Genomic DNA, 57,671 nt, shown 5'->3' with positions numbered 1-57,671 from the left:
CCAGTGTCGGCAGGAGGCCGGTGTGCGAGCGCCAGCCGAGCAGCAGTCCCGCGCCGGCGGTGACGGCCAGCGCGGCCAGCGCGGTCAGGAAGTCCGCGCCGGTGTGCCCGAGCGGCACGGCGGACCGGCTGATCGGCAGGGCACGGAACCGGTCGACGATGCCGCCCTGCAGGTCCATCGCCATCGACACGGCGGTCGGCCCCACACAGGCGAGACCCACCTGGACGGCGCCGCCGGCGAAGACGTACTCGACGTAACTGCCGCCCGCGGGAAGGGTGATGGCGTCCCGGAACAGGTAGCCGAGCAGCACCATCGACACCAGCGGGTTGAGGACGACGCCGATGGCGCGGCCGGGGCCCCGGCGCAGCCGCCGGAGCCTGCGGCCGAGGACGGCGAGCACCTCGGTCGCGAAGGTCCGGGCTCCGCCCGGCCGGGCCCCGCCGGGGAGGGGGTTCGCGGCGGAGGCCCGGCCGGGGGTGGGCGCCGCGGGGGACGGCGCCGCGGGGAGGGTGGTCGTCATGACGGGGTCCGATCGTCCTGGGTGGAAAGCGGTGGCCGGTGCTCCGGGCTCGGCCCGCCGGAGCGCGACGCGACGAGTACGCCCTTGAGGCCGGCCCGGCGCGCGGCCGCCCACACGCGGCGCCGGCGGGCGGCGCCCGCGCGGGTCGCCGCGCGGGAGGCGGCCGCCCTCACTGCTCGCTCCCGTCGGTGCGCGGGTGCAGCCGCTCGAGTTCGGCGGCGACCGCACGGCCGATCCGCTCCAGGTGGGGTTCGGTGAACATGTCGTCGTGCCCGCAGTCGACGTGGTGGACCGTCACCGGTCCCCGGCTGTGGGGTTCCCACAGCCGCTCCTTGTCGCGCACGTCGCCCCAGGGCGAGCGGTCGGCGAGGAAGAGCTGCATGGCGCCGTCGTAACCGCCGGGCCGGTAGCGGGTGTTGAGGACCTGGTGGCGGGCCATCAGGTCGACCATGCGGGTCATGCGTTCCTCGCCCAGCTCCGCCAGCGGGCTGTTGTCGGCGCGCAGGACCTCGACCACGTCGGCCGGGGTGAGCTCGCGCCCCGCGAAGCGCGCCGGGTCGTGCCCGATGCCCTCCAGGAGCCAGGCCAGGCTGCGCTGCACGTCGCGCTCGTCGACGACGTCGGTACGGGGGTAGGAGTCGAGGTTGGCGAGCAGCCCCACTTCCTGCCCGGCAGCCCGGAGCTGGACGGCGATCTCGTAGGCGAGCAGACCGCCGTAGGACCAGCCGAACAGGTGGTAGGGCCCTTCGGGGCGCACCTGCCGGATGAGCTTCACGTACGCGGCGGCGTTCTCCTCGATGCTGTCCGGCAGGGGTGCGCCGGCGACGACCGCCGGCGACTGCAGGCCGTACAGGGGGTACTCGGGCCCGATGTACTGGGCCAGCGGCAGGTAGGACAGCGCGAGGCCGACCCCGGTGTGCACGCAGAAGACGGGCGGGCGGTCGCCGGTCGGCCGGATGCAGAGCATCGGGGCGAAGGTGTCCGCGTGTTCCAGCTCCTCGGTGTGCGCGATGGCCTCGGCCACGACCCGTACGGTGTCGCGGACCGCGGGGACCGGTGCGGGGTGCGGGCGCAGTGCCGCCGCGAGGGCCGCGACGCTCTGGTGCCGGAAGACGTCCGCGATGGTGATCTCGATGCCCGCCTTCCGGGCCCGCGCCACCAGCCGCAGCGATTTCATGCTGTCCATCGACCGCGTCTGGAAGAAGTTCTCCTGCGCGGACACCGACTCCGCCCCGAGCACCTCCGCGACGATCGCGCACAGTTTCTCGGCCACCGGGTCGGCCACCGGCTTCGCCTCGGGTGCGTGCGGCGGGCCGGCCTGCGGTGCCGGGGCGTCGCCGTCCCGGGTGACCTTCCGGCCGGTGCGCCACATCCGCGCCCCGGCCCCGCCCCAGGGGTCGGCGACGAACCGCTCGGCGGAGGCGGCCGCCCGGCCCGCGTACGACCGGGCGACGGCCGCTCCGGCGAGGTACAGCTCGCCTTCGGCGGCGGGGCGCAGTGTCTCGTCCAGTACGTAGCCGTGGGCGGGCCACCGGGCCGTGTCCGCGGGGAACGTGTGCGGCGCTGCCCACGCGACGGGCGGGCGCTCCCTGGCCGGCACTCCGGTGCCGGCGAGCAGGGCACCGAACAGCCCGGCCTCATCGGGCCGCCCCTCCTCGAGCGCCGCCGCGACGTGGGCGGCGGCCGTGCGGTGCTCCACGACCGTGGCCGCCGCACCGCCGCGGATCACGTACGCGGCCTGCCGGGGTCCTGCCGCGGCGGGCGCGGGCCGGGTGTGCGGCGCACCGGCCCTGCCGCGCAGGGCGGCGATGTCGAGGACCAGCACGGGCACGCCGGTCGCCCGCAGCCGTCCGGCCAGGCCCGCTGTCGTCACGGCGCAGACGGGGTCGGCGTCGGCGAACAGGGCGCGGACCGCGTCGGCCGGTTCGTCCGCGGCCAGCGGCACGTACGCCGCGCCCGTCTTGAGGACCGCCAGCGCCGCCAGGGCCTGGTCGGCGGCGCGCGGCACGGCGAGCGCCACGGTCCGCTCGGGCCCGGCCCCGGCCGCGGCCAGGGCGTGCGCCAACGCGTCGGCGTACCGGTCGAGTTGGGCGTACGACAGGGCCTGGGGCCCGCTGCCGGTGGCGATCGCGTCGGGTGCCTCGGCGACCCGCTCGGCGAACAGGTCGAGCAGGGTCGCCTCGGGCAGTTCGCGCACGATCTCGTCGAACCCGTCGGCTCCCGCGATCTCCAGGGACCCGATCCGTATGCCGGGATCGGCCACCGCGTCCCGCAGCAGCTGGGTGAACTGGCGCACCAGGGACTCGGCCGTCGCCCGCGTGAACCGGTCCTTGCTGAAGGTCAGCAGGCCCTGCATGCCTTCCTTGTCGTACGACGGCACCAGTTCGACGACGAGGTCGAGCTTGGCCTGCCGGGACGGGATGTACTCGGGCCGCGCGGTCAGGCCGGGCAGGCCCAGGTCGCGCATGCCGTCGTACTGGACGGTCAGCGACACCTGGAACAGCGGGTGCCGGTTCAGCGCGCGGGCCGGCCGCAGCGCGTCGACGACCTGGTCGAACGGCACGTCCTGGTGGGAGAAGGCCGCCAGGTCGCTCTCGCGGAGCCGGTCGAGCAGTTCGCGGAACGTCGGGTCGCCGCTGGTGTCGCCGCGCAGCACCAGCGTGTTGAGGAACATGCCGACGAGGTCCGCGAGCGCGTCGTCCGTGCGGCCCGCCACCGAGACGCCGACCGGGATGTCGGTGCCCGCGCCGCGCCGGGTCAGCAGCGCCGACAGCGCCGCCTGGAAGACGATGAACTCGGTGGTGCCGGTGGACCTCGCCAACTCGCCGACGGCCGCCTGGAGTTCGGCGTCCACGTCGAACAGCACCACGTCGCCCTCGCGTGTGCCCTGCGCCGGGCGGGGGAAGTCGGCGGGCAGTGGTGTCTCGTCGGGCAGGCCCGCGAGCGCGTCGCGCCAGAAGTCGAGCTGCTCGGCGGCGAGGCTCTCCGGGTCGTCGGCACTGCCCAGCAGTGCGCGCTGCCAGACGGCGAAGTCGGCGTACTGGACGGGCAGCGGCTCCCAGCGCGGGGCGCGGCCCGTGGCCCTGGCCCGGTAGGCGGCGGCGAAGTCGCCGAGGAACGGGCCCATCGACCAGCCGTCGAACGCGATGTGGTGGATCACGAAGAGCAGCACGCACTCGCCGGGACCGTCCGGGAAGAGGCGTACGCGCACCGGGGTCTCCTCGGTGAGGTCGAAGCCGCGGTCGGCCTCCGCGGCCACCGCCGCCCGCACCTCGCCGGCCGGGACCGGCACCACCTTGAACGCGGGGGCGCCCGCGACGGGGTCCAGGACGCGCAGCGAGGGCACCCCGTCGGTGTCCGGCAGGACGGTGCGCAGCACCTCGTGCCGCTCGGCGACGTCGCGCAGCGCCGCCTGCAGGGCGTCCGCGTCGAGCTGTCCGGTGAGCCGGAAGGCGAGGACCGAGTTGTAGGAGCCGTCGGCGCTGCCGTCGCGGCGGTTGAGGAACCACTGCCGCCGCTGGGTGGCGGAGAGCGGCCGCGCGGCACCGGCGGGCGCGGGCGCCAGCGGCGGGCGGGCCCGGTCGGCCTGCGCCACGCGGGCGGCGAGCGCCGTGGGGGTGCGCGCCTCGAACAGGGCGCGGATCGGCAGTTCGGCGCCGAGGACGCCGCGCACCCGGCTGACCAGGCGCGTGGCGAGCAGCGAGTGTCCGCCGATCTCGAAGAAGTCGTCGTCGGCCCAGACCTGTTCGTGGCCAAGGATGTCGGCGAACAGGCCGCACAGGATCTCCTCGACGGGTGTGCGCGGCGCGCGGCCCGCGGCCGCGCCGCCGAGGTCCGGGTCGGGCAGTGCGGAGCGGTCGAGCTTGCCGTTCGTGGTCATCGGGAGCGCGTCCAGGGCGACGACGGCGGACGGCACCATGTAGTCGGGCAGTTCGTGCGCGAGTCGCTCGCGCAGCACACCGGTGTCCACCGCGGTGACCGCCGCGGAGGTGACGACGTACGCCACCAGGCGGCGCTCCCCCGCCTCGTCCTCGCGCATCACCACGGCGGCCTGCTCGACGCCGGGCAGGGCGCTCAACGCCGTGGAGATCTCGCCGAGTTCGATGCGGATGCCGCGCAGCTGCACCTGGTCGTCGGCGCGGTCGAGGTAGTCGAGTTCGCCGTCCGGCAGCCACCGCACCAGGTCCCCGGTGCGGTACATGCGGCTGCCGGCCGGTCCGTAGGGGTCGGACACGAAGCGCTGGGCGGTCAGCCCGGGCCTCTTCAGGTAGCCGCGGGCCAGGCCGCCGCCGACGTACAGCTCGCCGACGGTGCCCGCCGGGACGGGCCGCAGCGCGTGGTCCAGGACGTACGCGCGGTGGGCGCTGGTCGGGCGGCCGATCGGCGGGCGGCCGCGGCCGGGGACGAGCGGGCCGCTGACGGTGCAGCCGACGACGGCCTCGGTGGGCCCGTACCCGTTGAACATCCGCACGGAGCCGGCCCAGCGGTCGACGACCTCGGCGGGCACGGCCTCGCCGGTCACCACCATGCGCAGGTCCGCGGGGAGTGTGCTGCCCTCGGGCAGGGCGCCGACGACGACGGGCGGCAGCGCGGTCAGGTTGATCCGGGCGTCGTTGATCAGGTCGACGAGCGGCTGCCCCGGGGTGCGGTGCTCCTCGTCGGCGATCACCAGGGTGCCGCCGTTGAGCAGCGCCAGCATGATGCCGAAGACCGAGGCGTCGAAGCTGAAGGACGCGAACTGCAGGACGCGCACGTCCTCGTCGAGGCCGAACCGCTCGGTGAGGCTGTCGGCCATCGCCATCAGTGCGGCGTGCGGCACGCTCACGCCCTTGGGGCGGCCGGTGGAGCCGGAGGTGTAGATCATGTACGCGGTGTGCTGCGGGTGCAGCGGCTCGTGCCGGTCCGCGTCGGTGAGGTCGGTGCCCGCGAGCGCCGCGAGCTCCCCGGTGATGCCGGGTGAGTCGAGGAGCACGGTGGCGTCGGCGGTGCCCGGCAGTGCGGGCAGGCCCGCGGGGCGGGCGGCGGTCGCGGTGTCGGTGAGCAGCACCGCGGGGCGCGCGTCGTCGAGGAGGTGGCCGACGCGGTCGGCCGGGTAGTCGACGTCGACCGGCATGAACACGGCGCCGGCCTTCATCGCCGCGAGGGCCGCCACGACCAGCTCGGGGGAGCGTGGCAGCAGTACGGCCACCGGCTGTTCGGGGCGCACGCCGCGGGCCACGAGGAGGCGGGCGAGCCGGTTCGCGCGGGTGTTCAGCGCCGTGTAGTCGAGGACGTCGGCGCCGAGGGAGACGGCGGGCTTGCCGGGGAAGCGGGCGGCCCACCGTTCGAGGGTGTCGGTGGCGAGCGCCATGGGCTCGGCCGTGGCGGCTCCGGTGCCTGCCCACTCGTGGGTGACACGCCGCCGCTCGCCGTCGTCGAGGGTGTCGAGGTGGCCGAGCGGGGCGCCGGGGTCGGCCGCGAGGTGCTCCAGGACGCGGAGGAAGCGGCGTACGAAGCCGTCCGTGCGGTCCTCGGTGAACACGTCGGGCCGGTACTGGGCCTCGACCCTCAGCCGCCCCTCCGTGCCCGGGAAGATGCCGATCGCCAGGGGGTACTCGGCGACGACGCGGGCCTTCCAGCCGAGCATGGACAGGCCGGGGATGTGCTCGCCGATCCGGTCGAGGGCGCCGGCCGGGTAGTTGTGGAAGCTGACGACGGTGTCGAACAGCTCGCCGCTGCCCGCGCACTGCTGCACCTCGGCGAGGCCCAGGTGGTGGTGGGGTTCGAGGCCGAGCTGCCGGTCCTGGAGGTCGGCGAGCACCGCCTCGAACGGCTTGGCCGCGTCCAGCCGGGCGCGGACCGGCAGGGTGTGCAGGAACGCGCCCACCATCCGCTCCACTTCCGGCAGTTCGGCGGGACGGCCGGAGACGACGGCACCGAAGGTGACGTCGCCGCGTCCGGTGAGCGCGCCGAGGACGGCCGCCCAGGCGCCCTGCATCACGGTGTTCAGGGTCAGGCCGCGGGCGTGCGCCCAGGGGGTGAGGGCGGCGGTGACCCCGGCCGGGATGTCGGCGACGAGGGTCTCGGGCAGTACGGAGACCCGGTCGCGGTCGGCGGGGCCGAGCCGGGTCGCGCCGTCGAGTCCGGCGAGCTCGGCGCGCCAGGCCTCGCGGGCGGCGTCCTTGTCCTGGGCCGCGGACCACTCCAGGTAGCGCCGGGCGGGGGCGACACGGGCGAGGGCGGTGGTGTCGGCGCCGTTGGCCCACAGGGTGACGAGTTCCTCGGCGAGCACGGCGGACAGCGACCAGCCGTCGACCAGCATGTGGTGCGTGGTCCACACGACGCGGTGCCGGTCGCCGGAGATCCGGTAGACGGTGAACCGGGTGAGCGGGCCGCGGGTGACGTCGAAGCGGTTCAGCCACTCCTCGTCGGTGCGGCGGGCCACCTCCGCGTCGACCTCGTCGGCGGCGACGTGGGTCAGGTCGACCTCGGTCCACGGCAGTTCGACGTGGTCGGGGATCAGCTGGACCGGGTCGCCGGTCTCCCGCTCGCGAAAGTGCGCGCGCAGGCCCGGGTTGCGGTCGGCGAGCGCGACGGCGGCGGCCCGCAGCGCGACGGCGTCCATGGGTCCGCCGATGTCCATGACGACCTGGAGGGTGTACGCGTCCATGCCCTGCCGGTCGAACTCGGCCTGCACCAGCAGTCCGCGCTGCAGCGGCGAGAGCGGCAGGATGTCGGCGACGCCGCGCAGTTCGCTCGCGTACGCGTCGATCTCCCGCTGCTCGATCCGTACGAGCGGGAACTCGGACGGGACGCGTCCGGTGGCGCCGGGCCGGCCGGCCTGGGCGGCGAGGCTGCGCAGGGCCTTGAGGGCGCGGAACCAGCTCTCGGCCAGGTCCTGTACGTCGGCCTCGTCGAGCAGCGCGGAGGCCCAGGTCCAGTCGGCGACCAGGACGGGGCCGCCGGGGCGGTCCTCGGTGACGGCGACGACGTCGACGGGCTGGCGCAGCGGGGTGCCGGGCGCCGCGCTCTGTCCGGCGCCGCCCGCCTCCATGGACCAGTCGCCGGCGCTCGCGGTGAACCGGCCCAGGTAGTTGAAGCCGAGCTGCGGGACGGGGGTGCGGGCGAGGACGGCGGCGGTCTGCGGGTTGAGGTGGCGCAGCAGGCCGTGGCCGATGCCGTGGTCGGGCAGGGCGCGCAGGGCGGTCTTGGTCCGCTGGAGCGCGGCGCCGAGGGACGCGCCGCCCTGCCACACGTCGGCCCAGTCGAGCTCGCCCACGTCGAGGGCGACGGGGAAGACGCTGGTGAACCAGCCGACCGTACGGGACACGTCCAGGTCGTCCGCGATCTGCTCGCGGCCGTGGCCCTCCAGCTCGATCAGGGCGCGGGTGGCGGGGGATCCGGTGCGCCGGGCCCGGTCGGCGAGGGCGACGGCGAGGCCGGTGAGGAGCACCTCGTTGATCTCGGCGTGGAAGGCGGCCGGCACCTTGGTGAGCAGCGCCGCCGTCTCCTCGGCGGGCAGCTCGACGCGGAGCCGTCCCGCGCTGCCGTGCACGTCGCGGGCCGGGTCGAGGCCGCGCTCGGTGAGAACGACGGACTCGCCCGCCGCCTGCTCCCTCCACAGCGGCAGTTCGGCCGCCCGGTGGGCGGTGCGGGCCTCTTCGGACAGGGCCCTGGCCCAGCGGCGGTACGAGGTCGGTACGGGGTCCAGGGCCGGGGCGCGGCCCTCGGCCACGGCCTCCCAGGCGGCCCGCAGGTCGGGCAGCAGGATCCGCCAGGAGACGCCGTCGACGGCGAGGTGGTGGACGACGAGGAGCAGGGTGGCGGGGCCGGCGGCGTCCTGCGTCAGCAGGACGGCCTGGGCCACGAGCCCGTCCTCGGGGCGCAGCCGGGCGCGGGCCGCGGCCAGTTCCCCGGCGACGCGGCCGGCGCGGTCGGCGCCCGCCGGGACGGTGACGGTGCTCAGGACGTCCGCCGCGGCGACGGTGCCGGGCGGCTGTGTGGTGAGGGACCACAGGCCCGACGCCGGGGTGGTGAGGCGCAGGCGCAGGGTGTCGTGGCGGTCCAGGAGGGCCTGCAGCGCGCGCTCCAGGCGCGGGGCGTCCAGGCCGGCGGGCACGGCGACGGCGGCGTACTGGGCGAACTGCCGTGTCTCGGACGGGAGGTGGCCGACGAGTTCGCGCAGCTGGTCGGCGACGGGGAGGAGTTCGAGGTCGCCGATGCCGTCCGCCCCGGCGGGGGCCGCGGCCTGCACGGCACGGGCCGCCACGGCGGCGATGGCGGCCGGGGTGCGGTGCCGGAAGACGTCGCGGGCCGTGACGACCAGGCCTTCCTTGCGGGCTCCGCTGACCACTTGGAGGGAGCTGATGCTGTCGCCGCCGAGGGCGAAGAAGCTGTCCTCGGGGCCGACCTCGGGCAGTCCGAGGACCTCGGCGAGGACCGTGCACAGGATGCGCTCGTCGTCGGTGCGGGCGGCACGGCTGTGCGCGGGAGCGCCGAAGTCGGGGGCGGGCAGGGCCTTGCGGTCGACCTTGCCGTGCGCGGTGAGCGGCAGCTCGTCCAGGGCGGTGAGGACGGCCGGCACCAGGGCGCCGGGCAGCCGCTGGGCCAGTCGGGCGCGGGCGGCGGCGGTGTCCGGGCGGGCGCCGTCCCCGACGACGTACCCGACGAGGCGCTTGTGTCCGGCCGGGTCGGTGACGGCGGCGGCCACCGCCTCGGCGATCCCGGGCAGGTCCCGCAGCGCCGACTCGACCTCGCCGAGTTCGATGCGCTGGCCGCGGATCTTGACCTGGTGGTCGACGCGGCCCACGAAGGCGAGCTGGCCGTCGGCGCGGAGCACGACGTGGTCACCGGTGCGGTACATGCGGGAGCCGTCGGCGGCGAACGGGTCGGGTACGAACGTGGTGGCGGTGCGGCGCGGGTCACCGAGGTAGCCGCGGCCCACGCCGAGGCCCGCGATGAACAGTTCGCCCTGCACCCCGCGCGGCACCGGACGCAGGTCGGCGCCGAGGACGTGCAGGCGGGTGTTGCGCAGCGGCCGGCCGATCGGCACGACGGGCGCGTCCACGTCGCCGAGGGAGGCGAGGTAGGCGTGGGTGACGTCGTCGGAGCACTCGGTGGGGCCGTAGAGGTTGGCGAGCGGGATGTCCGGGTAGCGGGCGAACCAGCGCGTGCACAGGTCGGCGGGGAGCGCCTCGCCGTTGGAGATCATCCAGCGCAGGGCGGGCATGCCGGGCGCCTCGTCCGCCGCGTCCCACACGTCGAGCGTGGCGCGCAGCAGCGACGGTACGACCTCGATGACGGTCAGCCCTTCGGCGCCGATGACCGGGAACAGGACGTCCGGGTCGGCGGCGTCGCCGCGGCCGAAGGCGCGCACCCGGCCGCCGACGAGCAGCGTGGTCAGGGTCTGCCAGACGGTGACGTCGAAGGTGACCGGCGCGTTGTGGACGAGCGCGTCGGCGGCGGTGAGCCCGAACTCCTCGATCTTGGCGAGGAGATGGTTGACCATGCCGCCGCGCTGCACCATGGCGCCCTTGGGCCTGCCGGTGGAGCCGGAGGTGTAGATGATGTACGCGAGGTCGAGCGGGCCGCCGGTCACGGGCGCCAGGTCGCCGGGCGCGTCCGCGCGGGCGTCGAGGACGTGCACGGGCAGCCCGCCCAGGGAGCCGGCCGCCCGCCGCGCCAGGTCCGCGTGCTCGTCCTGGGTGAGCAGGAAGGAGGCTCCGCTGTCGCGCAGCAGTGCGCTCAGGCGGGCCGGGGGCGCGCCCGGGTCGAGGGGCACGAAGGCACGGCCGGCGCCGAGGACGGCGAGTTCGGCGGTGACGAAGTCGCGGCCCGGTTCGGTGAGGACGGCCACGGGGCCCGTCGCCGCGCCGCCGCTCAGGACGCGGGAGACGGCGGAGGCCCGGCCGGTCAGCTCGGCGTAGTCGATGCTGCCGCCGTCGTCGGTGACGGCCGGCGCGTGCGGTGTGCGCGCCGCGTGTTCCCGTACGCGCTCGACGACGCCCCGGTACGGCGTCTCGCGGACGGGGCCGGTGAGCGTGGCCGTCAGGTCGGCGCGCTCGTCGGCGGTGAGCAGGTCGAGGCCGCCGAGCGGGGCGTCGGCGGGGGCCTTGAGGAAGGCGCCCAGGAAGGCGATGAACCGGTCCAGGTGGGTGCGGACCTCGGCGCGGTCGTAGCGCGCGGTGTTGCCGCTGAGGTCGACGCCGATGCCCGCCTCGCCCTTGTCGGCGACGGTGAACTCAAGGTCGTCGACGAGGCCCGTGGACGGGCTGTAGATGGTGGCCTCGCACGGGCCGATGGCCAGCTTCTCGACCTGCGGCATCATGTTGAGGAACGGGCCGAAGGGCCGCCGGTCGTCGCTGGACAGGCCCATCGCGCGGCGGATCCTGCTGACGCGGTGGCGCTGGTGTTTGAGGCTCTGCGAGAACACCGTGTACGTCGCCTGGAGCAGCTGTGCGCGCGTGCCGGCGGCGGACACGGTCAGGCGCAGCGGCACGTTGTTCACGACCATGCCGGGGATGCGCTGCATGGTGCCGCCGACGCGGGCCGTGACCGGCAGGGCGAGCAGCACGTCGTCGGTGGCGGCGGTGCGCGCGGTGTAGGCGCCGAGCGCGGCCGCGAGAAGGGTCTGCCAGGTCACCCGGGACTCCCAGGCGAGCGAGCGCAGCAGCTCGGCCGTTCCGGCGGGCAGCACCGCGCCTTCCTGGTGGAAGGTCTGGGCGGGCTCGGCATCGCGCGTGGCCAGGCTGATCAGCTCGGGCCCGTCGCCCACCTGGCGCTGCCAGTAGGCGGCGTCGCGCTCGCCTTTGGCCGATGAGGTGTACGCGGCCTCGGCGTCGACCAGGTCGGCGAGCGGCGGGAAGCGGTTCTCATCGAGCGGGGTGCCGGCGAGCAGGGCCGCGTAGATCTCGGAGAGCCGCTGGAAGTAGATGACGTAACTGAATCCGTCGGAGACGAGGTGGTGGTTGAGCAGGCAGAAGAAGGTGCGCTCGGCGCCGAGCGTGAACACGCTCAGCCGGAACAGCGGCACGTACGGCCCCTCGTCGAGCGGGAAGGGCACGGCGAGGTCCTCGCGGATCGCCCGCTCCGCGGCCGCCGCCGGGTCGGCGGCGGCGCTGACGTCCGTGACGGTCAGGGGCAGCGTGCCGAGCGGTTCGACGAACTGGCGCGGTTCGCCGCCCTGTTCGTCGAAGCGGGCGCGCAGGCACTCGGACTCCTCGGCGAGCCGGGCGAGCGCGGTTCGCAAGAGGTCCTGGTCGAGCGGTCCGCGGATGTCCCAGTAGATGGCGGTGTTGTAGGTCGCGCCCCCGCCGGAGAGTTTCGCGTCGAACCAGATGTCCTTCTGGCCGGCGGTGAGCGCAAGGCCGACCGTCTGAACGGATGTCATAGCTGTCCCCTAGCGAAGGTCACTGAAGTCACGCCGTAGAGCGATGAGTTGACAAAAGGTGCGAAGGCGGTCAGCCGCAGCCGCCCGCGTGGCCGTCGTCGGTGGCCGTGCCGATGCCGACCGCGGTGAGCTCGCGCGGTATCGCCGTGGCCGGCTCCCCCTGGGAGCGCAGGTGCTCCACGAACGCGTCGAGCCGGTCGATGCCCCAGTAGCGGCTGTAGCCGTGCACGAAGAACGGGACGCCGAACACGCCGTCCCTGCAGACGTCCAGGAGGATGCGGATGCCCTCGGCGCGCAGCTCGGGCCGGTCGCTGGCGCGGGACAGGCGCAGCGGGTCGATGCCCAGTTCCCAGCCGATGTCCTCGATGGTCTGCGGGTCGCAGATGTCGCGGCCCTGGCCGAACCTGGCCCGGTACACCGCGTCGATGTAGTCGTGGCCGCGGCCCTGGCGGGCGGCGACGAGATAGCCCAGGTGCGGGACCTCCCACACCGGGTCGCGGTCGACCGGCCAGGTGACCCTGATCCCGAGGGACTTGGTGATGCGGCCGACGTCCTGGAGCACGTAGCGGTTCTTCTCGCGGGACATCTCCGAGTACGGAAAGCGGCCGCCCTGGTCCGCCATGAGGCGGGCGCTGAGCGGGTCGGGCTCGAAGAAGGGCACCCATTCGAGGCGTTCGGCGAGGTCCCGGTGCTCGGTCATCACCGTGCGGTAGGCGAGCCACGAGTAGGGGCTGCGCAGGGAGAAGTAGAACCGTGGCGTCTTGTTCTTGGGCATGGTGGCGACCCCTTCCGGTCAGACGACGAGGCCGCCGTCGACTCCGAATACCTGTCCTGTGATGTACGAGGCGCGGTCGGACGCGAGGAACGCCACCAGGTCGGCGACCTCCTCGGGGCGGCCGAAACGGCCGAGCGGGATCCGCTCGGTCATCTTCTTGACGTGGTCGTCGGCGAGGCCGGCGAGCATGTCGGTGTCGATGAAGCCGGGTGCCACGGCGTTGGCACGGATGCCGTAGCGGCCGGACTCCTTGGCGAGTGCCTTGGTGAAGCCGATGATTCCGGCCTTGGTCGCCGAGTAGTTGGACTGGGTGGCGTTGCCGTACACACCGGCCACCGACGACAGGGTGATCACGGACCCGGACTTGCGCTTCATCATGGCGAAGACCGCGGCCTTGCAGAGGTTGTACGTGCCGTCGAGGTTGACCCGCAGGACCGCGTCCCAGTCCTCGGGGGCCAGCAGCACCAGCGGGTTGTCGCGCACGATGCCCGCGCAGGACACCACGGTGTGCAGCGGCCCGAGTTCGCGCTCGGCGGCCTTGACGAAATCGCGTACGGCGTCGTGGTCGGTGACGTCCGTGCGCGCCGCGTACACGCGGGCGCCCGCGGCGCCGGCCTCCTCGGCGACGGTGTCGGCGGCCTTCTTGTCGGACTGGAAGCAGAAGGCCACGTCGTATCCGTCGCGGGCGAGGCGGGTCACCACCTGGCGGCCGATGCCGCGCGAGCCGCCGCTGACGAGGGCGACGGGCCGGTCGGTTGCGGACATGCTTGTCTCTCCTGATGGCTCTGGGGCGGGGATCCGCGGACGCGGAGTGCGGGGCCGTACGGGTGGTCAGCCGCCGACGAGCACGGCGCAGCCGACCTGGCCGTCCCGCTCGATGCCGGTCACCAGGGCGGCCTCACCGGGGCCGAGGCCCCGCTCGCCCGCCCGGGCGAGGACGGCGGCCAGTTGCAGCGCGGTGGCCGCGGCGGAGGTGTCGCCGACGTGTTCGCGCAGCCGTATCCACTGCGGGTGCGCGCCGGGCAGGGCATCGGTGACGGCCTGCTCCTCCTCGGCGGCGAGCTTTCCGCCGCCGCCGAGCGGGGCGACGAACCGGATGTCCCGCGCCGCCGCTCCCGCCGTGTCCAGGGCGCCGCGGACGCAGGCGGTCAGGGCCGCGCGGGCCTCGTCGGCCCCCTGGTAGGCACGGAAGCGGGTGGCGGCGATGCGGGCCAGGGCGGTGCGGCCCGCCGCGGCGGCGTCCTCGGCGGGCTCGACGAGGAAGACGGCGGCGCCCTCGCCGAGCGGGGTGGCGCGCTCCTCCTCGGCCCGCCCGTGCCATTCGAGCCAGGCGCGCTGCGTCGAGAACTCCTCGGCCGCTCCGCACAGGACGCGGGTGCAGTGCCCGCCCCGGTGCAGCCGCCGCGCGTAGCTGAGGGCCAGCAGGCCCGTCAGCGAACCGCCCGCCACTGTGGTGTTGGGGCCCTTGATGCGGTGCCAGATGGCGCTCTGCCCGGCCGCCCGGTTCATCACGGTGTTCGGGAAGCGGGCGGGCTCCACGTGGTAGGGACGCTCCCCGGACAGCGAGTCCCTGGTGAAGTCCATGATGCTCTGGACGCTGCCGGAACCGGTGCCGAGGACCAGGGCGGTCTGCTCGGGGCGGGCCGCCAGTTCCCCGGCGACGGCGCCGACGAGCCCGCCGACGGCGGTGACGGCGAGCGCGGTCACCCGGTCCATGGTCCGGGTGCCCTTCTTGCCGACGTACTTGGCGGCGGTGAAGTCCGGGACGAGGGCGGCCTGCCGGAAGGGGACCTCATAGGTGTCCCGGTCGAGGGGGGCGAGGGCGTCGCGCCCCTCGGCGAGCCCGTCGCGCAGCGGCTCGTTGCCCACCCCGTACGGGGAGATGGCCGACCAGGCGGAGATGACGAGGGACGACATCACGCGGCCTCCTTGCGGGATTGCGTACGGCCCGTGCGGTCCATGCGGCCGAGGATCAGCACGGCGTTGTTGCCCGCGAAGGCGAGCGCGTTGTTCTGTACGACGTTCAGCTCGGCCGGGCGCGCCTCGTTCGGTACGCAGTCCAGGCCGCACTCCGGGTCCGTCGCACGGTGGTTGACCGTCGGCGGGATGAAGCCCTCGGTGATGGCCAGGGCGCAGGCCGCCGCGGACAGGGCACTGGCCGCCCCCATGGAGTGGCCGATCATGGACTTGATGGAGACGGTGGGCGGCGGGGTGTCGAAGACCTGCCGGATGGCGCCGGCCTCCGTCACGTCGTTGGCCCGCGTCCCCGTGCCGTGCGCGGAGATGAAGTCGATGTCGTCCTCGTCCACCCCGGCGTTGCGGTGCGCGACCTCCATGCAGCGGGCGAGGCTGTCCTGGTCGGGCGCCACGGGGTGGTGCGCGTCGCAGTTCAGTCCGTAGCCGAGCACCTCGGCGTAGATCCGGGCGCCGCGGGCGCGTGCCGACTCCAGGCTCTCCAGGAGGAGGATGCCCGCTCCCTCGCCGGTGAGGATGCCCTTGCGGTCGACGTCGAAGGGCTGGCAGACCTCGGGGGCGATGGTGCCCAGGCGGTAGAAGCCGGTGAACGTCTTGCGGCAGACGGCGTCGGCGCCGCCGCACAGCGCGGCCTGGACCTCGCCGTGCCGGATGGCGTCGAAGCCGCTGCCGATCGCGTAGTTGCCCGCCGCGCAGGCGGTCGGGATGGTGAGGGCCTCGACATCGACCAGGCCGAGCTCCCGGACGATGCCGCTCGACAGCCGCCCGGCCTGCGCCCTGCGGGCCACGCCGGGCGGCAACTGCTCGGGCCCTTCGGTGAGTTGGGTGCCGACCAGGGTGTCGAGGTCGCGCGACTCGGCGTCGGTGGTGCCGACCGAGACCAGCACCCTGCGCTCGCGCAGATCCTGCGCGCTCAGGCCCGCGTCCGCGACAGCCATGTTGGCGGCCGCAACGGAGAACTGGGTGGCGCGTCCCAGCTCCTGGGGGTCGACGTGGTGGATCCAGTCGCCCGGCACGAAGTCGGCCACCTCGCATCCGTTGGCATGCGCGAAGCCGGTCGTGTCGAAGGCCGTGATGGGCTTGACCCCGCTGCGGCCGGACTTCAGTCCGTCCAGGAAAGCCGGGGCCCCGAGCCCGATGCTGGTGACCGTGCCGAGCCCGGTGATGACCACCCGGCGCGGCCGCTGCTCGTCGTCGTACACCATGCGCTCCCGTCGCATCCGTGGGGCGCGGTGGCTAGTTGGCCCGGGCGAGCTTGGCCGCGACGGCCTCGCCGACCACCGTCACGACGCCGTCCAGGTTGACCATGCGGGAGAGCTCGGCCTGGTCGATGTCGGTGCCGAAGGCCCGCTCCAGCTGGGAGAGGATCTCGATGGCGCCCATCGAGTCCGCCTCGTGGTCCTCCTTGAAGCGGCTGGTGTCGGTCATGTCCTGCGGTTCTATCTCCAGGATGTCGCAGATGATGTCCTTGATCCTGGCGCGGTCCCCGGCGTTGAGCTCATTCGTTGTTGTCATGTCAACGATGCTGGCCGACCCCGCTGACCGTTCACTGATGCGTCGCTGACCACACGCTGACAAGCTCCGGCCCACGATCGTGCGCGGGCCGTCACTCGGGCAGGAACGAGCGGAGTTCGGGCAGTTCGGCGCGGTGCTCGACCAGCCATGGCCAGTAGCCGGGGATCGTGCGCGCGTAGGTGCAGTAGTAGGAGCGGATCGCGTGCACGAGGCGGCGCAGCGCGCCCTCGGTGACCGCACCGCGCCGCCACACCAGGAGCATCTCGGCGTACTCGGTGTCCGCGAGCGGCCTCAGCTCCACGTCGGCGGTGGCGCCGGACGGCGTGGCCAGGGCGGCGACGCCCCTGTCGTGCACCCAGATCATCGCCTCACGCTGGGTGTTGGCGTGGTGCAGCACCTGGGCGGGGCCGGCCCGGCCGCGCCCGGCGAGCATCCGCTCCTCGACGGCGTGCAGCCAGTGCTCCTGCGAGTAGTGCACCCAGGCGTCCTGGGCCCGCTCCCTGTGCGCGGGCAGCGCGAGCCAGACGGGTTCGCGTACGACGACCGTGCTGCCGAGGGCGGGTTCGGCCGGGTCGGGCGCGGATCCCGACAGTCCGGCCGGGCCCGAGACCAGGCACACGGACAACGCGCCGCGGCGCACGCCGGCCACCGCGGCGGCGGCCGAGAGGGTCTCCGTCGACACCTGGGTGCCGGGCAGCACACCGCGCAGCGCGTCGCCGAGGGCCGGCGGGGTCCATTCGGTGTTGCCCAGGCGCAGTTGGCCGGCGGTGGCACAGCTCGCCTGGGCGATGACCTCGTCGGCGCGCCGCACGAGATCGCCGAGCAACGGGATGAGCCGCTCCCCCAGCGAGGTCGGTTCGACGCCGCTGCTGGACCGCACGAAGAGGGCGCCGCCCACGGCCCTTTCGATGCGTTTGAGCTGCGCGGTGAGGCTCGGCTGCGGAAGGTTGAGTTCGCTCGCACCGCGGGAAATGCTGCCGGCCTCACTTATGGCGACGACGATCCGCGCATGCCGTAGTTCGATGTCCATGAGCCGCCTTACGTACCGGGGCAGACATACGGAATCCGCCCGTTCCGGAGGGTCGGGCGGAGATTCCACTGTCGATCCACGGTAACCGCGAAAAAGCAGACGGCAATCCCTCCTGCGCCGTTCGTCAGAATGCGACCGGAATTCCGTCAGTACGCCGTCAGTACATCGTCAGCGCTTCTTCAGTGCTTCTTCAGTACTTCTTCAGCGCTTCATCAGAATTCCGTCGGCATTGCTTCGGTTCGGTTTCAGTGGTGTGCGAGAACCTGGCGGGGTTCCCCGAGAATGTCGTCCTGTTCCAGAATCGCCTGATAGGCACGGTGCAGGGCGCGGCCCGGTTCGAGCCCCATTTCGTCCGCGAGCCTGCGGCGCGCCCGGTGGAACACATCGAGGGCCTCGGCCTGCCGCCCCGCGTGATAGAGCGCGAGCATCAACAGCTCGCTCAGCCGCTCCCGTTCGGGGTGCTCCGCCGCCGTCCCGCGCAGCTCCGAGAGCGAGATGCGGTGCGGGTCCACGGCGAGCCGCGCCGTGGTCAGGTCCTCGTACGCGGTGATCCGCCGTTCCTCCAGATCGGCGGCGGCGATGCGCACCCGCAGGCCGTCGTGGGTGTCCATCAGCGCGGCACCGCGCCACAGCGACAGGGCGTCCTCCAGGGCGACGGCCGCCGCCGCCGGGTCGCTCGCCACGAGGTCGGCGCCGGCCCGTGCCTGCTCACGGAAGCGGTGGGCGTCCACCAGGTCGGCGGACACCTCGAGGCGGTAGCCGCCGCCCACGGTGCGGATCAGCTCGTCGCCGCGCAGACCCGTGATCGACTCCAGGAATCTGCGCAGCCGGCCGACACTGGCCTGCAGCGCGTTGCGGGCGTTGGTGAGGGTACGGCCCGCCCACAGCTCGTCCTCCAGCTGGTCCGCCAGGATCGTGCGGCCCGGCGAGAGCGCGAGCAGGGCGAGGATCGCCGTCAGACGCCTGGACATCACGGCGTGCTGCCGGTTGCCGTACCGGACAGAAACTGAACCGAGAACCTGTATGTCCACTGTGAAAGCCCCCGCATTCGTCGGTTGAAGGGCCCCACCATCGCCCGCGTCCACCGGTCGGGGGAAATACCATCCGGGGCGTCCGGGAACTTTCGCGTGGTATGGCCGCGGCGGGAACAAAGGATGACGGGTGTGCGCCCGCGCCCGCACCCTCTTGTTGCTCCTGCCGTCCCTGGGCATAATGACGAGCCGCACTGACAGTGCGCTGATACCGGTCATGCGGCCACCGCACCGATTCCACCTGTGTGTTTCAGCCTCTGCTTAACAACCTGGTGTGCTCCCGAGCCGCTTCCTAGGCTCCTCCCGTGTACGGGAATTCGGTCAGTGAACAGGAGTCACCTCATGCTCAACAGACTTGTGATTGTCGGCGGCGGGACAGCGGGCTGGATGACGGCCTCGTACTTCAAGGCGGCCTTCGGCGACCGGATCGACATCACGCTGGTGGAGTCCGGAAATGTCGGGGCCGTAGGCGTCGGTGAAGCGACGTTCAGCGACATCAGACACTTCTTCGAGTTCCTCGGGCTCAAGGAGAAGGACTGGATGCCGGCGTGCAACGCGACGTACAAGCTCGCGGTCCGGTTCGAGAACTGGCGGGAGGAGGGCCACCACTTCTACCACCCCTTCGAGCAGATGCGGTCGGTCAACGGGTTCCCGCTGACCGACTGGTGGCTGAAGGACGGCCCCACGGACCGGTTCGACAAGGACTGCTTCGTGATGCCCTCCGTCATCGACGCCGGGCTGAGCCCCCGCTACCTGGACGGCAGGCTGATCGACCAGCCCTTCGACGAGGGCGCGGACGAGATGCAGGGCCTGACGATGTCCGAGCACCAGGGCAAGACGCAGTTCCCTTACGCCTACCAGTTCGAGGCGGCGCTGCTCGCCAAGTACCTCACCACGTACGCGGTCGAGCGCGGCGTCACGCACATCACGGACGACGTCAAGAAGGTCAACCTGGACGAGCGCGGCTGGATCTCGGGCGTCACCACCGCCGAGCACGGCGACATCGAGGGCGACCTGTTCGTCGACTGCACCGGTTTCCGCGCACTGCTCCTGAACAAGGCCCTCGAGGTCCCGTTCATCTCCTACGCGGACACCCTGCCCAACGACAGCGCGGTCGCGCTGCAGGTCCCGCAGGACATGAAGGCCCGCGGCATCCTGCCGTGCACCACCGCCACCGCCCAGGACGCGGGCTGGATCTGGACGATCCCGCTGATGGGCCGCATCGGCACCGGCTATGTCTACGCCAAGGACTATCTGTCCCCGGAGGAGGCCGAGCGCACCCTGCGCGAGTTCGTCGGCCCGGCCGCGGCGGACGTCGAGGCCAATCACATCAAGATGCGCATCGGCCGCAGCGAGAGCTCCTGGGTCAACAACTGCGTCGCCATCGGCCTGTCCAGCGGCTTCGTCGAGCCGTTGGAGTCCACCGGCATCTTCTTCATCCACCATGCCATCGAGCAGCTCGCCAAGTACTTCCCCGACGAGTCGTGGAACCCGGTGCAGCGGGAGCTCTACAACGACTCGGTCGCCCATGTCATGGACGGCATACGGGAGTTCCTCGTCCTGCACTACGTCGCCGCGAAGCGCAACGACACGCAGTACTGGCGCGACGCCAAGACCCGCCCCGTACCGGAGGAGCTGGCGGCCCGGATCGAGAAGTGGAAGACGCAGGTCCCCGACTCGGAGACGGTCTTCCCCTACTACCACGGCCTGCCGGCCTACTCGTACATGTGCGTCCTGCTCGGCATGGGCGGCATCGAGCTGAAGCACTCCCCGGCCCTCGCCCTGGCCGATCAGGGCCCGGCCGAGCGGGAGTTCGCGGCGATCCGCGACAAGACGCGCCGGCTGACCGAGACGCTGCCGAAGGCGTACGACTACTTCCTCGCGCAGCACTGAACCGCCGACCACCGAAAGGTGCTGCGCAATGGATTCCGTACAACTGCTGCGCCACGGCGTGCACTTGGCGGCCCTGCTCGCCGTGGTCCTGCTGCTCGCCCGCGCGGGCCGGGCCGCGGCCCGCCGGCTGCGCCAACCGGAGGTGATCGGCGAGACCGTCGTGGGGCTCGCCGCCGGGCCCGTCGTGCTTCATCTGCTGGGCCAGGACGTGTTCGACACGGTGTTGCCCGGCACCCAGCTGGAGGCGCTGAAGTGGATTTCCAAGATCGGTCTGGTGCTGTTCCTGGTCGGCCTCGCCCACGAACTGCGGGCCGGTTCCGGTGTCGCCGGGCGCTCCACCCTCTGGGTGGCGGCCGGCTCCCTGGTGCCGCCGTTGTTCGCGGGCATCCTGCTCACCGGCTATGTGCTGGTCGAGGACGCCCCTGCGGTGCGCGGTGACGCGCCGCTCCCCTCGTTCCTGCTCATGGTCGCCGTCACGATGTCCATCACGGCCGTGCCGGTCCTGGCGCGCATCCTGGCCGACCGGGGCCTGAGCAACACCCCGACCGGGCGGCTCGCCCTGGCCTCGGCCGTCGTGATCGACTCGGTCGGCTGGCTGCTGTGCATGATCGCGATCGGCCTGGGCGCGGGCAGCGCGACCGGAGTCCTGCACTCCTTCCTGGCCCTGGGCGTCGGCGCGGCGGGCGCGCTCGCCGTGCGGTACGGGGTGCGGGTGCCGGCGGTGGCGCGGATGTGCGCGCGGCTGCCGCGGACCGCCACCGTGGCACTCGGCTCGGTGGCGCTCGCGCTGGCGCTGACCGTGGAGCACCTCGGCATGACGGCCATCCTCGGCGCCGCCCTGGTGGGGCTCGCCCTGCCACCGGGCGAGAGCACGCCGTGGGAACCGGCCGTGGCGTCCCTGAGCCGGGCCGGGCGCGCGCTCGTGCCCGCGTTCTTCGTGGTCACCGGGATCACCGTGCTCAACAAGGCCTTCTCCCAGCTGTCGTGGGGGCTGCTCGCGGTGACGATCCTGCTCGCCTTCGCGGGCAAGGGCATCGGCGGCTATGCCGGAGCACGGCTCGCGGGTCAGCCGCGCGAGGCGTCCCGCCGGATCGCGGTGCTGATGAACACCCGTGGGCTGACCGAACTGATCGTGCTCCAGGCCGGTCTCGGCGCGGGAGTCCTCACCGCTCCGCTGGCGCTCGCGCTGACCCTGATGGCGGTGGTCACCACCGCCGCGACGGGCCCGCTGCTCGGCCTCCTCGACCGCGGCGGGAGCAGGCCCGAGCCCGCTCCGGCCGTCGAACTGGTCGCCGCGGCGACGGAAGGCGGTACCCGATGACCCAGTCCACCGTCCGGACGGTGGCGGCCCCGGCCGCCGCGTCCGACGACTTCCGCACGATGATGAGCAGCTTCCCCACCGGGGTCGCGGTGGTCGCCGCGGAGGATCTCGACGGCACCCCGCGCGGCATGACGTGCTCCTCGGTGTGCAGCGTCGCGCTCGACCCGCCGACCCTGCTGGTGTGCCTGCGCGCCGGCAGCCCCACCCTCCAAGCCGTCCTCGCCTCCGGCGAGTTCACCGTGAACCTGCTGCACGAGGACGCCCGGGGCGTCGCCGAGCTGTTCGCCTCGGGTGACCCGGAGCGGTTCCGGGTCACCCCCTGGGAGCGGACCGCCGACGGCGCGGGACCGCACCTGCCGCGGGACGCGCACACGATCGCGGACTGCACCGTGTCCCTGACCCATCGCACGGGCGACCACGTGACCGTCTTCGGCCACGTACGGGGCATCAGCCGACCGAGCGGGCGGCCCCCGCTCCTGTACGGGCTGCGGCGGTTCGCCACCTGGCCCACCACCACCTGACCGCCGGACGCGGGGCGCGCCCGCCTCTTCGGCGGCACGCCCCGCGCCCCCGACCCAGCCACCCCCTTTCCAAGGCCTTAAGGACACCCATGAACGGGACACAGGACCCGCATGCCCAGCCGGTCGTCCGGCTCGACACCGTGAGCCGGCTCTACGGCGGATCGAAGAACCGTGTGACGGCACTCGACAACGTCAGCATCAGCCTGGAGAGGGGTACGTTCACCGCCGTCATGGGCCCCTCCGGGTCCGGCAAATCCACGTTCCTGCACTGCGCCGCGGGCCTCGACCGTCCGACGTCGGGGGCCGTGCGCCTGGACGGGGTGGATCTGGCCTCCCTGCGGGAGAAGGCCCTGACCAAGTTCCGCCGCGAGCGCATCGGTTTCGTCTTCCAGGCGTTCAACCTGCTTCCGGCGCTGAACGTGGTGGACAACGTGACGCTTCCGCTGCGTCTGGCGGGCACCCGCCCCAAGAAGGCCGCGGTCGACGAGGTCCTCGACCAGGTCGGTCTGTCGGACAAGCGGCGCAGCCGCCCGGGTGAGCTCTCCGGTGGGCAGCAGCAGCGGGTGGCGATCGCGCGGGCGCTCGTCACCCGGCCCGCGGTGATCTTCGGCGACGAGCCGACCGGCGCCCTGGACACCCGTACCGCCGCCGAAGTCCTCACGCTGCTGCGGCAGTCGGTGGACGCGGTGGGGCAGACCATCGTCATGGTCACGCACGACCCGGTGGCCGCCGCGTACGCGGACCGGGTGGTCTTCCTCGCCGACGGCCGGCTCATCGGCTCGCTGGAGCGGCCGAGCGTCGAACAGGTCACGGAACAGATGCAGAAGCTGGGCACGTGGGGCGACCCGTTCTCGATCCAGCAGACCGGGCACGGGGTGCGCCGATGATCAGGATCGCGCTGCGCACCCTGCGCTACCACAAGGGCGGTTTCATCGCCTCGTTCGTGGCCCTGTTCCTCGGTGCCGTCATCGTCATCGGCTCCGGCGGCCTGCTGGAGACCGGCATCCACAACGCGGCGCCGCCGCACCGCCTCGCCGCCGCACCGATCGTCGTCACCGGCGACCAGCGCTACGCGTACACCCAGCAGGAGCTCGTCTTCCCCGAACGACTGCACATGGACGCCGGCCTGGCGGAAAGAATCGCGAAGGTTCCGGGGGTGGGGGCCGCGGTTCAGGACATGTCGTTCCCGGCTGCTCTCGGCGCGGGCGGCAAGGTCACCGGCCACGGCTGGTCCTCCGCCAGGCTCTCCCCGTACGAGCTCACCGATGGCACGGCGCCCGCCGCGGCCGGCCAGATCGTCCTCGGCAAGGCCCTCGCGGACCGTACGGGAGTGAGGACCGGCGAGCGGATCCAGCTCCTCGTCCACGGCGCGCGCCACGGCTACCAGGTCTCGGGCCTGGCCACGGGACCGGACGACGGCGGGGACGTCTTCCTCACCGACGCCGAGGCCGCCGCGGTCGCGGACCGCGTCGGCAGGACCGACAACATCGGCGTCTTCCCCGCCTCCGGCGCGAAGACGCAGGAGATCGCCTCCGCGGTCCGCAAGGTCGTCGACGGCGCACCGGTCACGGTGCTGACCGGGGACAACCGCGGCCGCGCCGAGGACCCGGACGTGGTGGCCGACGGCAGCGACCTGATCCCGCTCGCCGCCGCCTTCGGCGGGCTGTCCGCGATGGTCACCGTGTTCGTGGTGGCCAGCACGCTCGGCCTCTCCATCCAGCAGCGGCAGCGCGAGATGGCGCTGCTGCGCACCATCGGCACGACACCGGGACAGCTGCGCCGCCTCATCCTCGGGGAGACCCTGTTCCTCGCGGTCGTCGCCACCGGACTCGCCACGATCCCCGGCCCCCGGTTCGGGCACTGGCTCCTGGGCGCGTTCGCCGACGCGGGCGTGGTGCCGGAGTCGATCGCGTACCGGGCCGGTTCCGTGCCGGTGATCGTCGGCGTCGGCACGGCGCTGCTCACCGCCATCGGCTCGGCCTACATCGCGGCGCAGGCGGCGGCGCGCACCCGGCCGACGGAAGCGCTGGCCGAAGCGACGCTGCAGCGCCGCTGGTTCAGCGCGTTCCGGCTGATTCTCGGGCTGTTGTGCCTGGCCGGGGGCGCGGCTCTCGCCTGGGGCACCGCGGGCTCGGCGGGGCCGGACGCGGCCGGTGTCGCGACCCCGGCGGCGATGGTGTGGGCGGCCGCGTTCGGGCTGCTCGGGCCCGTCGTCGTACGCGCCATGGTGGCCGTGCTGCGCCGGCCCGTCGGCAAGCTGTCCGGGCTCGCCGGTGAGCTCGCCGCGCACAACGCGCGGGCGCGCACCGCACGCCTCGCCTCGGCCGTGATGCCGGTGATGCTGGCGAGCGGCCTGGCGGTCGGCCTGATCTACATGCAGACGACGCAGTCCGACGGCGCCAAGCGGGCGTTCGACGAGAACCTGCGCGCCGACGTCGTGGTGACCTCGGCCTCCGGCGGGCTGCCGCTCGACCTGGTCGACACGATCCGTGAGCAGCCCGGAGTGGCGGCGGCATCCGCGCAGATCCCCACGACCGGGTACATCGAGCCGGACGAGCCGATGCGGCCGAGCGAGGGCGAGGACACCGGACCGCAGCCGACCGAGGTGTCCCTGCAGGGCGTCACCCCGCAGGGCCTGGACCGCACGACGGCGTACCACGCGGCGAGCGGCAGCCTGTCCGCACTGAGCGGCGACTCCGTCGCGCTGCCCACCGAATACGCCAAGGACCACAAGCTCGGTGACCTCGTCCCGATGCGGCTCGGCGACGGTACGCAGGTCAAGCTGAAACTGGTCGCCACGGTCGACGGGCGGCGCGGCTACGAGACCGCGCTCGTCCCGGCGTCGGCGCTTGTCGGACACACCGACGGCGGCCTGGTGCCGCAGATCTCGGTGCGGGCCGCCGCCGGCACCGACCCGGCCCAACTGAGCGCATCCCTCTCCAAGTTGGCGAAGGAGCAGCCCGGCCTGCAGGTGGCCGGCAAGGACGTCCTCCAGGCGGCCCAGGCCGACGCGGACGACACCCAGGAGTGGATGGCCTATCTGGTCCTGGGCGTCGTCGTGGGCTACGCGACGCTCGCCCTGATCAACACGCAGGTCCTCGCAACGACCGAGCGGCGCAAGGAGTTCATGCTGCAACGGCTCATCGGGGCCACCCGCCGTCAGGTCCTGCAGATGATGACCGTCGAGGCGGCTCTGGTGGCGCTGGCCGGAATCGTCCTCGGCCTCCTGGTCGCCGGGGCGACGCTGGTGCCGCTGAGCATGAGCATCCTCGGCACGGCCCTGCCCGGCGGCTCCCCCTGGATCCTCGTCGTGGTGCTGGCCGGGGCGGCGGCCCTGACCCTGACGACGACGCTGCTCGCGGCGGGGGCGGTACTGCGCGGGCGGCCCGGGGACATGGCCGGCATCAAGGAGTGAGGAGGTCCCGGCCGAACGCACGATGCCCGGGCGGCACAGGCCGCCCGGGCATCGTGCGTTGCGTCCTACTGCCGCTCAGGCGGCGGGAGTTGTCCGTGCCGCCAGTTCGCTCACCGGGCGCGGGCCGTGGCGGCGCACCGCCACGGCCGCCGGGCGGCGGGCCGGGGTCCGTACGGCGACAGGTGCCGGGCGCCGGGGCGACATGCCTTTGAGGAGGGCCACACCCAGCGGGGTCAGGGTGTGCAGCACCGTGTTGCGGATGCGGCGGGTCGTGATGAGGCCCGCACGGCGCAGCACCGCGGTGTGCTGGCTGGCCCCGGCGGCCGAGATGCCGAGCCGGTCCGCCAGCTGGCCGGTGGTGCAACTGCTGCGCAGGGCGTGCAGCGCGGCGGCCCGGGTCTGCCCGACCAGGGCGCCGAGGGACTGGCCGCTGTCGTCCGGCTCGTCCCACAGCGCGGCCGCCTGACGCGGGTCGGGCGGTGCGGCGAAGGCGAGCACGACCGGGCCGTTCTCGGCGAGGCGGCGGGTGATCCGGCCCGGCCGCTGGGCCAGGAACACGGAAGGGGAGAGCACCATGCCGCGCCCGTCGAGGCCGATGTCCTCATCGGGGCCGTCGTGGATCCGAAGGACCGGCGCCTCCCAGGTGATCTTCGAGTGCAGGGTGGCCAGGAGCAGTTCGACGCCGCCGGCCATCAGGACGCGGCCGCGGGCCTCGCACTCGGCCTCCAGATAGCCGTGGACGTGCTCCCAGTACGGCGCCACCGCCGCCCGCCACACCTGCGACAGGTCGCCGGCCGCCGGATGGAACGGGAGGCCGGGCGCGGTGCGGCCCAGGGCGGCCTCGGTGCTGACACTGCGGCCGCTGCGCTCGATGAGGTCGAGCAGACCGTCGAGACCGATTGCGGCGCTGGTGCCGCTCAGCGGTAACGGCCACTGGGTCAGCCGCTCCGCGACCTGGCCGCGCCAGCGGGCGAACGGTGCGCCGACACCGCGCCCGAGCAGCCCGTAGGCGAAGGCGCTCTCCACGAGCGGGCCCACGGTCGGCCGCAGCCGGACCCGGGCGAAGTCGGCAGGGGTGAAGTGGATTCGTTGCATGAGAATGCCCCCGTGATCGTGCCAAAGGCGGCAACTGCCGTACCCCTAGGCGGTCTTGCCGGTGAGAGAGATGAAGACGTCGTCGAGGGTCGGTCTGCGCAGGGCGAAGTCGGCGACCGTGACGTCCGCCCGTCGCAGCGCGGCCGCGGCGCTCTCGATGCTCTCCATGCCGTCGCTCAGGGTGATCGACACGGTGCCGCCCGCCGGGTCCACGGACGGCTCGCCGGGGGCGACGCCGCGCAGCGCGTCGGCGGCCCGCGCCAGGCTCTCCGGCCTGGTGAGGGAGACCTCCAGCCGCTCCTCGCCCGCTCTGCGCTTGAGTTCCTCGGGGGTGCCCTCGGCGATGATGCGGCCGGTGTCGATGACCGCGATCCGGTCGGCCAGGATGTCGGCCTCTTCCAGGTACTGGGTGGTCAGCAGCACGGTCACGCCGTGGGTGACCAGTTCCTTGACCGCGTCCCACAGTTGGGAGCGGCTGACCGGGTCCAGGCCCGTGGTCGGCTCGTCGAGGAAGAGCACGGACGGGGTCGCGACCAGGCAGGCCGCCAGGTCGAGGCGGCGCCGCATGCCGCCCGAGTAGGTGCGGGCCGGCCGGCCGGCGGCGCCGGTCAGGCCGAACCGCTCCAGCAGTTCGGCCGCCCGGACGCGCGCCGCCCGCCGGCCGAGGTGGGCCAGGGTGCCGATCAGGACGAGGTTCTCCCGCCCGGTGAGCATGTCGTCCACCGCGGCGTACTGTCCGGCGAGCCCGATGCGCCGCCGCACCTCGGCCGGCTGCCGCACCACGTCGTATCCGGCGACCCTGGCCCTGCCGCTGTCCGGTTCGAGCAGGGTCGCGAGCATTTTGACGGTGGTCGTCTTGCCCGCCCCGTTCGGACCGAGCAGGCCGAGCACGGTGCCGGGCGGCACGGCCAGATCGACTCCGCCGAGCGCTTGGCGCCGCTCGTACCGCTTGCCCAGGCCCTCGGCCTCGATCGCCCATTCCACCGCTGCCACCGCTCCTTCCTCGCCCGGCTGCCGGGGCCGGTCAGGCGGCCGGGGACGCGGCGGACGGCTGGCGCAGGCTGCGCGGGCGCAGGTCGGTCCAGTGCTCCTCCACGTAGGCGAGCGCCTGCTCGCGGGAGCTCTCGCCGAGGGCCACGGTCCAGCCCTCGGGGCGCTGCGCGAAGGAGGGCCACAGCGAGTGCTGGCCCTCGTCGTTGACCAGCACCAGGAAGATTCCGTCCGGGTCGTCGAAGGGGTTCGCCACGTCGCACACTCCAGGTCGTATCGGTTTCGATGGCCCGGTCGTGTCTTCCGGGCTCATCGATGATCTCGACCTGCGCTGACGAAACGCTGACCACTCGCTGACGCGCCCCGGTGCGGCGCCGGCGCCGCTTCGTCGGCGGGGGCGCCCCCGGCTCACGCCACGCGCGACCTCGTGGCGGCCACGTCGCACTTCCCGTTCGCGTTCACCACGATCTCCGGGACCGCGTACACGTCCTCGGGCACCAGCGCCGACGGCAGTACGCGGGCCAGCGCGGAGCGGACCACGGTGGCCAGGTCCGCGGGGCCGCCCGCCCCGGTGGGCCGGACGAAGAGTTCCAGCGTGTCGACGGGGCCGCGCACGATGTCGAACGCCGCGTCGGCGACCCCCGGCACGGACAGCACGTGGTGGCGGAGTTCGCCGAGTTCGACCCGGTGACCGTTGACCTTCAACTGGTCGTCGCCCCGGCCGAGATAGAGCAGCGTGCCGTCGGGGCGCAGCTCCACGACGTCGCCCGTGCGGTAGGCGCGCCCGGCCGGTCCGCCGAGCTCGGCCTCGTCGATGAACCGGTTCCCCGACGGCTGCGGGCCGAGGTAGCCCGCCGCGACGGCCCGGCCGGCGATGACCAGTTCGCCGGCGCTGCCCCGGGGCACGGGACGCAACTGGTCGTCCACGACGTACGCGCGGGTGTTCCAGGCGGGCCGGCCGATCGGCACGGTCGGCGTGGAGGGCACCGTCGTACGGTCGAAGGAGAAGGCGCAGCTGCCGATGGTGGTCTCGGTCGGGCCGTAGTGGTTGACGAGGCGGACCCCGTCGAGGCGGTCGCCCAGGGAGGCGATGAGCGCCGGGTCGAGGCCTTCGCCGCCGAACATGAGCAGCCGGGTCACCCGGTCGTAGCGGGGCGGCTCCGCGAGGACGTCGAAGAACCGGGCGTGCGACGGCGTCATCTTCACGAACGTGTAGGGCCGCGGGCGCTCGCCGAACAGCGTCTGCTGGTCCCACAGCCCGGCGACGGTGACGACGGTGCGGCCCTGCGCGAGCGGCACCCACAGCGAGGTCATCGCCAGGTCGAAGCCGAGGCTGCCGAACAGCGGGCTCCCCGTCCCGTCGCCGCCCACCAGCTCGCCGCACCAGGAGACGTAGTTGGCCAGCGAGGCGTGCGGCACCCGGACGCCCTTGGGGGTGCCGGTCGAGCCGGAGGTGAACACGACGTAGGCGATGTCCTCCGGGCCCGGGAGCGCGGCGAGGCGGTCGGGGGCGTTCGCGTCCGGCAGGTCCGCGATGTCGAGGAACGGTATGCGCGGTGCGGGCAGGTCCGCCGTGCCGGAACCCGCGTGCAGCAGCGCGGAGGGGGCCGAGCCCGCGAGCACGGCGGCGGTGCGCTCGCCGGGGTGCTCGGGGTCGATGGGCACGTACGCCGCGCCGAGCGCCATCACGGCGAGAGCGCCCACCACGGTGTCCGGGGTGCGCGCGGCGATGAGCGCCACCCGGTCCCCCGCGCCGACGCCGGCCTCCTCCAGGGCCGCGGCCACCACGAGCGTTCTGTGCCACAACGCGCTGTAGGTGTACGTCTGTTGGGCCGAGCGCACCGCCACGGCGTCGGGCCGGGTCCGCGCGTGCCGGGCGATCATGTGGACGACGGAGGCGTCCGCGACGGGGCGCACCGCGCCGGACACCGAGCTGGGGTGGGGTACCTGGACCATGACTGCTCCTGAGACGAAACGGGGGGCAGGGCACCGGCGCGGACTTCCGGCGGCGCCAGCGTAGGGACGGCGGCGCCGCCCGGACCATGCCCTTAAGCCCCCGCCGAAACTCACTGGTCGGCCGCGCCGCCGTACGCGATCGTCACCAGCAGTCCGTCCCGTGCGAGCCAGCGGCCACGAAAATCACGGCCGCCGGCCGCGCCCGGGAGCAGGACGGTCGCGCGGAAGGTGCGGTCGGCCGCGTCGAAGGCGACGCGCACGTCCTGGAAGGTCAGTTCGGTCCTGGTGGCCGGGAACCATGCCTTGAAGACCGCTTCCTTCGCGCTGAACAACAACCGGTCCCAGCAGTCGGGGCCGGGGTGCGATGTCGGGAGCGACGCGAGCCGCTCGCGCTCCTCGGGCAGCGAGACCGTGCTCAGTACGCCGGCCCGCAAGGGCCTTCGGGGCTCGGCGTCCACCCCCAGCGCGCCCACGTCGCGGCGCCACGCCACGACCGCCGCCCGGTATCCGCGGCAGTGCGTCATGCTCCCCACCACCCCGTCCGGCCAGCCGGACACGCCCCGCCCGTCCGGGACCAGCGGCACGGCGGCGTGGCCGAGCGCGCCCAGGGCGCGGCGGGCGCAGTACCGGACCGTGGTGAACTCGCGGCGCCGCCCTTCGCTCACGCCGGTGACGAAGGCCCGCTCCTCGGGGCGCAGGACCTCGTCCGGCGCGTCGGCGCGCGTCTCCGCCCCGGCGGCGCCCGGCGGCAGCAGCTCCTCGATCAGCGGCCGTCGCACAGGATCCCCAGCACCGCGGCGCCCAGCGCGGTGTCCGGGTCGGCGAGGTCGAAGGGCAGGTCGAAGTGGTGGCGGCCCGGGACGACGAGGTCGGTCACATCGGTGCCGCCGGCGCGCGCGGCGGTGACGAACCGGCGGTGCTGCGCGGCGAACGCGTCCGTCTCGTCCTCCCCGAGGGCGACGACGAGCGGTGGCAGCCGGGCGGGCATGCGGTGCAGCGGGCTGCAGGCGCGGGCCTCTTCGGCGTCCATGGCGAGGGCGTCGTTGACGTAGGTGTGCCGCAGGGGCTCCAGGTCGTAGATGCCACTGATCAGCGTCGCGGACGCGAACACGGCGGTGGCGGCGGTGGGGTGCCGGCCGGCCGGATTCAGGAGGGTGCTCGCGACGAGGTGCGCGCCGGCGGAGTGGCCACCGAGGTGAACTGCCCGTGGTTCTATGGGCAGTTGAACCTGGCCGGCGGCGATGCGGTGCAGGGAGTCGCCGACGGCCGCGGTGATGGCGCGCAGCCGGTGGCGCGGCGCCAGGCCGTAGCCGAGCGCGGCGAAGGAGATGCCCGCGGCCACGAAGTCCCGTGCGGCGAAGGCCGCTTCGGACCTGCTGAGCTCCTGCCAGTAGCCGCCGTGCACGAACACGAAGAGCGGGGCCCGTGGATCGGCCGCCGGGAACAGGTCGAGTCGCTGCTCGGGCAGGGGGCCGCAGGACAGGCCCAGCTGGACGGGCAGGCCGGCGCGGGCGCGGGCGCTCTCGTCGGCGTAGCGCGCGAGGTGGACCTCCAGGTCGGTGACGCGTGAACTCGGCGAGTACTCGAGGTCGAGGTCGGTGCGCGCCGTGTCGGGGGCGGTCACGACAGCGGTGTCCAGGCCTCGGGCACGGCCCGGCGCAGGGCGGCGCGCCACAGGTATCCGGCGCCCTCGGACCCGGCGGTGCCGACGGCCGTGCCGAGGAAACGCTCGGCGAGCACGGCGTGCCGGGCCCGCCACAGGGCCGCCGCCTCGTCGAAGGCGAGGAGGGCGAGGCGCACCCGCTCGGCGGCGCCCCGGTCCGCGCACGTGGCGACGAACTCCCGGTAGGCCTCGGCCACCGACCGCTCCCCCAGCCGTCCCTCCAGCCGGGCCCGGTCCCGCTCGGAGAAGCCGGCCGTGGTCAGGTACCGGGAGTCGCGCAGGCCGCACAGGAACTCGATCTCGCGCCACTGCACGGACTGGAATCCGCTCGCGTCGCCGAGGGTGGTCCTGATGTCCTCGAACGCGGCCGGGGTCAGCGTCGCGAGGCCGTCGAACTGCGCGGTCAGCGTGGCCATCAGGCGCGGCAGCGGTACGGCCCTGCGCTCGGCCCGGTCCGCGTCGCCCGCGTCGAGCGCCGCGCGTACCTCCTCCAAGTGGCGCAGGACGACGGCGAAGAGGATCTCGCAGGACTGGTGCGTGGCCAGGAACAGGACGTGGTCCACGTCGTCGTCGTGGACGCGGGCGACCCGCAACAGCTCGTCGAGCCGGAGCACTTGACCGTAGGGCGGAGCGGCGGTCACGGCATTCACGGGGGCCTTCTTCCTCGCGTACGGACCCGGACGGGAAGCCCGAAAGGGGCACTGTGGCCGCGAGCGTAACCGGCGGCGCACCCCCATATCACCGTGATCAAGCGGAGGCTTAAAGGTCCATTTGAGGCCGCTGGAGGCCCGCTCGAGCCCTGCTGGAGGACCACATGAATTCTTCATCTCGCAGTGGTGACACCGGCACTGGGCGCGGCCGTGCGGACTTCGCAGAATCTTCCCCGGAACAGCGCACAGCTCCACAGAGGAACGGCAACACACCGCATACCACTAGGGATGACTCTGCCATGAATATGCTCTCCTCCGGCATTCAGCTGAAGACCACCGGCGCCGACGGAATTGTTCCCGCCCGCCCTGCCCGGGCCGCCCTCGTGATCGAGGAACTCGACTCCGTGGCCGACCACATGGTCGCGCTCTCCACGTTCTGCATCCTCGCCGACACCGCCGTCCCCACCACGGCGCGGAGAGCGGGACGGCTCGACGCATGACGCTTTTCGACGGACGGGAGGAATCGTCCTCCGTGCTCGACACGCAGGACGGTGTCCTGGTGGGCTTCAAGAGCCACCTGCGGCCCACGGTCCTGCCGGACGACGCGACATATCTGGTGTCGCGCCGCGGCGTCACGGCGCTGCACGGCCTTGCGGCCGAGGTCCTGGTGCCGCTCCTCGACGGCACGCGCACCGCGCAGGCCGTGCTGCGCGAGGCCGCCCCGGTACTCGGCGGCGAGAACGCCGAGGCGGCGCTGCGCGCCCTCGACGGCGCGGGTCTGCTGCGGTTCGGCGTGCCCGAGCAGCAGCGTACGGACCCGGCCGCCGAGGCGTACTGGGACCTGATCGGTCTGGACGGCGGACAGGCCGGCGCCGCCCTCGTGGGCGCCACCGTCGCGGTCGAGGCCCTGCCGGGCCTGGCGGCCGCCCCCGTGGTGCGGGCCTGCCGTGCCGAAGGGATCACCGTCGTCGCGCCCGGCGCCGACGCCGACCTCTCCCTCGTCCTGTGCGACGACTACCTGGCGCCGCAACTCACCGCGGTGGACGCCGCGCACCGCGCCTCCGGGCGGCCCTGGCTGCTCGCGAAGGTGTGCGGCGCCGACCCGTGGGTGGGGCCGGTGTTCCGGCCGGCCGACCACGACGGCCCGTGCTGGCACTGCCTCTCCGTACGGCTGCGCGGACACCGCCACTCGGAGGTGCCGGTGCAGCGCGCCCTCGGACTCGACGGGCCGCTCCCCCGCCCCGTCGCGTCCCTGGCCGCCGGGCGCACCCTGGCCGTCAACATCGCCGTCCTGGAGACGGCGAAGTGGCTGGCCGGGGTGCGCGACCCGGAGCAGGGCCGCATCCGCACCCTGGACACCGTGGGGCTGCGCACCGCCTCGCATCCGGTGAGCCGACGCCCGCAGTGTCCCGCGTGCGGGGACCCGGGACTTGTCGCCCAGCGGGTGCGCGCACCGTTCCGGCCCGCCGCACGCCCGAAGGCCGTCACCGACGGCAGCGGGCACCGGGCGCTGACGGCGCAGCAGATGCTCAGCGCGTACGGGCATCTGGTCAACCCGGTGACCGGTGTCGTCAAGGAGATCAGACAGGCCGCCGGCTGCCCCGACTTCGTCACCTCCTACCTCTCCGGTCACAACCTCGCGATGGGCTCCGCCACGCTCGCCGGCCTCCGCTCCGGCCTGCGCGCGCTCAGCGGCGGCAAGGGTCTGACCGAGACGGAGGCCCGTACCAGCGCTCTGTGCGAGGCCGTCGAGCGCTACAGCGGGACCCGGCACGGCGACGAGCCGGTGGTGCGCGACTCCTACCGCGCTCTGGGCCCGGCAGCCGTGCACCCGAACGACTGCCAGTTGTACGCGGACCGCCAGTTCGCCGAGCGCGACCGCTGGAACGCGAGCCACTCCCGGTTCCAGTACGTCAGCGCCCCCTTCGACGAGCGGCGGCCCACCGACTGGACCCCCGTCTGGTCCCTGACGCACCGCACCCAGCGGCTGCTGCCCACGTCGATGCTGTACTTCGCGGGTGCGGGGACGCACCCGGCCGCCGGGCCCGGCGACGGCCTGTGGGCCGACTCGAACGGCAACGCCGCCGGCAGCAGCCCCGAGGACGCGCTCCTTCAGGGCTTCCTCGAGCTTGTCGAGCGGGACGCGGTGGCCCTGTGGTGGTACAACCGCACCCGGCAGCCCGCGGTCGACCTCGACGCCTTCGACGAGCCGTACGTGGAGCGGCTGCGCGACGGATACCGGCGGGTCCACCGGGACGTCTGGGTCCTCGACCTGACCTCCGACTTCGGCATCCCTGTCATGGCGGCGCTGTCCCGGCGCCGCGACAAGCCGGCCCAGGACGTCATCTTCGGCTTCGGCGCGCACTTCGACCCGCGGATCGCGCTGCGCCGCGCGCTGACCGAAATGGGACAGCTGCTGCCCGCGGTCTGCGACGTACTGCCCGACGGGTCCGGGTACCGGATCGAGGACCCCGAGCCTACGCAGTGGTGGCGCCACGCCACGGTCGCCAACCAGCCCTACCTCGCGCCCGATCCGCGGGTGGCCCCGCGCGGCCCCGGCCATTGGCACACCCCTCACCGGCCCGATCTCCTGGACGACGTGCACGCGGTCACCGAACTGGTCCGTGGCAAGGGCCTGGAGCTCCTGGTGCTCGACCAGCTCCGTCCCGACCTGGGCCTGCCGGTGGTGAAGGTGATCGTGCCCGGCCTGCGGCACTTCTGGTCGCGGTTCGCTCCGGGCCGGCTGTTCGACGTGCCGGTGTCACTGGGACACCTCCAGGAACCCACCGCCTACGAGGAGTTGAACCCGACACCGCTCTTCGTCTGAGCGCGGACCGTCACCCCTGCGCCTCGTCCAGGAGGCCGGTCTCGTACGCGATGACGGCGGCCTGCACCCGGTTGCGTACCGCGAGCGAGGCCAGGATCGAGCTGCCGTAGCTCTTCACCGTGGCCTCCACGACGTGCAGGCGCCGGGCGATGTCGGCGTTGGACAGTCCTCTCCCGAGGAGGGCGAGGACCTGGCGCTCGCGTTCGGTGAGCGCGGCAGGCTCGCCCGTACCTCGAAGCCGCCGTGGGGCAGCGGGACGGCGCTCAGGTCTCCGCCCGCGAGCCGGGTCCGTTCCTCCAGGCCGATGAGCCCGCGCCGCCCCTGCACAGGTGGCCGGCCGGGGCGCGGACGGGGGCGGTGATGGCGGTCACGAAGGTCACGCCGGTCACCCTGGTCGGCCGCCAGGGGGAGGGCCGGCACCTCCCCGAGATCGGCCCCGGCACTCCGGCGCATCCTGCGTTCACCTCCAATTCATTGCAACGATCAAGCGATCGTCATTGCGTTAGATTTTGGCTCATTGCAATGATTTGACGCCACTGACGTGCAAATACGCCACCTCTGCGCAACAAATATCTTGCCAGTCTATTGAACGCAACGTAGCGTTTCCCTCATCAGAAACAATGACTCGAGGGAGAGCACGATGCAGAAGTTCGACACCCCGGCCCCCGTCTCCACCGTCCTGGACATCCCCGCCGGGCTCATCCGTCTCATCGCCGCCGACCGCGCCGACACCACCGTCGAGGTCCTGCCCGCGGACGCCTCCAAGGGCCGCGACGTGAAGGCGGCCGAGCAGATCACCGTGGACTACCGCGACGGTGTCCTGCGGATCGAAGCGGCGGAGGCGAAGAACCGGATCCTGGGCAGCGGCTCCGGCTCCGTCGAGGTCACCGTCCGGCTGCCGGCCGGCTCCCGCGTCGACGCGAAGGCCGCCGCCGGCGAACTGCGGGGCGTCGGACGGCTCGGCGACGTCACCTTCGAGGGCGCCCGGGCCACCGTCGAACTCGACGAGACCGCCGACGCCCAACTGACCCTCATGGCCGGTGACATCTCGGTCGGGCGGCTGAGCGGCGACGCCCGGATCAGCACGCAGAAGGGCGACCTGACCATCGCCGAAGCCGTTCGCGGCACCCTCACGCTGCGCACCGAATCCGGCGACATCACCCTCGCCGCCGCCCGCGGAGCCTCCGCCGCCCTGGACGCCGGCACCGGCCACGGCCGGATCAGCAACTCGCTCCACAACACCGACGGCTCCGAGGCCGCAGCCCTGAACATCCACGCCACCACCGCCCACGGCGACATCACCGCCCGCAGCCTCTGACCTCCGGCGACATCCCCCGCCGCAGCCTCTGAAAGCACCCGACTCCCCGAAAGGACACCGCCATGAAGTCGCCGCTCAGCAGCCGGCCCGACGTGGCGGCTTCGGCCGCTCCCGGCCCGGCTGCCGCGTTCCTGCGGTTCGTGGTCCTCGGCGGCGGCGTCGGAGTCCTCTCCAGCCTCGCGGTCCCGCTGCTGGCCATGACCGTCCCCTGGGCGGTCTCGAACGCGATCGTCACCGTCGTGTCCACCCTGCTGTGCACCGAACTCCACGCCCGCTTCACCTTTGCCCGGGGGCGTGGCGCAGGCTGGCGCGAGCACGGGCAGTCCGCGGGCTCGGCGGCCGCCGCCTACCTGGCGACCTGCGTCGCCATGTACGTCCTGCGGCTGGTGCAGCCCTCCCCCGGCGTGCTGAGCGAGCAGATCGTCTACCTCGGCGCCTCCGGCCTCGCCGGCGCGGGCCGCTTCCTCATCCTGCGTCTCTACGTCTTCGCCTCGCGCCGCGACCGGACCACACGACGCCCGATGAAGCGGCAGCGGACCGTGGCGGTGCCGGTCGTGGCGGCGGCCTGAACCTCTCTGCCTGAACCGCTCTGCCTACGCCTCTCTGCCTACGCCGCGAAGCCGATGTTCGTGACGTACTCGTACTCGCCCCACTGCGAACCGAGGTCGACGACCGCGTCGTTGACCCAGGCGTCGTCGAGCGCGGCGCCGTCGTCGGTGGCCCAGGCGTCGACGATGCGGTCCCAGTGGCGGACGTTGAGCGTGCGGTAGTCGACGACGCGCTGGAGGGGGCGGGGCACCTGGGACTGGTTGAACGGGTGGAACTCGACGCGGGTGCCGCGGCCCTGACGGTTGAGGCGGGCCAGCAGGTGCCGGGACACGTTGGCGCGACGCACGGTCCGGTAGGCGGCCTCGATGCGGTCCAGGTTCTTCCTCGACGGGGACTGCCGGCCCTCCAGCCACGCCTTCAGGGTGCGGTCGGTGACGGTGAGGCCCGCCTGGCGCGCGGCCGCCTTCGCGTGCTCCGTGCGCGTCAGGTAGTGCAGGCGGGCCATCAGGCCGCGGCGCTGGGTGATGGGCGTGGCGATGAAGCCGGCGAGCTGGTCGAGCCGACGGGCGACGGCCTCGTGCCCCTTGATGCCCTGGGCGCCGAACTTGCCGAACTCCCTGTTCCTCTCCGGCACTTACTCGTCCTCCGTATCCGTCACCACGTCGTCGTCCGGGGCGGTCCCCGCGGTGTAGACGTCCTTGACCTTGACCTCGGTGACGCCACGGCCTTCGGGGAAGACACGACGCCAGTCCCCTATGACGTGGAGCTCGTCGGTACCCATCGCGCGGACGACGGTGAGCCCCTCGTCGTACGCCTTGAGCGCCTTCATCCAGAGGTTGGCGAAGGCCTGGCTGCGCACGAGGTGCATCCAGTCCGGGCGGTACAGCTCCCGGTTGTAGTTCGACTCCCCCATCGTCGAGACGAACTTGGAGTACATCGCCTTCACGTACTCCAGGGTGACGTCGTCCTGCTCGGCGAGGGCGGTGTCGCGGGCGTCCTTCAGCGCGATCCGGAACTTCTCCAGGAGGTTCTCGGTCGCGCCCGAGGTGTACGACTCGTGGATCTCGGGCGGGTCGCACAGGCCGTGCTTCGGTCCCGACAGGCGCTGCAGGAGGCGCAGGGTGGGTTCGGTGACCCACAGCGGGCCGGGCTCGTCGCGCTGGCCGAGCGGGTTGGGCAGCTCCGCGTCGTGGTCCCAGTGGGCCGGGGTGATCAGGTGCACGCCCGCGCGGCGGCGGTCGTGGTCGAAGCCCGTGGAGTGTTCCAGCTGACCGATGGGGAGGTGCGTCTTCAGGGCGGAGAGGTAGGCGCCGTTGATGTCGAGGGCGGTCACCTCGTGCTCGCCCGGCGGCAGTTCGGGCCTGGTCCACTTGGGACGGGCCTCCCAGATCTGGTCCGCGCCGCGCGAGGTCTGCTTCTTCAGGACGTCCGGCATCCACGGGTGGGCGATCACGTCGTAGCGGGCGCCCTTGCGGGTCTCGTCCAGCAACGCCATCGCGTCCGGGATCGCCTTCTTGATGAGCGCCGCCGTCGCGGCCTCGACGTCCCCCTCATGCGCGGCGAGCGCGGCCTGGACCGCCTTGCCGATGAGGTCGGCCGGCTCGTTCGACGGCTGGAAGGCGCGCCGCGTCGGCGGCTTGGGCGGCTCGGAACCGGAGTCGCGCGTTGCCCGTGGCGCCGGGCGGGCCCGCTTCGGGGTCTGCGGTACGACGGCGGGGGCCGGGGCGGCGGGGGCGGCGGGCGCCTGACCGCAGTCGGCCGGGTCGAGGTGCTGGGCGAACCCGGCCACCCGCTGCGCCGCCGGCTGCCCGCACAGAACGCAGGGCTCGGGCACGGGCAGCATCTCGACGTCGTCGGCGTCGGCATCGTCGTCGACCCGCGCCCCGGAGGTGGGCTCGGCGGGTTCGGGCTGACCGGCGGCAGGTTCCGCCACCGGCTCCGGCCCGGTGGCCGCGAGGAGTTTGGCGGACAGGCCGTCCAGGAAGTACGCGTACTTCTTGCGGATGTCGCCGACCGGGTCCCGGCCCGTCTCCCAGGCGGCGAGCGTCGACGGGCTCACGCCGAGCGCGCGCGCCACCTGGGCCTTCGAGAGGCGGGCCTGTTCGCGCAGGTCACGACGGGCGTCGGGCGCGGGGAGCGCCGCCTCGGGAGCCACCGAGTCGAGCAGCGAGTCGATGGCGTCGAAGTCACTGGTGCCGCTCATGAACCGGTCGCCTTCCGCTTGGTCCGGCGACGCTCCGCCAGGGCCGGGGTGACAGTCTCCTTCACCCGCTGCTCGCCCCACCCGGTGAGCCGCGCCGCGCGCCCGATCCGGCCGTGCGCAGGGCGGCCCGTCACCGGGTCCCGGGACAGGTAACCGCGCAGGGCCTCGGCGACCCGTTCCTCGGCCGCCCGCAACGCCACCACCGCGTCGGCGAGTTCCCGCTCGTCGTCCCTGTCCACCGTCACGCCCGCATTGTCGAAAGTTCGTCGACCGAAGTCAATTTCCGGACGGTCCATGAATTGTGGAGTCGCGGCGACGTGGCTACAGCCGCCGGCTCCGGATGCGCGCGGCGCACTCGTAGGCGTCGGCCCGGCCCGCGCGGACCTCCCGGGCGAGCTCGATGAACTCTCCGTAGGGCTCGGCGAGTCCCTCGCCGGAGGCCTGCATATAGGCGATGGCGACGAGGGCGGCGAACGTCGGATTGCGGGCGGGCAGGGGTCGTACGCTGACGATCTCGTGGAACAGCGCGGCCGCGCGCCACGAGGCGTCGGGGAGGTAGCCGAGCCGGGGCGTGTTGACCTTGTGGCGGGCCACGGCCGCGACGAGCCCGGAGAAGTCGCCCACTTCCAGGGCCTTGGGGCTGAAGATCTCCTGCTGTTCGAGCAGCCAGCCGATGTCGATGTGCAGTTCGGGCGGCATCGCTCAGGCGGCCTTCGCCCCGGTGCGGTCGGCGTCCGGTTCCTCGTCGGGGAACGCGGCGGCGAACTCCTCCACGAGACCGGACTTCATCAGCTCGCGGAAGCGGGCCGCGGCCAGCTCCAGACGCGGGTCGCGCTCGACGGCGTCGGTGAGCAGCGCCGTGACCGTCGTGCCCTCGGCCTCGGCCCGCATCCGCAGGCGTGCGGCGGTCTCGGAGCTGACCCGGATGGTGATCTTCTCGCTCTTCTCACCCATGTACGCCACTGTACAGCGCTTGCCATACAGGGGTGCGCCGACACCGCCGCCCGCTCACACCGCGCTGTCCGCTCTCACTGCGGCCCGTGACGACCGCTCCGTGGCGCCTGCTGTCGCGCGCCACTCCCCGCCGCTGTCCTGGCAGGCCAGGTCATGGGCTGCCAGGGTCTGCAGGTGGCGGACCACGGTGCGCGGCGTGAAGCCGACCGCCTCGCTCACCTCTTCCACCGTCCACCCGCGCAGCGGCTCCTGCCGCAGCCGCGACCAGGTGGCGCGCGTGGTCCGGTTCAGCGCGGCGGCACCGTCGGCCGGTTCACCCTCGCGCGGTGCGAGTACGCGAGCGGGCTCGACCCGGTCCTCGCTGGCGGGCGCCGGGACCGCCGCGACCGGCGCGTGCTCTCCGGTCTGCGTCCGCGGGACGGACGGGCGGTCCGGGCGGGCCGCGCCCACCGGGCGCGGTGTCCGGTTGACCGTCCGGTGCCGACGGCCCTTCCTCTTGGTCTTCCTGGACTTCTTACTCGTACGCGTCAACGCGTCACCTTCCTCGAACAGGTGTCAGACATACACGTCAACGAGACATGCGTACGAGAGAAACGCGGGCAGGGGAATTACCTGCTCCGCTCCCCTGGAAAGCCGGAACGACGCGGGCTCACGCGTCCCGGCGTCCCGGCAGGTACTGGTCCAGGACGACCGCGAGGAACTTGGTGTGATCCGGCAGACCGGACTCGGCGACCAGCTGGTCGATGATTCCCTTCTGCGCCCGGGTCGGCTTGTACTGCAGCTGCACCGGGCCGAGCCCACGCAGGTCGGAGTCGTCCGGCCGGACCGTGACGGCGAACAGCTTCGACTGGAACTTGGGCGCCCGGCGCGCGTCCTGCACGGCCTGCGCGATGCCCTTCTCGGCGGCCGCCTCGACGGCGAGCAGCACGATCTGCGTGTGCGTGATGTCGTTCTGCTTGCGGTACTTGCGAAAGCGCGCGGCGACGTTCTGCGACACGTAGAAGCCGACGGGCTTGGCCGTGTCCGCGTCGTGCAGCGGCTCGGGTTCGGGTTCCGGCGTGCTCTGCCGGGCGGGCTGCGGGATCACTGTCGCGGGCGCGGCGACCGGGGCCGGCGCCGGGGCGACGGCAGGGGTGGGTGCCGGAGTGGTGGCCCAGCCGGCCAACGCTCCGGACGGCGCCCCTCCCCCGCTGAACAGGTTGCCGACTCCCTCGTCGGACATGCCCTGCTCCTCGTCCTCACGCTTCTTGCCCTTAGGCGGGGTCATGCGGCAGCTTCCTTCCTCAGCTCGAGAGCCCGAGCGAACATCTCTTCGGTGAATCCTTCATAATCGGCGGTCAGACCCTCGACGGTCTCCGGGACGGACCGGTCCCCGCCCCTGCGCCGATCGGCCAACTCCTGCACCAGCAGCCCTCGTTTGCGCACCAGCCGGGCCACCGACTCCGTGTGCCCGATGAGGTGCTTGAACATGTGCGCGTCCTCCCCGAGCACCTTCTGCACCTGTTGCCGTACATCGGCGTGGATGCCGGTGTACGTGCGTCCCGTGTCGAAGAGCAGCACGCCGAGCAGCTCCAGGTGCGGGTTGAGCTGACTGACGAACCGTACGTAGGAGAACTCGAGTCCGATCTGCGCCAGACCGTCCTCCGCTCCCCCGTCGCTCTTGACGGGGATGATCAGCCAGCGCGCGGTCGACAGTGCGAGCCGCTGCAGGGACGGATTCTCCGGCGGGGTGTCGAGGATGATGATCTGGTACTGGTGCGCGATCGGCAGCAGGCAGGTCAGCAGCCGCAGGTAGGCGTGCGGGCCTTCCTTCGCGAGCAGCGTGTGGAAGAAGATGCCGAACTCGTCGCCCAGGGCCGGGCCGCCCATGACGACGTCCAGGTTCTCGCGCACGTTCTCCCGGGGCTTGAGCGGCGCTCCGGTCCTGAGCGATTCGAGCAGCCCCGCTCCCCCGTCGTTCCACTCGGCACGCTTGTAGCCGAGTTCCCGGGCGATGTTGCCCTGCGCGTTGCAGTCGATGATGAGCGTCCGCAGGCCGCTGCGCGCCGCCTTGCCCGCCGCGTTGGCCGAGACCGACGACTTGCCGACGCCGCCCTTGCCATTGCCGAACATGAAGATGTGCGACAGCGAGGCCCACGGGATGGGGGGCAGCTGCAGCTGGCTGTCAGGTGCTGCGAAGGGACTGGACATGGGTCCTCTCACTCTGATTCAGGCCCGAAGACGGGTAAAGATATGCCTCGTTTGAGGCTTTTTGCGCAGCCACAACTTCTCTCAGAACGATCCTGCGCTCAAAAACGCTCCAACACGGTGCCGGGTACCCCCTGAAACCCCTCATCGGGGCTCACCGAACGCCGTCGAGAGGCCAAACCGGCAGGCCAACGGGGGACTCGGTAATAGCGGACAAGCATGTGATCCGGCATGACCGGCCATCAAATGTCCTGCTGCTCTGCTCGCGTGATGCTCCACCACTGCCCGGGCGAGGTCTCCTGCAGGGTTAAAAGCTGACACTCCCACAGAATCGGTCACCTCCAGCAGAGTTGTGGCGCATGGCGATCAGCAGGCTACCAGGGCGGCCTCTCCCCCCACGCGCCGACACACCCCTCTTCGAGCCTGCAGGTACGGGGACATGTGAACGGCCCTGCCCAGTGCGATGCTTGGCGGCGCATCAGTACCCGGGCAGGCGGCGCCGCTCACGACCGACCAAGCCGCCTACCAGGCGGCCACCCAACCGTGCTTGCCAACATGCCGCTCAAGTACGAGGCGGGCCTGCGGGCAAGTCGATCACTTGGCTGTTCAGCAGACCTGCGGGGTGACCGGCCGGGAGGTCGGTAGGTCTGCTCGTCGCCACACGACCCTGCCGCCAGCCGCCCACACCGGCACACGCCCCTCCAGGCAGGCCTGCCCGCAGACTCACAGACACACAAGGCGCCTTACGCGCCTGCGCATCGCCGTCCGCGCTTGGCAGCCACACTCCAAGCCAGCGCCGCGTCAAACGAACGTACACACAGCGAACTTGATTTGCTGGCCCATACCCAGGCGACTGCCTCCGCCTACCCGCTGACGGACCCACACCCGCGCCCTGACGCCGACCCGTAACCGAGCAAGCACCCCGGCATGCGGTGCCGTCTGCCGAGTTACCTGTGCACCGGCCGACCTGCTTGCCTGTACGCGGGCAACGCGGCAGCCCGGCACACGGACCCGGCCCCTCACACGTCCGCCGGTCCGCATGCTGGCACGTCAAGGGGCCGGTGACCTCACGGACATGGGCATGGCCGAAGCGACCCGTACGTTGATGGATCGACCCGTGCCCACTTCCACCCACGGACACACACAGACATGCGCCGACACGCCTGGTCGGAGTCACATCTGCACTTCGGTCAGTCGAGATGCAGACCACGGGGTACGTAGCTGGACAGGCGTTCGCGTAACCCTCTGGGTGGCGTTGCAGGCCTGCACACCAACTTGCAAACAGACCGACTGCATTGCACGGCTGACGGGTTGGGCGACTATCTATAGAACTACCCCTGAAGCTGCTTGCGCTCATGCGGATCAATCCACAGCTGCGTGCGCCTGGGCAAAGATGAGTGCCAAGGGCGGAACCAAGGTTGCGTGCACGGCGACAGCCACCGCCTTGTCCTACATTTGCACGCAAGCTTGCTCCAATGTTTGCGGGATTGTTTGTTTTCCCTGTTCAGAGGCTGTTTTCCGCGTTCGGCTCGGTCATCATCGTACGACATCCCACGCCCATAGCATCGGCACCCGGCGTGACTTGATGCCTGATCAAGAAGACCCAAACTGCCGCGACATGCTGCCTCCCGTGAGCCTCGTTGATCGTCAGGGTGGGGGAGTGCTGGAGGTTCTCTCCATACCTTCTGCCGTGATCAATACGGTCAGGGTCCCGCCCCGTAGTCGTACATGCCGCGCCGCTGGAGTGTCGGATCATGTGGCGAGGCATCAGGCGATCGGGGTCGTGCATCTGCTCTGAACTGTGTTGTGCGTTCCTGGCGAGCACGAACTGAACCGACACAGCACCTCACCGCAGCGGACACACCTCGTCGAATGCCACGGGCGACACCGTCCACCACGACTCCTGCCGGCAGAAACCCATAAGGGCAGTGCTCCTCCAGCATCCACTCCGACCGCCAGCCGTCCCGGTACTTGACCGCGTGCTGGTGACGCCTTCGACTCTTGGCTTCTTCATGGCTCGGCATCCGTGCCTCGGGCAGCCGGGAGGTTGCAGCGGTCGTGATGGTCGTTCAGGCACGCGGTGGGCCCTGAGCTGTTGTGGAGTCGGGCCGAATCACTGGCTGTCCGCACACCTCCCGGTGAATGTGTGCGGGCGCCGGGCGTTCGCCGCCCTGGCGGGCCCCTGTGTACGCGCGGCTGCCTTTCAGCATGATCCTTTCGGACGGCGGGAGCAGCACGCCTTCGAGGTGTTCTGACTGGAATGGTTCATGGCCTGCGGAGCGGGCTGCGACAGCCGTCCTGGGCGCGGAACCCTGCGGAGGGGAACCCTGGTCGCCTGATGACATGCGACCAACACCGTCGAGCGGCCCTCAGCATCGCCGTACCGAGCATGAGCGTCCTGGCGGTCACATCACGCGGTGCGACGTCCGAACGAAGACAGTTCACGGGCGCACCAGCCCGTACCGGACCATGCCCTCGTCGGCCGCCCAAGCCATCGCCCCCTCCATGGGCCGGGGTCCAGCGAGCGAGCTCACACCAGACTGTCGCGGCCGGCCGCGGCCCGTCGGTCGACGCAGCGGCCACAGCTCGGAGTACGGCACTCACGTACCGAGGCGACCGGCGCACTCACACCTGATCGGCACCGAGCCGTGCTTGACCGGACTTCGCCATCCATCGGAATCGGTTCTCCATCCGACCCGTACGAGGCTGCCCGCCCACCGGCACGGCCACGGGGGAGTAGGCGTAATGACCCAAGCCCGGCCGACGCGTACTCATCTCATCTCGGAACACGCGCCCGCAGCCGCACAGCCCAGACGTGCGTCCAGCGGCGGCCGACTCCGACGCTCTGGTGCGGAGTGCGCGCCCTGATGTCCGGCGAGGCCACTGGCCGGGATCGCACCCCAAGTCGCACCTGAGACCCGTCGGCTGACCCTGGGACAGCTCGCGCCTGCCAGGTCACGGGCCTTACTCAAGGGCAGCGCCCCGGGCCTCCAACTCGTAGGACAGCTGGCGGAGCATCCAGGTGAGGGGGGAGCGGTGCCGAGCGGCACAGTCAGGCACTCGGCCCATCGGGAGGGGGTTCGGGGCAGCGATTCCGCGTTTCCCGTCGGCGCGCTCAGAGCCTCTGAGAGAAGTCATTGATACTTCAAGCATTCAGGTTGGTTCTGAACACGCCCCGCCCCAGGTGCGTCAGCGCCGAGCCGGGTAGCGGGGGAGGGCACCCTCCAGCGGGCCTCTACGCCCTCCTGCGGGCCTTTCCCCACCCAGGGGCGGGGTAGGGGCACCGGAGAGGTTCTCGGGCTTCTGTGGCGCCTGTGGGGTCTCGCAAGGCTCCTGAGACGGTACGAGTGACCCGCGAAAGGCTTTCCATGCCGTCCAGTTGGCGTGCACGTGCAGTGGCGTGGGCGAGGTTCATCGGGGTGTGTGGTCACCGGCTCGCGCCGCAGGTGGCTGAGCAATGCACACGGCGGCCCAACAGAGCACCGGGGTTCGTCCCCTCGGACGCAACCAACGGCAGAGCCACTTTTCGGCTCGGACACGGGACCGGGACTGAAGCAGCGTTTGGGTCCCGCTTCAGTCCCGCTTCAGTCCCGCTCAAGAAAGCCCAGGTCAGAGGCGTGTAGTGGCTGATGCTGAGTCTTCTACGGGACTAACGGGACTGAACCCCCTTGTTCCTAGATCGTGTGCGTGTGTATATATGTGCGCGCATGTAAGGAATATGTAAAGGGTGCTAGGCAGCTTATAAGGGGAGGTCTCAGTCCCGTCAGTCCCGTGATTTTTGAGGTGACCCCATCTGACCTGGGCTTATGCAGACGGGACTGAAGCGGGACTGAAACCCGCACGGGACCGAGCGGTGCTTCAGTCCCGCTTCAGTCCCGCGAAGCGAGAGGCAATAAAAGGCAAAAGCCCGCTGTGGGCGTTTTGCCGTAACGCGGGACTGACGGGACCGTAGTTTCTACGACATGCGGGGGCATACCGAGCGGGCCGGGGGGGTGTGCGCTAGTCTCGGCAGCGCAATATCGAAATCTCAGTCCCTTTAGTCCCGTTGGCCCGCGAGACACCTACGCTGACCACGGGCTTTGTCAGGTACTGGGCGGCGACGATCCACCCCCCGACCAAGGACAAGTAGTGCCGCGTCAGCTTGCGCCGAGCTCGCCGGCCCCGGACGGGGCCACGGAGCAGCCCCACGCTGTCGCCCGCTGGTGTGCCCGGGTCGGGTGGCCCGTGCATCCGCTGGCTCCTCGGCAGAAGACGCCCGCGGCCAACTGCGAGGCCTGCAAGGAGAACCGGCACGCCCCGGCGGACTGCCCGTGCATTCCGGCCGGACGCTGGTGCCACGGCTTCCACGCCGCCACCACGTCCCAGGAACGCATCGACGCCTGGTGGGGGACGCAGCCGCGTTTCGGGGTGGGAGTCTCCTGCGGGCCGGCCGATCTCGTGGTCGTCGACGTGGACGCACACGCAGTCCACGTCCCGGACCGCTCCCGGCTGTTGCCTGGCATCCCGATCGGGCCGAAAGTGGATCTCGCCGGACTGGCCACGGGTTTCGACACGCTGGCACTGCTGGCCGCACTGCGAGGGGTGCCCAGTCCTGCCGAGGACGAGGGGACGCTGCGCATACGAACACCATCCGGGGGGCTGCACATCTGGTACCGAAATCCGCATCCGGGGACCCGCTACAGATCGTCCACCGGATCGAGCCCGAGAACAGCCCTCGCCTGGCAGGTCGACATCCGCTCGGACAACGGCTACATCGTCGCGCCGGCGACCCGTACGACGGCGGGGCGCTACGCGCGCGTGGGGGAGGCCCTCAGGCCCGCTCCGCTGCCGCAGTGGCTCGCGGACGAGCTGGCCCGCACCGGCCACGTCCCCCGCCCCCAGGAGCCGTCCCAGGCGCCGTCTCGCGCGCGCACGCCGCGTCGCCGGGCCCCCCGGGCGGCGACCCGTGTACTGGACCCGCTTCTCGAGGAGGTCGCGGCATGTTCCGCGACCCCGGAAGGGGCGAGTTTCACGGAGAAACTCAACCGGGCGGCCTACGCTGCGGGTGGTCTGGTCCACGGCGGACACCTGGCCGAGGCGGAGGTGCGCGACCTGCTGGAGGAAGCCGCGCGGCTCGCCCGTCCGCACCAGGAACGCCGCAACCTCGCCATCATCGAATCCGCTCTGTCCGCAGGCGCCCAGCGCCCGTTCCACCCCCGAGGACGCTCATGAGCAGCGCCGAGCAGACACCCCGCTTCGACGCCGTCGCCGCCGCCGAGCAGATCCAGCAGCAGAGCTTCGACCTGGATCTGAGCGCCGGTCAGCCGAGCCTTCCGGCCCAGCAGACCGAGGCATCCAGGAGCCAGGTCGAAGAACCCGCCCCGGCAGGGCTGTTCCCCGAGGAACTGACCGATCGCGGCAACGCCAAACTCTTCGCCCGCCTCTACAGCGACCGCTTCCGGCACGTCGAGGGCCTGGGCTGGTACGGCTGGGACCAGTACCGGTGGAAGCGCACCGGCGGCGAGAAGGCGGCCCTGTGGGCGGCGGGCGACATGGCCGAGCAGATCCCCGACAGCGACCCGCGAGGATTCTTCAGCAACCGCGACCTGCTGGTGCACCGCAGGCGCGCCCAGTCCACGGCCGGCATGAAGGCACTCCTGCACCAGGCCCAGGCAGCACCCAGCCTGAGCCTGGACCCCGATGTTCTCGACGGTGACATCTACGTCCTGTGCACCCCCTCGGGAGTCGTCGACCTGAAGACGGGGGCCCTGCGCAAACCGGACCCCCTGACGGACATGCACTCGCGTGCCACGACGGTGGCCCCGCAGGAGATGCCGATCCCGCGCTGGGACCGCTTCCTGCGCGACACCTTCGGCGACGACGAGAAGGGCCTGGAGACCACCCGGTTCCTGCACGTCCTGCTCGGCTACTCGATCACCGGCGACGTCGGCGGGCAGGTCCTGCCCTTCCTGTACGGATCCGGCGCCAACGGCAAGTCCGTGCTGCTCGACGTCATGACACAGGTGCTCGGCGACTACGCCAATGCCGCCCCGCCCGGATTCCTCATGGAGAAGGGCAAGTTCGCCGAACACTCCACCGAGCTGACCGAGTTGCACGGCCGCCGCATCGTGGTGTGCAGCGAACTCAAGCCGAACGACAAGTTCAACGAGGCCCGCGTCAAGCTCCTCACCGGCGGCGACAAGATCACCGCCCGGCGGATGCGGCAGGACTTCTTCAGCTTCACCCCCACCCACAAACTCTGGCTCCTGGGCAACCACCGTCCTGAAGTCGGCACCGGCGGTCACGCGTTCTGGCGCAGGATGCGGCTGATCCCCTTCGAACGCGTCGTCCCGAACGAGCGCAAGATCGACAACCTGGCCGTGGAACTGGTCCGCGACGAGGGGCCGGGCATCCTCCACTGGCTGATCGAGGGAGCCAGGCGCTACCTGGCCACCCGCGACCCGCTGCACGGCCCCGTCTCGGTCCGCCTGGCCACGGCCGCGTACGAGACGACCGAGGACCACATCGGGCGCTTCATCGGCGAGTGCTGCACGAAGGGCGAGGACGGCCGCTCCAACCCCGACCTGCGGGTCGAGCAGAAACTGCTGTACGAGACGTACTGCCGCTGGTGCGCCGAGGAGAGCATGAGGCCCTCCTCCAGCCGCGCCTTCGCCAGCCGGATCCGGCAGGAACTGGGCCTGGCCTCCCCGGCGGAGATGATCAAGAACAATGACCGCAAGCTGTACCCGGGTCTGGCACTGCTGCCCGACGACATGAACGCCGCGCACCCCGAGACGGGTGTTCATGCGGGGAGCGCGGGCCGGTGAGGCCGAACAGCGCCCTGGGCGGGTGTGAGCACTGCCCGTACCATGGCGGTGGCGACCTCTACGCGAGCCGTCCATGGGGGCAGATAACAAATGGTGTGACCGCCACACGCACGGGCCGGTGCTCGGTCCAGGAAAATCAGGAGGGTCCGCGGTCATGAGTTCGATGCTGCAGGACAGCCAGCTCGCCGGCGAAGAAGCAGTGGTGTGGCTGGAGAGCACGGAGAACCTCGACTACGTTCGCCAGGCCCTCGACAAGTCGACACGGCGCCGGGGCAAGCCCCGCTACGAGCGCGACGGCCGGATCATCGGCTACGTCAATCTGCTGCCGGGCGCCGACAAGGACCCCGACAGCGGGCTCTTCGAGCGTCGAACGTTCTTCCTTCTCCCGCACGACCGTCCCAACGCTCCGACGGGCCCCTACGAGGTGGGCGCCCCCGGCGAGGCGGTCGATCCGCGGACGATCTCTCCCGGCCGGGTCGGCCTGAAGACGCCGCGGTCGCAGCGGGGGCAGCTCACGGCGGCGTCCTAGGGCCTGCCTTCGAACTCCCCTCTGCCCGGCGACGCCCGGTGCGCACTCCCGCCGCACCGGGCGGGGCAGCGACCGAGGCGCAGCGACCGGCAGCATTCCGCGGTTCGTGCCCGGTGCTGGACGAAACCCGAGGTCAACGCCGCCGTCAGGGCTGTGGAGCGACTGAAGCGACGCAACTGCGCTACATATGACGGCATTCGTGAGTGTGCGGCTGCGTCATAGATGGGGAACTTCAGTCGCTTCAGTCGCTGTTCTGTCTTCGCCGGGTGTCCGGGCTGCGCTTTTGCTGGTGTGCGGGGCGGCGCCGGGCGGTTGTGTCGGTCGCTCGTGCCGGTCCCTTCGGTCGCTCCGGTCGCTGCCGGGGTGCGCTGCCGGGCCGTGAGCAGCGACCCAAGCGACTGACGCTCTCAACGACACGCCGGAAACGGCACACCGTGCGCCCCGGTTCCGGGCTCATCCCTGGCGCGTGGGGGCCCGGCGGGCCCGCCAAGACCCGTACCGCGAACCGGAGTTCCCCTCACCTCGGGCTCCGCGCGCGCCGCGGGCGCGCCCCACGCGAACCTGCTGTGCAGGTCCCGTCCGGCAAATTGTCGTGATTGTCCAGTAATGGTCGTCTCCTCGGCTAGCCTGTGATCGCCGCTCTTGGCAAGTTGAGTCGCTTCAGTCGCTTCAGTCGCCGAACGGAGCACTACACGGCCCATCACGTACGTACGCGTGGCCCACACCGTCCACAGCGGTTCCAACGCGGGCGTCAGGTGCCCGTTCACCTCGGGAGGCCGCTCATGAACCCGCCCAGTCAGGGGGTGTTCGACTTCGACGCCGCCGCCGTCGCACAACAGATCCTCGCGCACGCCCGCGCCCAGGGGGCCGCGGTACCGGCGCAGGGGGTGACGGTCCAAGGGCCGGACAGCGACGCCCCGTTCCGGGTGACGCCGCACGGGATCGTCCTCGACTCGCTGTCCGACAGGGGTCTCGCCGAGGCCTTCGCGCACCTCTATTCGTGCGAGTACCGGCACGTCAACGGGCTCGGCTGGTACAAGTGGGACGCCTATCGCTGGGTGCCCGACGACCACGAGCGCGTCGTGTGGGCCGCGGGTGACATGGCCAAGAAGCTCGCCCGGGTCGACGACGAGAACGACTTCACGCCCGCAGAGATGAAGCGCGCCCGCGGCCGGGCCCTGTCCACCGCCGGTATCAAGTCGATGCTCGCGCAGGCGCAGGCCGCCGACGGCATGCTCCTCGACGCGGCGCTGCTGGACGCGGACCCGTACGCGCTGTGCACCCCCGGCGGCATCGTGGACCTGCGCACCGGCAGGTCGACCCCGCCCGACCCGGCCGAGCACCTGCACGCACGCGCCACGTCCGTCGCGCCCCGCACGATGCCGGTCCCGCGCTGGGACCGCTTCCTGCGGGACACCTTCGGCGACGACGCCGAGGGCCTGAAGATGATCAACTTCCTTCATCTGCTGCTGGGTTACTCGATCACGGGTGACGTCGGCGCGCAGGTGCTGATCTTCCTCCACGGTCTCGGCAAGAACGGCAAGAGCGTGCTCCTGGACACGCTCGTCAAGCTGCTCGGCGACTACGCGGACGCGGCGCCCCCGGGCTTCCTGATGGCCAAGCCGTTCGACGGGCACCCCACCGACCTCGCCGAACTGCACGGCCGGCGCGTCATCGTGTGCAGTGAACTCAAGGCGGGGGACCGGTTCGACGAGGCCCGCGTCAAGCTGCTGACCGGCGGCGACCGCATCAAGGCGCGCCGGATGCGGCAGGACTTCTTCAGTTTTCCCCCGACCCACAAGCTCTGGCTGCTGGGCAACCACAGGCCCGAGGTCGGTACGGGCGGCTTCGCGTTCTGGCGCAGGATGCGGCTGGTCCCGTTCGAGAAGGTGGTGCCCGATCACCAGAAGATCGACAACCTCGCCGACGTCCTGGTCAACGAGGAGGGGCCCGGCATCCTGGCCTGGCTGATCGACGGAGCGCGTCGGTATCTTGGGGGCGAGAAGGATCTGTCCGGGCCCGAGAGGGTCAGGCTGGCCACCGACGCGTACGCGGAGACCGAGGACCACCTGGGGCGTTTCCTGAAGGAGGCGTGCGCGATCGAAGCGGGACTCAGGGCGGAACAGAAGACGCTCTATCTCGCCTATCAGGACTGGTGCGAAGGGGAGCCCGAGGTGGCGCGGCCGGTCAGCTCGCGCACGTTCGCGAGCCGGGTCCGGGAAGCCCTGGGTATGCGGTCCCCGTCGGAGATGGCCACCTCGAACTCGAGGAAGTACTACCCCGGCATCGGGCTGCTGACGGATGACGACGGCACGGAGGAGATGGCGTGAGTGCCTTGATCGGACCCGAGGACCTGGCCCATGAGATCGACATCGTCTGGGTCGTCCCCGACGTCGACGAGCTCGACTACGTCCGCCAGGCGCTCGACCGCGTCCGGGGCCGGCGCACCGCGCCCCCCTTCCACCGTGACGGCCGCCTCGTCGGGTACGCGATCCTGGGCAAGGAGGCCAAGCCGTCCCGCGCCTCCGGCACGTATCTGCGCCGTGTCTTCTGGGTCGCCCCGCACGACCGTGACTCCGCCCCCGCCGGGCTCTACAAGTCCGGGGCCCCCTCCGAGGCCGTCGACCCGCGCACCGTCGAGCCCGGCGTCGAGGGCAGCAAGACCGTCCGTTCCCAGGCCGGTCCGCCGTCGGCGCTGCCGGAGCAGCGGGGGATGGTGCTCCCGTCCGCGTAGTGCGGCGCGGGTACCCGTGAGCGACCGGAGCGACTGAAGCGACTGGCGGGCCGGGTGGCTCCGCAGGCGTTGAAAAGAACCGCACTACCGGTATATTCGGGCTTCCTGCGGCCCGCATCCCCCGGGTGCGGCTCCGCGCGGGCCCCGAGGGCGGGGGAGTGGGAGAAATAAGCGCCGGAAAACCTCCCACGACCTTGTTTGCCCGGATAGCATCATGACTCTCGGCTTTCGGACAGATACCGATGTATGTCGGACACATTGAAAAGAACCGTCTAACCGGTTTACTTTGGCTCGCTCGGGCGTGGCTGTCGAACATGAAACGACAGGGGGACGGGTGTCGGGTCGTATGCATGTACAAGTGGCGATAGTCGGCGGCGGGCCGGTCGGCCTGTGTCTCGCCGCGGAGTTGGCGGCCGCCGGTGTGCGGACTCTGGTGGTGGAGGCGCGTACCGAGGTGTCCTTGAGGCCCAAGGCGACCACCCTGCACGCCCGGTCGGTGCAGTGCCTGGTGCGCAGGGGGCATCTGGGCGGGCTCGTGTCGTCGCGGGGCGTGCGGACAAGCGCCTTTCATTTCGCGGGCATCCCCGGGCTGGCGATCTCGGCCCCGGCCGGTGAGCCGGAGCCCGTGCTCAAGTGCCCCCAGGCCGAACTGGAGCGGCATTTCGAGGAACGGGCCCGGGCCGCGGGCGCGCGCGTGCTGCGCGGGGCGTCCGTGACGGCGATCCGGCAGGAACACGACGCGGTGCGCATCCACGCCCAGGGACCCCAGGGCCGCTTCAGCTGGCGGGCCGCGTACGTGGTGGGCACCGACGGTGCGCGCAGCACGGTGCGCGAGCTCGCCGGCTTCGGCAGCCGCACCTATCCGGCCACCGCGTCCGCGATGACGGGCCGCGCCCGGCTGACCCGGCCGGGCGCGCTGGCCGCCGGCTGGCACCGGACCCGGCGCGGCTGGCTCGTCGTCAAGAACGCCCCGGACGGGACGGTCCAGCTGCGCACGCTCAACTGCCAGGCGCCGCACGAGGACCGCCAACAGCCGCTCACCGCGGAGGAGTTGTGCCGGGAGGTCTCCTATATCGCCGGCCGGGACATCGGCTTGACCGAGGCGCAGTGGCTCAGCCGCTTCAGCGACTTCTCACGGCTGGCGCAGACCTATCGCGTCGGGCGCATCCTGCTGGCCGGCGACGCGGCACACGTGCACTTCCCGATCGGGGGCCAGGGGCTGAGCACGGGTCTGCTCGACGCCGTCAACCTGGGGTGGAAACTGGCCCTCACCGTGCGCGCGGGGGCGGGCACGGCGCTGCTGGACTCGTACGACCTGGAGCGAAGACCGGCCGCCCAGCGGGTGCTGGACAACACCAGGGCGCAGCTCGCCCTGATGCGGCCGGGGAGCGAACTCGACCCGCTGCGCACGCTGATCGGCAACCTGCTGATGGCGGACTCGGAGAACGGTCTGGGCGCCATGATCAGTGCGCAGGACACGGTGCTGCCGCTCCATCCGGGAGGTGCCTCCGCCTTTGAAGGAAGGTTTCTCCCCAACGTTCCGCTGAACACGGGCCAGGGGCAGACCGACGTGATCCGCCTCCTGCGGGGAACGGACCGGCTGGTGCTGCTGCTGATGGGGGAGCGCGCGGACGCGTACGCGGAGGTGGCCCGCGCCTGGTCATCGGCGGTACGCGTGGTCCACGCGGCTCCCACGGACGACATCACCAGCGAGGCCCTGCTGGTGCGGCCGGACGGCTATGTCGCCTGGGCGGCCCCGGGCGAGCCGCTGGAATCGGTCCTGCGGACATATCTGGGACCGGGCAGAAGCGCGCGGGAGGATCTCGCGGCCGTCGTCACTCGGTCGAGGGCCGCGCGGCCTTCTGCAACTCCTGCAGTTCGTTGAAGACCCTCTCGCCCCGCCCGTCCGCGAGATCGACGGAGGCGAGCACGGAGGAGAGCACCACGCTGGGCAGCAGATGGCGCAGCATCGTGGAGATGCGGTGCTGCAGGTCCTGATAGTCACAGATGGCCTGGGACATCGCCTGGACGCCGGCGAAGGAGCCCACCATGACGTCGGCGGTCTCCTTCGGCTGCACGTGGGGCAGGAGTTCACCCTGCGCGTAGGCGGCGTCGAGGGTCTCGGCGATCGACTCGGCCCAGCGCAGAAAGGCTCCGCTGCGGTCCAGGCCCAGAGCCTGCTGGTCGAGGGAGAGGCGGACTCCGGCCCGGACCATCGGATCGGTCTGCAGCCGGTAGGCGTGCAGCATCCCCATGTCGACCAACTGCTGCACCTTGCAGGCGCGCGGGATGGACGTGTCGCCGTCCTGCTCGGACAGCACGCCCTGGGCGAGGTGCTCCTTCGACTGGAAGTGGAAGTACAGCGCGCCCTTGGTCACCTCGGCGGCCGTGAGGATCTCGCTGATGGTGGCCGCCTGGTAGCCGCGCTCCTCGAAGACACCGGCCGCCGCCGAGAGGATCGACTGTCGAGTGCGGATCGCCCGATTCTGCATCGCCATGCCGACCGCGTTCCCTCCGTGTGTGCCGATGGTGTGGCCCAACTAAAAAAACCGTCCAGTTTGTATATTGCAGCGTACGTCATGACCGCAGCCTTGCGCAGCCCTGAAATGTGGGGGCCCGGTGAAGCCGTGGCGTCGGGGAAGGGAGCAGCATGATCCTTGTGACGGGAGCCTCCGGGACCATGGGACGGGAAGTGGTCCGGGCTCTGACCGGCCACCGGGTCCGCGTCCTCGTGCGCGACCCCGCCCGCCTGCGGGAGGTTCCGGCGCACGTCCAGGTCGTCCGGGGCGACTATGGCGACAGCGCCTCTCTCATTCCGGCCTTGACGGGTGTGAGCAGCGCTTTTCTCGTGACCAACCGGGTCACTCACGAGGACGACGCCGCGTTTGTCGGGGCCGCGCGGGCGTGCGGGGTGGGGCACGTGGTGAAACTGTCCGCGGCGGCGGTGACGGACTCCGGGGCCGACGACCTCATCACGCGCTGGCAGCGCGGCACCGAGCTGCTGCTGCGTGGCTCCGGTCTGGGATGGACCCTGCTGCGCCCTCGCGCCTTCATGTCCAACACCCTGTCGTGGGCGCCTTCGGTGCGAACCGGACGGGCGGTTCGCACGCTGTTCGTCACGGCGCGCAATGCCTGTGTGGATCCGCGCGATGTCGCCGAGGTCGCGGCGAGGGCCCTGACGGGGGAGGGGCACGCCGGGCGCGCGTACACGCTGACCGGTCCGCGGGCGCTGACGCCGACGGAGCAGGCGGCGGAGCTGGGACGGCAGTTGGGGCGTCAGCTGGCCGTCGAGGAACTCTCCCTCGACGCCGCCCGTACGCAGTTGCGCCGCCGGCACCCGCCCGCCGTGGTCGAGGCGCTGATCGACAGCGCGTGCCGGCAGCGGGAGGAGACCAAGGCCGCCGTGTCGCCCACCGTGGCGGAGCTGCTCGGACGGCCCGCCAGGTCCTATACCGAGTGGGTGGGCGATCACCTGGGTGCGTTCCGGACCGCCTGACCGGGAGGCGGGCCCGTGCGCGGCCCGCCGGTCACGTCTCACATCAGGGGTACGTCGGCTCCCATCGTCGCCGAGAAGACGGCTTCGCCGTGCTGGTGGGCGGTGACGAGCACTCGGGCCTGACCGGCGTGGTCGGGGAGGCGACACGCCTCGACGATGCAGGGCGCGTCCAGTTCCACGTAGCGCTTGAACTCGCTCGCCAGGTGCCGCGGAAAGGCGCCCTGGCCGAGCGTGGCGACCATGGCCTGGCGGGCGGCCTCCATCAGGACCATGCCGGGCGCGTGGTCGACCTGGTGGTCGAAGAGGACGGGGTGGCGCGTGTCCGTGCGCAGCAGCCACCGGGTGGGCTCCTCCGTGGGCGACAGAACGACGTCGACCGGTGAGGTGCGGCCCACGTTCTGCGGCGCCATCGGAGCGCTCAGGGGCAACGGGGCGCAGGGCGCGTCCAGTTGCCGCCCGCGCAGGCGCCGGTAGACCGCGGGAGTGGTGCACGTGCACGAGCCGCTGATGGTGGCGGCGGTCCGGCCGTCGCGGCGCAGCGTGGCCTCGTAGCGGATTGCGGCCAGCACGCCCCGGCGCCGGACGATGTCGTGGCAGCTGATCTCGATGTCGACGGAGGCCGGTGCGGTGCCGATGCCCAGGTGCTCGGGGCGGACGTCGACCGTCAGGTCCCACATCAGGAAGGAGTGGTCGAGCGGGACGCCGAACTCCGCGTGCGCCAGCAGGATGGCCGCCTGCCGGAAGGTCTCGGCGGCGATGAGGGGGTCGTGGCGGTCCTGGACCGGGCTGAAGAAGCTGTGCCCGCGGGGCCACTGGCCCGCCACGGAGAAGTGGGTGTCGTCCAGCCGCTGCCAGTCGGTGAGCAGCACCTCGGCGACGCTCGCGCGGTGCACCAGTTCCTTCGGCACCGTGCTGGTCAGCGTCGGGAACCGTGCTTCGACGCCGAGGGCGCCGCGGCCGAGGGACGGCCGGAGGGCCGGGGTGGCGGACGACTCGGTACGGAACGTGGTCACAGACATGCTTCCCCCTGGACTGCATGGGCCTAATGGCGGGTGCGCTCGCCGTAGCTGGAAGATACAGACCAGCCGGTTTCATTTCCAGAGGATGCCCTGAGTTCGTGGGCGCGAGATACGGAGCCCGGTCCTCCAAGTAGCTCCGAGGTGGCCTGTTTCCGCACTTGAGGCCCACCTTGGCGGTTCTCCAGCCAGCCCGGAGCGGCTCTCGAGTTTTCTGTCCGACGGTGATCCCACGGTCATTGGTGAGGAGGGCAGCCGATGGGCAAGGAAGGATCCGTGCTGCGCGTCGTGCGCGGCCATGCCGACGAGGTCGAACTCGCGGCCCTGACTGCGGTGTTGTTGGTGCTCAGCCGAGGGTGCGGTGCGGCTGAGGAGGCGGTCGAGGAGTTCTGTTCCTCGTGGTGGACGCCGTCCGCGGAGTTCGCTCCACCCGGTAGCTGGCGCTGAGTGGGCGGTCTTGAGCCATCTTGGGCCAACTTGAGCGATCTTCAAGATGATCACCTTTAAACCGCCCAAGCGGTTTGTTAACGTTGACGTGCGAATCCGGGGCTGGACCTCCTCGGCCTAGTCCCAGGAGAGGACCTGACATGGCGATGACGCCCACCCTTGCGCCCGCCGAGGCGGAGTCGAACGGCGCGCGCGGCCGCACGGCCGAACTGCACGCCATCCGCGCCCAGGCCACGGCCGGACCAGGCAAGCGCGCGACCGAGGCTCAGCGTGCCAAGGGCAAGCTGACGGCGCGTGAGCGTATCGAGCTGCTGTTGGACGAGGGGTCGTTCAACGAGGTCGAGCAGTTGCGCCGGCACCGTGCGGTGGGCTTCGGCCTGGAGGCCAAGAAGCCGTACACGGACGGTGTGATCACGGGGTGGGGCACGGTCGAGGGCCGGACGGTCTTCGTCTACGCGCACGACTTCCGGATCTTCGGTGGGGCGCTGGGGGAGGCCCACGCCACGAAGATCCACAAGATCATGGACATGGCGATCGCGGCCGGTGCGCCGCTGGTCTCGCTGAACGACGGCGCGGGTGCCCGCATCCAGGAGGGTGTCTCGGCGCTCGCCGGGTACGGCGGCATCTTCCAGCGCAACACCAAGGCGTCGGGTGTCATCCCGCAGATCAGCGTGATGCTCGGCCCGTGCGCGGGCGGCGCGGCCTACAGCCCCGCCCTGACGGACTTCGTGTTCATGGTCCGTGAGACCTCGCAGATGTTCATCACCGGGCCGGATGTGGTCAAGGCGGTGACGGGGGAGGAGATCACGCAGAACGGTCTGGGCGGCGCCGATGTGCACGCCGAGACGAGCGGTGTGTGTCACTTCGCGTACGACGACGAGGAGACCT

General features: G+C 71.9%; 44 protein-coding genes and 1 pseudogene (1 of these 45 running past the window's edge). 18 read left to right on the top strand and 27 right to left on the bottom strand.

The window, feature by feature from the left end; genetic code table 11:
- The 9 genes from AB0J02_RS36755 to AB0J02_RS36715 form a co-directional block, all read right to left on the bottom strand.
- A protein-coding gene (locus AB0J02_RS36755) for an ABC transporter permease (protein WP_363198203.1) crosses the window boundary here: on the bottom strand, window positions 1-520 show its 5' portion. The gene continues 359 nt to the left of window position 1, outside the view; only the first 520 of its 879 coding nucleotides appear in the window; it begins with the start codon at window positions 518-520; its stop codon lies beyond the left edge, outside the window.
- A gap of 169 nt (window positions 521-689) precedes the next feature.
- Window positions 690-11,888, bottom strand: a complete 11,199-nt coding sequence (locus AB0J02_RS36750) for an amino acid adenylation domain-containing protein (RefSeq protein WP_363198202.1) — start codon at window positions 11,886-11,888, stop codon at window positions 690-692.
- Window positions 11,889-11,958: 70 nt separating this feature from the next.
- Entirely contained in the window at window positions 11,959-12,663 is a 705-nt protein-coding gene (locus AB0J02_RS36745; RefSeq protein WP_363198201.1) for a DsbA family protein, read from the bottom strand.
- 18 nt (window positions 12,664-12,681) lie between these two features.
- Window positions 12,682-13,428, bottom strand: a complete 747-nt coding sequence (gene fabG / locus AB0J02_RS36740) for a 3-oxoacyl-ACP reductase FabG (protein ID WP_363198200.1) — start codon at window positions 13,426-13,428, stop codon at window positions 12,682-12,684.
- Window positions 13,429-13,494: 66 nt separating this feature from the next.
- Window positions 13,495-14,580: a beta-ketoacyl synthase N-terminal-like domain-containing protein gene (locus AB0J02_RS36735; protein WP_363198199.1), complete on the bottom strand. Its 1,086-nt coding sequence runs from the start codon at window positions 14,578-14,580 to the stop codon at window positions 13,495-13,497.
- Window positions 14,580-15,842: a beta-ketoacyl-[acyl-carrier-protein] synthase family protein gene (locus AB0J02_RS36730; RefSeq protein ID WP_363198198.1), complete on the bottom strand. Its 1,263-nt coding sequence runs from the start codon at window positions 15,840-15,842 to the stop codon at window positions 14,580-14,582. Before AB0J02_RS36730 ends, AB0J02_RS36735 begins: the two co-directional genes overlap by 1 nt.
- A 31-nt stretch (window positions 15,843-15,873) precedes the next feature.
- Complete coding sequence (locus tag AB0J02_RS36725; RefSeq protein ID WP_363198197.1) at window positions 15,874-16,152, bottom strand: acyl carrier protein; 279 nt, start codon at window positions 16,150-16,152, stop codon at window positions 15,874-15,876.
- 91 nt (window positions 16,153-16,243) lie between these two features.
- The gene (locus AB0J02_RS36720) at window positions 16,244-17,182 is read right to left on the bottom strand and encodes a LysR family transcriptional regulator (protein ID WP_363198196.1); all 939 of its coding nucleotides are present in this window, start codon (window positions 17,180-17,182) and stop codon (window positions 16,244-16,246) included.
- A gap of 245 nt (window positions 17,183-17,427) precedes the next feature.
- Complete coding sequence (locus AB0J02_RS36715) at window positions 17,428-18,153, bottom strand: AfsR/SARP family transcriptional regulator (protein ID WP_363198195.1); 726 nt, start codon at window positions 18,151-18,153, stop codon at window positions 17,428-17,430.
- A 402-nt stretch (window positions 18,154-18,555) separates the two neighbouring features.
- On the opposite strand from AB0J02_RS36715, the gene AB0J02_RS36710 reads away from it, so the two are divergent.
- From AB0J02_RS36710 to AB0J02_RS36690, 5 genes are all read left to right on the top strand, one after another.
- A complete protein-coding gene (locus AB0J02_RS36710) occupies window positions 18,556-20,106 on the top strand; it encodes a tryptophan halogenase family protein (RefSeq protein WP_363198194.1) in 1,551 nt (516 codons plus the stop codon).
- A 28-nt stretch (window positions 20,107-20,134) separates the two neighbouring features.
- Complete coding sequence (locus AB0J02_RS36705; protein WP_363198193.1) at window positions 20,135-21,427, top strand: cation:proton antiporter; 1,293 nt, start codon at window positions 20,135-20,137, stop codon at window positions 21,425-21,427.
- Window positions 21,424-21,948, top strand: a complete 525-nt coding sequence (locus tag AB0J02_RS36700) for a flavin reductase family protein (RefSeq protein WP_363198192.1) — start codon at window positions 21,424-21,426, stop codon at window positions 21,946-21,948. The genes AB0J02_RS36705 and AB0J02_RS36700 overlap by 4 nt, the downstream gene beginning before the upstream one ends.
- A gap of 89 nt (window positions 21,949-22,037) precedes the next feature.
- Window positions 22,038-22,835, top strand: a complete 798-nt coding sequence (locus AB0J02_RS36695) for an ABC transporter ATP-binding protein (RefSeq protein ID WP_363198191.1) — start codon at window positions 22,038-22,040, stop codon at window positions 22,833-22,835.
- Window positions 22,832-25,363 (top strand): FtsX-like permease family protein, encoded by a 2,532-nt coding sequence (locus tag AB0J02_RS36690; RefSeq protein WP_363198190.1) that lies wholly within the window; start codon window positions 22,832-22,834, stop codon window positions 25,361-25,363. The genes AB0J02_RS36695 and AB0J02_RS36690 overlap by 4 nt, the downstream gene beginning before the upstream one ends.
- 75 nt (window positions 25,364-25,438) lie before the next feature.
- Here AB0J02_RS36690 and AB0J02_RS36685 read toward each other — a convergent pair whose 3' ends face one another.
- The 7 genes from AB0J02_RS36685 to AB0J02_RS36655 all read right to left on the bottom strand — a co-directional run bounded on the left by AB0J02_RS36685 (window position 25,439) and on the right by AB0J02_RS36655 (window position 31,717).
- A complete protein-coding gene (locus tag AB0J02_RS36685) occupies window positions 25,439-26,458 on the bottom strand; it encodes a winged helix-turn-helix domain-containing protein (protein WP_363198189.1) in 1,020 nt (339 codons plus the stop codon).
- A 45-nt stretch (window positions 26,459-26,503) separates the two neighbouring features.
- The gene (locus AB0J02_RS36680; protein ID WP_363198262.1) at window positions 26,504-27,442 is read right to left on the bottom strand and encodes an ATP-binding cassette domain-containing protein; all 939 of its coding nucleotides are present in this window, start codon (window positions 27,440-27,442) and stop codon (window positions 26,504-26,506) included.
- Between the two features lie 40 nt (window positions 27,443-27,482).
- Entirely contained in the window at window positions 27,483-27,704 is a 222-nt protein-coding gene (locus tag AB0J02_RS36675) for an MbtH family protein (RefSeq protein WP_363198188.1), read from the bottom strand.
- Between the two features lie 152 nt (window positions 27,705-27,856).
- Entirely contained in the window at window positions 27,857-29,404 is a 1,548-nt protein-coding gene (locus AB0J02_RS36670; RefSeq protein WP_363198187.1) for an amino acid adenylation domain-containing protein, read from the bottom strand.
- Window positions 29,405-29,514: 110 nt separating this feature from the next.
- A complete protein-coding gene (locus AB0J02_RS36665; protein ID WP_363198186.1) occupies window positions 29,515-30,183 on the bottom strand; it encodes a 4'-phosphopantetheinyl transferase superfamily protein in 669 nt (222 codons plus the stop codon).
- Window positions 30,168-31,028, bottom strand: a complete 861-nt coding sequence (locus tag AB0J02_RS36660; RefSeq protein WP_363198185.1) for an alpha/beta hydrolase — start codon at window positions 31,026-31,028, stop codon at window positions 30,168-30,170. Before AB0J02_RS36660 ends, AB0J02_RS36665 begins: the two co-directional genes overlap by 16 nt.
- Window positions 31,025-31,717 carry a tryptophan 2,3-dioxygenase family protein gene (locus AB0J02_RS36655; protein WP_363198184.1) on the bottom strand — a complete coding sequence of 231 codons (693 nt, stop codon included), beginning with the start codon at window positions 31,715-31,717 and terminating at the stop codon, window positions 31,025-31,027. Before AB0J02_RS36655 ends, AB0J02_RS36660 begins: the two co-directional genes overlap by 4 nt.
- Before the next feature lie 299 nt (window positions 31,718-32,016).
- On the opposite strand from AB0J02_RS36655, the gene AB0J02_RS36650 reads away from it, so the two are divergent.
- On the top strand, window positions 32,017-32,217 hold the full coding sequence (locus AB0J02_RS36650) for a hypothetical protein (RefSeq protein ID WP_363198183.1): 201 nt from the start codon (window positions 32,017-32,019) through the stop codon (window positions 32,215-32,217).
- Window positions 32,214-34,544 (top strand): TOMM precursor leader peptide-binding protein, encoded by a 2,331-nt coding sequence (locus tag AB0J02_RS36645; RefSeq protein WP_363198182.1) that lies wholly within the window; start codon window positions 32,214-32,216, stop codon window positions 34,542-34,544. The genes AB0J02_RS36650 and AB0J02_RS36645 overlap by 4 nt, the downstream gene beginning before the upstream one ends.
- 10 nt (window positions 34,545-34,554) lie before the next feature.
- On the opposite strand, the pseudogene AB0J02_RS36640 reads toward AB0J02_RS36645, so the two are convergent.
- Window positions 34,555-34,761, bottom strand: a pseudogene (locus AB0J02_RS36640) (LuxR C-terminal-related transcriptional regulator); the annotation flags it as partial.
- A 423-nt stretch (window positions 34,762-35,184) separates the two neighbouring features.
- Here AB0J02_RS36640 and AB0J02_RS36635 point away from each other — a divergent pair.
- Window positions 35,185-35,862: a DUF4097 family beta strand repeat-containing protein gene (locus tag AB0J02_RS36635; RefSeq protein ID WP_363198181.1), complete on the top strand. Its 678-nt coding sequence runs from the start codon at window positions 35,185-35,187 to the stop codon at window positions 35,860-35,862.
- A gap of 62 nt (window positions 35,863-35,924) precedes the next feature.
- Window positions 35,925-36,431, top strand: coding sequence for a GtrA family protein (locus AB0J02_RS36630; RefSeq protein WP_363198180.1), 507 nt, complete (start codon window positions 35,925-35,927; stop codon window positions 36,429-36,431).
- 38 nt (window positions 36,432-36,469) lie between these two features.
- On the opposite strand, the gene AB0J02_RS36625 is transcribed toward AB0J02_RS36630, so the two are convergent.
- The 8 genes from AB0J02_RS36625 to AB0J02_RS36590 all read right to left on the bottom strand — a co-directional run bounded on the left by AB0J02_RS36625 (window position 36,470) and on the right by AB0J02_RS36590 (window position 41,758).
- Complete coding sequence (locus AB0J02_RS36625) at window positions 36,470-37,045, bottom strand: transcriptional regulator (RefSeq protein WP_363198179.1); 576 nt, start codon at window positions 37,043-37,045, stop codon at window positions 36,470-36,472.
- Window positions 37,046-38,614 (bottom strand): helix-turn-helix transcriptional regulator, encoded by a 1,569-nt coding sequence (locus AB0J02_RS36620; protein ID WP_363198178.1) that lies wholly within the window; start codon window positions 38,612-38,614, stop codon window positions 37,046-37,048.
- Window positions 38,611-38,859 carry a hypothetical protein gene (locus AB0J02_RS36615; RefSeq protein WP_363198177.1) on the bottom strand — a complete coding sequence of 83 codons (249 nt, stop codon included), beginning with the start codon at window positions 38,857-38,859 and terminating at the stop codon, window positions 38,611-38,613. Before AB0J02_RS36615 ends, AB0J02_RS36620 begins: the two co-directional genes overlap by 4 nt.
- A 76-nt stretch (window positions 38,860-38,935) precedes the next feature.
- Window positions 38,936-39,313, bottom strand: a complete 378-nt coding sequence (locus AB0J02_RS36610; RefSeq protein ID WP_363198176.1) for a toxin Doc — start codon at window positions 39,311-39,313, stop codon at window positions 38,936-38,938.
- Between the two features lie 3 nt (window positions 39,314-39,316).
- Complete coding sequence (locus tag AB0J02_RS36605; RefSeq protein WP_363198175.1) at window positions 39,317-39,568, bottom strand: hypothetical protein; 252 nt, start codon at window positions 39,566-39,568, stop codon at window positions 39,317-39,319.
- A gap of 54 nt (window positions 39,569-39,622) precedes the next feature.
- The gene (locus AB0J02_RS36600; RefSeq protein WP_363198174.1) at window positions 39,623-40,099 is read right to left on the bottom strand and encodes a hypothetical protein; all 477 of its coding nucleotides are present in this window, start codon (window positions 40,097-40,099) and stop codon (window positions 39,623-39,625) included.
- A gap of 118 nt (window positions 40,100-40,217) precedes the next feature.
- Window positions 40,218-40,835, bottom strand: a complete 618-nt coding sequence (locus AB0J02_RS36595) for a hypothetical protein (protein WP_363198173.1) — start codon at window positions 40,833-40,835, stop codon at window positions 40,218-40,220.
- The gene (locus tag AB0J02_RS36590) at window positions 40,832-41,758 is read right to left on the bottom strand and encodes an AAA family ATPase (RefSeq protein WP_363198172.1); all 927 of its coding nucleotides are present in this window, start codon (window positions 41,756-41,758) and stop codon (window positions 40,832-40,834) included. The genes AB0J02_RS36595 and AB0J02_RS36590 overlap by 4 nt, the downstream gene beginning before the upstream one ends.
- A 4,221-nt stretch (window positions 41,759-45,979) precedes the next feature.
- Between AB0J02_RS36590 and AB0J02_RS36585 the strand changes: the two genes are divergently transcribed.
- The 6 genes from AB0J02_RS36585 (at window position 45,980) to AB0J02_RS36560 (ending at window position 53,709) form a co-directional block, all read left to right on the top strand.
- Window positions 45,980-46,966 carry a bifunctional DNA primase/polymerase gene (locus AB0J02_RS36585; RefSeq protein ID WP_363198261.1) on the top strand — a complete coding sequence of 329 codons (987 nt, stop codon included), beginning with the start codon at window positions 45,980-45,982 and terminating at the stop codon, window positions 46,964-46,966.
- On the top strand, window positions 46,963-48,561 hold the full coding sequence (locus tag AB0J02_RS36580; RefSeq protein WP_363198171.1) for a phage/plasmid primase, P4 family: 1,599 nt from the start codon (window positions 46,963-46,965) through the stop codon (window positions 48,559-48,561). Before AB0J02_RS36585 ends, AB0J02_RS36580 begins: the two co-directional genes overlap by 4 nt.
- Before the next feature lie 154 nt (window positions 48,562-48,715).
- The gene (locus AB0J02_RS36575) at window positions 48,716-49,090 is read left to right on the top strand and encodes a DUF6009 family protein (protein WP_363198170.1); all 375 of its coding nucleotides are present in this window, start codon (window positions 48,716-48,718) and stop codon (window positions 49,088-49,090) included.
- A 782-nt stretch (window positions 49,091-49,872) separates the two neighbouring features.
- Entirely contained in the window at window positions 49,873-51,420 is a 1,548-nt protein-coding gene (locus AB0J02_RS36570) for a phage/plasmid primase, P4 family (RefSeq protein ID WP_363198169.1), read from the top strand.
- Window positions 51,417-51,824, top strand: a complete 408-nt coding sequence (locus AB0J02_RS36565; protein ID WP_363198168.1) for a DUF6009 family protein — start codon at window positions 51,417-51,419, stop codon at window positions 51,822-51,824. The genes AB0J02_RS36570 and AB0J02_RS36565 overlap by 4 nt, the downstream gene beginning before the upstream one ends.
- 358 nt (window positions 51,825-52,182) lie before the next feature.
- Window positions 52,183-53,709, top strand: a complete 1,527-nt coding sequence (locus AB0J02_RS36560; protein ID WP_363198167.1) for an FAD-dependent monooxygenase — start codon at window positions 52,183-52,185, stop codon at window positions 53,707-53,709.
- On the opposite strand, the gene AB0J02_RS36555 is transcribed toward AB0J02_RS36560, so the two are convergent.
- Window positions 53,660-54,322 carry a ScbR family autoregulator-binding transcription factor gene (locus AB0J02_RS36555; protein ID WP_363198166.1) on the bottom strand — a complete coding sequence of 221 codons (663 nt, stop codon included), beginning with the start codon at window positions 54,320-54,322 and terminating at the stop codon, window positions 53,660-53,662. The two genes, AB0J02_RS36560 and AB0J02_RS36555, sit on opposite strands and share 50 nt — an antisense overlap.
- A gap of 152 nt (window positions 54,323-54,474) precedes the next feature.
- Between AB0J02_RS36555 and AB0J02_RS36550 the strand changes: the two genes are divergently transcribed.
- A complete protein-coding gene (locus AB0J02_RS36550) occupies window positions 54,475-55,320 on the top strand; it encodes an NAD(P)H-binding protein (protein ID WP_363198165.1) in 846 nt (281 codons plus the stop codon).
- A 38-nt stretch (window positions 55,321-55,358) separates the two neighbouring features.
- Here AB0J02_RS36550 and AB0J02_RS36545 read toward each other — a convergent pair whose 3' ends face one another.
- Complete coding sequence (locus tag AB0J02_RS36545; RefSeq protein WP_363198164.1) at window positions 55,359-56,339, bottom strand: ScbA/BarX family gamma-butyrolactone biosynthesis protein; 981 nt, start codon at window positions 56,337-56,339, stop codon at window positions 55,359-55,361.
- Window positions 56,340-56,594: 255 nt separating this feature from the next.
- Between AB0J02_RS36545 and AB0J02_RS36540 the strand changes: the two genes are divergently transcribed.
- Together AB0J02_RS36540 and AB0J02_RS36535 are read left to right on the top strand one after the other, a co-directional pair.
- On the top strand, window positions 56,595-56,783 hold the full coding sequence (locus AB0J02_RS36540) for an acyl-CoA carboxylase subunit epsilon (RefSeq protein WP_363198163.1): 189 nt from the start codon (window positions 56,595-56,597) through the stop codon (window positions 56,781-56,783).
- 140 nt (window positions 56,784-56,923) lie between these two features.
- The coding region (locus AB0J02_RS36535) for a carboxyl transferase domain-containing protein (RefSeq protein WP_363198162.1) at window positions 56,924-57,671 on the top strand (748 nt) is incomplete at its 3' end.

It is taken from the genome of Streptomyces sp. NPDC050264, assembly GCF_040655895.1.
GTDB lineage: Bacteria > Actinomycetota > Actinomycetes > Streptomycetales > Streptomycetaceae > Streptomyces.
Note: the sequence above shows the minus strand (reverse complement) of the source record. Positions and strands in the feature narration are given on the sequence as shown.

Coding starts and splice junctions, on each gene's coding strand:
- AB0J02_RS36750 (WP_363198202.1), bottom strand. CDS start 11,888: ATGACATCCGTTCAGACGGTCGGCCTTGCGCTCACCGCCGGCCAGAAG.
- AB0J02_RS36745 (WP_363198201.1), bottom strand. CDS start 12,663: ATGCCCAAGAACAAGACGCCACGGTTCTACTTCTCCCTGCGCAGCCCC.
- fabG (WP_363198200.1), bottom strand. CDS start 13,428: ATGTCCGCAACCGACCGGCCCGTCGCCCTCGTCAGCGGCGGCTCGCGC.
- AB0J02_RS36735 (WP_363198199.1), bottom strand. CDS start 14,580: ATGTCGTCCCTCGTCATCTCCGCCTGGTCGGCCATCTCCCCGTACGGG.
- AB0J02_RS36730 (WP_363198198.1), bottom strand. CDS start 15,842: ATGGTGTACGACGACGAGCAGCGGCCGCGCCGGGTGGTCATCACCGGG.
- AB0J02_RS36725 (WP_363198197.1), bottom strand. CDS start 16,152: ATGACAACAACGAATGAGCTCAACGCCGGGGACCGCGCCAGGATCAAG.
- AB0J02_RS36720 (WP_363198196.1), bottom strand. CDS start 17,182: ATGGACATCGAACTACGGCATGCGCGGATCGTCGTCGCCATAAGTGAG.
- AB0J02_RS36715 (WP_363198195.1), bottom strand. CDS start 18,153: ATGTCCAGGCGTCTGACGGCGATCCTCGCCCTGCTCGCGCTCTCGCCG.
- AB0J02_RS36710 (WP_363198194.1), top strand. CDS start 18,556: ATGCTCAACAGACTTGTGATTGTCGGCGGCGGGACAGCGGGCTGGATG.
- AB0J02_RS36705 (WP_363198193.1), top strand. CDS start 20,135: ATGGATTCCGTACAACTGCTGCGCCACGGCGTGCACTTGGCGGCCCTG.
- AB0J02_RS36700 (WP_363198192.1), top strand. CDS start 21,424: ATGACCCAGTCCACCGTCCGGACGGTGGCGGCCCCGGCCGCCGCGTCC.
- AB0J02_RS36695 (WP_363198191.1), top strand. CDS start 22,038: ATGAACGGGACACAGGACCCGCATGCCCAGCCGGTCGTCCGGCTCGAC.
- AB0J02_RS36690 (WP_363198190.1), top strand. CDS start 22,832: ATGATCAGGATCGCGCTGCGCACCCTGCGCTACCACAAGGGCGGTTTC.
- AB0J02_RS36685 (WP_363198189.1), bottom strand. CDS start 26,458: ATGCAACGAATCCACTTCACCCCTGCCGACTTCGCCCGGGTCCGGCTG.
- AB0J02_RS36670 (WP_363198187.1), bottom strand. CDS start 29,404: ATGGTCCAGGTACCCCACCCCAGCTCGGTGTCCGGCGCGGTGCGCCCC.
- AB0J02_RS36650 (WP_363198183.1), top strand. CDS start 32,017: ATGAATATGCTCTCCTCCGGCATTCAGCTGAAGACCACCGGCGCCGAC.
- AB0J02_RS36645 (WP_363198182.1), top strand. CDS start 32,214: ATGACGCTTTTCGACGGACGGGAGGAATCGTCCTCCGTGCTCGACACG.
- AB0J02_RS36635 (WP_363198181.1), top strand. CDS start 35,185: ATGCAGAAGTTCGACACCCCGGCCCCCGTCTCCACCGTCCTGGACATC.
- AB0J02_RS36630 (WP_363198180.1), top strand. CDS start 35,925: ATGAAGTCGCCGCTCAGCAGCCGGCCCGACGTGGCGGCTTCGGCCGCT.
- AB0J02_RS36620 (WP_363198178.1), bottom strand. CDS start 38,614: ATGAGCGGCACCAGTGACTTCGACGCCATCGACTCGCTGCTCGACTCG.
- AB0J02_RS36610 (WP_363198176.1), bottom strand. CDS start 39,313: ATGCCGCCCGAACTGCACATCGACATCGGCTGGCTGCTCGAACAGCAG.
- AB0J02_RS36605 (WP_363198175.1), bottom strand. CDS start 39,568: ATGGGTGAGAAGAGCGAGAAGATCACCATCCGGGTCAGCTCCGAGACC.
- AB0J02_RS36595 (WP_363198173.1), bottom strand. CDS start 40,835: ATGACCCCGCCTAAGGGCAAGAAGCGTGAGGACGAGGAGCAGGGCATG.
- AB0J02_RS36590 (WP_363198172.1), bottom strand. CDS start 41,758: ATGTCCAGTCCCTTCGCAGCACCTGACAGCCAGCTGCAGCTGCCCCCC.
- AB0J02_RS36580 (WP_363198171.1), top strand. CDS start 46,963: ATGAGCAGCGCCGAGCAGACACCCCGCTTCGACGCCGTCGCCGCCGCC.
- AB0J02_RS36575 (WP_363198170.1), top strand. CDS start 48,716: ATGAGTTCGATGCTGCAGGACAGCCAGCTCGCCGGCGAAGAAGCAGTG.
- AB0J02_RS36570 (WP_363198169.1), top strand. CDS start 49,873: ATGAACCCGCCCAGTCAGGGGGTGTTCGACTTCGACGCCGCCGCCGTC.
- AB0J02_RS36555 (WP_363198166.1), bottom strand. CDS start 54,322: ATGGCGATGCAGAATCGGGCGATCCGCACTCGACAGTCGATCCTCTCG.
- AB0J02_RS36550 (WP_363198165.1), top strand. CDS start 54,475: ATGATCCTTGTGACGGGAGCCTCCGGGACCATGGGACGGGAAGTGGTC.
- AB0J02_RS36545 (WP_363198164.1), bottom strand. CDS start 56,339: ATGTCTGTGACCACGTTCCGTACCGAGTCGTCCGCCACCCCGGCCCTC.
- AB0J02_RS36540 (WP_363198163.1), top strand. CDS start 56,595: ATGGGCAAGGAAGGATCCGTGCTGCGCGTCGTGCGCGGCCATGCCGAC.